Source organism: Burkholderia sp. AU45251, assembly GCF_030482905.1.
Taxonomy (GTDB): domain Bacteria; phylum Pseudomonadota; class Gammaproteobacteria; order Burkholderiales; family Burkholderiaceae; genus Burkholderia; species Burkholderia aenigmatica.
The window spans coordinates 55,794-112,353 of the sequence record NZ_JAUJQH010000008.1; the positions used below are offsets into that span (position 1 = coordinate 55,794).

The window sequence follows — 56,560 nt, forward strand, 5'->3', positions numbered from 1 at the left end:
AACCTCGACGGTGCGAAGGGCTGGATGGTCGGCGAGCCGAACAAGGGCTTGAACGCGATGTTCGTGATGATGAATGCCGCGCGTCTCGGCGTCGGCATGCAGGGCCTCGGCCTCACGGAAGTCGCGTACCAGAACTCGCTCACGTACGCGAAGGAACGCCTGCAGATGCGTTCGCTGACGGGCCCGAAGGCACCGGACAAACCGGCCGACCCGATCATCGTGCACCCGGACGTGCGCCGCATGCTGCTCACGCAGAAGGCCTACGCCGAAGGCGCGCGCGCGTTCACGTACTGGTCCGCGCTGCAGATCGACAAGGAACTGTCGCACGGTGACGAAGCGGTGCGCAAGGAAGCGGCCGATCTCGTCGCGCTGCTCACGCCGATCATCAAGGCGTTCCTGACCGACAACGCGTTCGAGTCGACCAACCACGCGATGCAGATCTACGGCGGCCACGGCTTCATCTCGGAGTGGGGCATGGAGCAATACGTGCGCGACGCGCGGATCAACATGATCTACGAAGGCACGAACTCGATCCAGTCACTCGACCTGCTGGGCCGCAAGGTGCTCGGCGACATGGGCGCGAAGCTGAAGAAGTTCGGCAAGCTCGTCACGGAATTCGCGGAAGCCGAAGGCGTGAAGCCGGAAATGGCCGAGTTCATCAACCCGCTCGCCGACATCGGCGACAAGGTGCAGAAGCTGACGATGGAAATCGGCATGAAGGCGATGCAGAACCCGGACGAAGTCGGCGCTGCCGCCGTGCCGTACCTGCGCACCGTCGGCCACCTGGTGTTCTCGTACTTCTGGGCGCGCATGGCGCGCCTCGCACTCGACAAGGAAGCGTCGGGCGATCCGTTCTACAAGTCGAAGCTCGCGACTGCACGCTTCTACTTCGCGCGCCTGCTGCCCGAGACGGCGTCGACGATCCGCGCCGCACGCGCCGGTTCGAAGACGATGATGGAAGTCGACGAATCGCTGTTCTGACGCGAGACCGGGCGGGGCGCGATGCGCGCCGCCCGAACGCAACGGTTCCTGGTACTCACTTCGCCGTGCAGCCCACCCCTCCCGCGCTGCACGACACTATCCGGAGACATCCCGTGAGCAATTTCCTGATTCGCAAGGTCGCCGTGCTGGGCGCCGGCGTGATGGGCGCGCAGATCGCCGCGCACCTCATCAACGCGCGCGTGCCGGTGCTGCTGTTCGACCTGCCGGCCAAGGAAGGCCCGAAAAACGCGATCGCGCTGAAGGCGATCGAGAACCTGAAGAAGCTGTCGCCCGCGCCGTTCGGCGTGAAGGACGACGCAAAGTACCTCGAAGCAGCGAACTACGAAGACGACATCGCGAAGCTCGCCGAGTGCGACGTCGTGATCGAAGCGATCGCCGAGCGGATGGACTGGAAGCACGACCTGTACAAGAAGGTCGCACCGCACATCGCGCCGAACGCGATCTTCGCGACCAACACGTCGGGCCTGTCGATCACGAAGCTGTCCGAAGGTTTCTCGGACGAGCTGAAGTCGCGCTTCTGCGGCGTGCACTTTTTCAACCCGCCGCGTTACATGCACCTCGTCGAACTGATCCCGACCGCGCATACGCGTCCGGAGATCCTCGACCAGCTCGAGACGTTCCTGACGAGCATCGTCGGCAAGGGCGTCGTGCGCGCGAAGGACACGCCTAACTTCATCGCGAACCGCGTCGGCATCTTCTCGATCCTCGCGGTGATCACCGAGGCCGCGAAGTTCGGCCTGCGCTTCGACGAAGTCGACGACCTGACGGGCAGCCGCCTCGGCCGTGCGAAGTCGGCGACGTTCCGCACCGCGGACGTGGTCGGCCTCGACACGATGGCGCACGTGATCAAGACGATGCAGGACAACCTCGCCGACGATCCGTTCTTCCCGGTCTACCAGACGCCTGCCGTGCTCGCCGAACTGGTGAAGCAGGGCGCGCTCGGCCAGAAGACGGGCGGCGGTTTCTACAAGAAGGAAGGCAAGGCGATCAAGGTGCTCGACGCGAAGACGGGCACCTACGTGGATTCGGGCGCGAAGGCGGACGAAACCGTCGGCCGCATCCTGAAGCGTCCGCCGGCAGAACGCCTGAAGTTGCTGCGTGAAACGGACCATCCGCACGCGCAGTTCCTGTGGTCGATCTTCCGCGACGTGTTCCACTACATCGGCGTGCATCTCGAGTCGATCGCCGACAACGCGCGCGACGTCGATCTCGCGATCCGCTGGGGCTTCGGCTGGAACGAAGGCCCGTTCGAAGGCTGGCAGGCTGCCGGCTGGAAGCAGGTCGCCGAGTGGGTGCAGGAAGACATCGCGGCCGGCAAGGCCCTCGCGAACGTGCCGCTGCCGTCGTGGGTGCTCGAAGGCGCAGTCGCCGAGAACGGTGGCGTGCACACGGCCGAAGGCTCGTGGGCGCCGGCAGCGAAGCGCTTCGTGCCGCGTTCGGATCTCGCTGTCTACAACAAGCAGGTATTCCGCGCGCCGCTGCTCGGCGAAGCGGGTGCCGATCCGAAGACGTACGGCAAGACGCTGTTCGAGACCGATGCTGTGCGTGCTTGGGTCGACGACCGTGCGGGTGAAGACGACGTTGTGATCGTGTCGTTCAAGTCGAAGATGAACACGATCGGACCGAGCGTGATCGACGGCCTCGTGCAGGCGATCGAACTCGCGGAGAAGGACTACAAGGGCGTCGTGATCTGGCAACCGACGTCGCTGAAGCTCGGCACGCCGGGCGGCCCGTTCTCGGCCGGCGCGAACCTCGAAGAGGCGATGCCCGCGTTCATGATGGGCGGCGCGAAGGGTATCGAGCCGTTCGTGAAGAAGTTCCAGGAAGGCATGCTGCGCGTGAAGTACGCGAACGTGCCGGTCGTCGCAGCCGTGTCGGGCATCGCGCTCGGCGGCGGATGCGAACTGATGCTGCACAGCGCGAAGCGCGTCGTGCACGTCGAGAGCTACATCGGTCTCGTCGAAGTGGGCGTCGGCCTCGTGCCGGCAGGCGGCGGCCTGAAGGAAGCGGCGCTGCGCGCAGCGGATGCCGCCACGGCCGCGAACGCGACCACCGACATCCTGAAGTTCGTCACGAAGTCGTTCGAGAACGCGGCGATGGCGAAGGTGTCGGCGTCCGCGCACGATGCACGTGCGATGGGCTACGTGAAGCCGTCCGACACGATCATCTTCAACGTGTTCGAGCTGCTCGACACCGCGAAGAAGGAAGCGCGCGCGCTGGCTGCAACCGGCTACCGCGCACCGCTGCGCGCGAAGGACGTGCCGGTCGCAGGCCGTTCGGCGATCGCGACGATCAAGGCATCGCTCGTCAACATGCGTGACGGCCGCTTCATCAGCGACCACGACTACCTGATCGCGAGCCGCATCGCCGAAGCCGTGTGCGGCGGCGACGTCGAAGCCGGCAGCCTGGTCGACGAGCAGTGGCTGCTCGCGCTGGAGCGCCGCGCGTTCGTCGAGCTGCTCGGCACGCAGAAGACGCAGGAACGGATCATGGGCATGTTGCAGACCGGCAAGCCGGTGCGTAACTGAGCGAGCGGATAAGGAGCTTCAAATGAGCAAACAACTGCAAGACGCATACATCGTCGCCGCCAGCCGCACCCCGATCGGCAAGGCCCCGCGCGGTGTCTTCAAGAACACGCGCCCGGACGAGCTGCTGGTCCACGCGATCAAGTCGGCGGTTGCGCAGGTGCCGGGCTTCGACACCAAGCTGATCGAAGACGCGATCATCGGCTGTGCGATTCCGGAAGCCGAGCAGGGCCTGAACGTCGCGCGGATGGGCGCGCTGCTCGCGGGCCTGCCGCAGACGGTCGGCGGCGTGACGGTCAACCGCTTCTGCGCGTCGGGCATCACGGCGCTGGCGATGGCGGCCGACCGTATCCGCGTCGGTGAATCGGACGCGATCTTCGCAGGCGGCTGCGAATCGATGAGCATGGTGCCGATGATGGGCAACAAGCCGTCGATGTCGCCGCACATCTTCGATCGCAACGAAGACTTCGGCATCGCGTACGGGATGGGCCTGACGGCCGAGCGCGTCGCCGAGCAGTGGAAGGTGAGCCGCGAAGACCAGGACGCGTTCTCGGTCGAGTCGCACCGCAAGGCACTCGCCGCGCAGCAGGCCGGCGAGTTCAACGACGAGATCGCCGCATACACGATCACCGAGCGCTTCCCGAACCTCGCGACCGGTGAAGTCGACGTGAAGACGCGCGAGATCGCGCTCGACGAAGGTCCGCGCGCGGATACGTCGATCGAAGGCCTCGCGAAGCTGCGCACGGTGTTCGCGAACAAGGGCTCGGTCACGGCCGGCAACAGCTCGCAGACGTCGGACGGCGCGGGCGCGCTGCTCGTCGTGTCGGAGAAGGTGCTGAAGGAATTCAACCTGACGCCGCTCGCGCGCTTCGTGAGCTTCGCGGTGCGTGGCGTGCCGCCGGAAATCATGGGCATCGGTCCGAAGGAAGCGATTCCGGCCGCGCTGAAGGCCGCCGGCCTGAAGCAGGACGATCTCGACTGGATCGAGCTGAACGAAGCGTTCGCCGCGCAATCGCTGGCGGTGATGCGAGATCTCGGTCTCGACCCGTCGAAGGTCAACCCGATGGGCGGCGCGATCGCACTCGGCCACCCGCTCGGCGCGACCGGCGCGATCCGCGCGGCGACCGTCGTGCACGGCCTGCGTCGCCGCAACCTGAAGTACGGGATGGTCACGATGTGCGTCGGCACCGGCATGGGCGCCGCGGGCATCATCGAACGCCTGTAAGCGGAGCGGGACGAACAGCGACGACGGTGCGCGGGCCACGAGCTCGCGCACCGTTTTTTCATTCCGATAGAGGAAAGTCAAAGGAGACGGTTGTGGCCGAAATTCAAGTGGAACGCGCCGACGGCGTGATGACGATCACGATCGCGCGCCCGGCGAAGAAGAACGCGCTGACGGCGGCGATGTATCAGACGATGGCCGACGCACTCGCCGAAGCCCAGGAAGACAAGGCGGTTCGCGTGATCCTGTTGCGCGGTGGCGACGGCAACTTCACCGCGGGGAACGATCTCGAGGATTTCCTGAAGTCGCCGCCGAAAGACGAGAACGCGTCGGTGTTCCAGTTTCTCGCGCGGATCAGCAGCGCGAGCAAGCCGATCGTGGCCGCGGTGCCGGGCATCGCGATCGGCGTCGGCGTGACGATGCTGCTGCATTGCGATCTCGTGTACGCGGCCGACACGGCGACGTTCTCGCTGCCGTTCGCGCAGCTCGGGCTGTGCCCGGAAGCCGCATCGAGCGTGCTGCTGCCGCGCCTGGCCGGCCATCAGGTCGCCGCCGAGAAGCTGATGCTCGGCGAGGCGTTCGATGCGCTGGAAGCGCACCGGATCGGCATCGTGAACCGCGTGCTGCCGGCCGCCGAACTCGACGCGTTCGCGGCGAAGCAGGCGGCGAAGCTCGCGGCGCTGCCGGCGTCGTCGCTGCGCGTGACGAAGGCGCTGCTGAAAGACACGGGTGGTGTTGCGACGTCGGCGCGGATGGCCGAGGAAGCGGGCCACTTCGCCGCGATGCTGCGTGCACCGGAAGCGCGCGAGGCGATGACGGCGTTCTTCGAGAAGCGCAAGCCGGATTTCCGTCAGTTCGACTGACGGAGCAGGCCACGCCGGCGGCGAGCCGCCGGCGCGCGCCCGCGATCGCGCTCAGGCCGTGCCGTAGTCGACGTGGCCGGTTTCGCGGCAGAAGCTGACGAGCCGCAAGCCGGCCGCTTTCGCGATCTCGATCGCGAGCGACGACGGGGCGGAGATCGTCGCCACCAGCGGGATGCCGACCCGCGCGGCCTTGCGCACGAGCTCGTAGCTTGCGCGGCTCGACAGGAACACGAAGCCGTCGGTCGTGTCGGCGCGCGACAGCACGAGCGAGCCGATCAGCTTGTCGAGCGCGTTGTGGCGGCCGACGTCCTCGAACGCCATCCGGATCGCGCCTGTTGCGTCGCACCACGCGGCCGCGTGCAGGCCGCCCGTGAGCCGCGTGAGCGCCTGGTGAGCCGGCAGCGCCTGCGCCGCGCGCGCGAGCGCGTCGGGCGCGAGGCGAGCCAGAAAGCCCGTATCGGGCACGCGTTCGGGCGCGAGGTCGAGCAGGTCGATGCTTTCGATCCCGCATACGCCGCAGCCGGTGCGCCCGGCAAGCGCGCGGCGCCGGTCCTTTAGCGCGGCGAACGCCTGCTGCACGACTTCCAGATGGACTTCCGCATGCGGCAGCGGCGCGTCGGCGTGCAGGATCACCTCGATGTCCTTGATGTCGCTGCCGCGCGCGACGATCCCTTCCGAGATCGCGAAGCCGACCGCGAATGCCTCGAGGTCGCACGGCGTGCACATCATCACCGCGTGCGAGATGCCGTTGAACACGAGGGCGACCGGCCATTCCTGGCCCACGTAGTCGTGCGCGGCTTCGACGATGCCGCCGCGGGTGCGGTGCACGGACAATTCGATCGCGCCGCGCGGTTCGGTTGTTTCGGTCGGATTCACGAGCACTCCCGTTGATTCGAAGCACGGGCGGCGACAATCGTGTCCGCCGCCCGCGCGCAGAGGTTCTAAAATACCTCAGGCAGGCCGGCCGCGCCGGCATCCGCCACGTCAGGTAACGACCATGGGACTCAGCGACGCTCCGTTGCTATTCAACTTCGAACACGATTCGTCGGAAAATTTGACGTACATCCCGATGATCGTGCGTTTCAATCTCGACCGTTTCGGTCTGCGGATCTCGCTTGAGCAGTGGCAGTTGCTGCCGCTCGAGGACCGCAAGCTGCTCGCGCGCTTTCCGGCCGACGAGGACACCGCGATCGAGCCCAACTTCGATCACGCGCTGTTCGAAATGCTGCGCACGCATGCCGATCTGGAACCGTCGTGGTTCCAGCCGGACGAGCAGCCGACCTGGCGTGCCACCGACATCGTGCCGGAGTCGCTCGTGCAGCAGAGCGCGCTGGCCGGGCTGATGGCGCCCGAGCTTGCGCAGTGGCAGCGGCTCGCGCCGTTCCAGCGCTACGTGCTGGTGAAGCTGTCGCGCAAGCCGAAGCTGAACCACGATTTCCTGCCCGCGATGCGGGAGTTCGGGCTGACGGCCACGCATTGACGCGGCCGTGCGCCGCGCGGTCGCGGCGCGCGCCGGTCAGAGCGGCGGCAGTTGCCGCGGCTTGCGGTCGGGGCCGGTCGCGACGTAGGTGAGCGTCGCTTCGGTGACCTTCACGACCTCGCCCATCAGGCGCATGCGCTGCGCGTACACCTCGACGTCGACCGTGATCGACGTGTTGCCGGTGCGCGTGATGGTCGCGTAGAAGCTCAGCAGATCGCCGACGAACACCGGCTGCTTGAACACGAACGAGTTGACCGCGACCGTCGCGACGCGGCCGTTCGCGCGCTGGCTCGCGGGGATCGAGCCGGCGATGTCGACCTGCGACATGATCCAGCCGCCGAACACGTCGCCGTGGACGTTCGCGTCATGCGGTTGCGGGACGACGCGCAGCGCGGGCTGCTTTTGCGGGAGGTCGAGGGTCGAATCGGTCATGGCGGGGGCTTTCATCCTGTAATAAATAGGCCGCCGCGCGCAGGCAGGCCGGCGAGGGCGCCGGCAGCGGCGCGAAGCGGCTTCTGCGACAATACAACGTTCGCAAATTGTACGAGAAAGTGAGCGAGCCGGCCGCCGATGCACGCGCCCGGCACCGCCGCCGATCCTTCCCCCATGCGCCGATTTCCTGCTTCCGGCGAGCCCGCGCCGGCTTCGACCGGGCCCCGCAACGACTGGCAGACCATCCGGTCGTTGCTGCCGTACCTGACCACCTACAAATGGCGCGTCGCGCTCGCGCTCGCCTGCCTGATCGGCGCGAAGGTCGCGAACCTCGGCGTGCCGGTCGTGATGAAGCGCATCGTCGACCACCTGTCCTACGTCCAGCAGATCACCGCGATCGGCCGCGCCGAACAGTCGGCCGGCATCGTGCTCGCGGGCGGCGTGGGGCTGCTGGTCGTCGCGTATGCGCTCGTGCGGCTGTCGACTTCACTGTTTACCGAGCTGCGCGAGATCCTGTTCTCGAAGGTCACCGAGAGCGCGGTGCGCCAGCTCGCGCTGCAGGTGTTCCGGCACCTGCACGGGCTGTCGCTGCGGTTTCACCTGGAGCGCCAGACGGGCGGCATGTCGCGTGACATCGAGCGCGGCACGCGCGGCATTCAGCAGCTGATCTCGTATTCGCTGTACAGCATCCTGCCGACGCTCGTCGAGGTCGGGCTCGTGCTCGGCTTCTTCGTGGTCAAGTACGAGGCCTATTACGCGTACGTGACGTTTGCGGCGCTGGTTACCTACATCGTGTTCACGGTGAAGGTCACCAACTGGCGCACGCATTTCCGCCGCACGATGAACGAGCTCGATTCGCGCGCGAACTCGCGGGCGATCGATTCGCTGATCAACTACGAGACGGTCAAGTATTTCGGCAACGAGGAGTGGGAAGCGCAGCGCTACGACGAGAACCTCAAGCGCTACCGCAAGGCTGCGATCCGCTCGCAGAACTCGCTGTCGGTGCTGAACTTCGGCCAGCAGGCGATCATCGGCACGGGGCTCGTGTTCATCCTGTGGCGTGCGACGCAGGGCGTGCTCGCCGGCAAGCTGACGCTCGGCGATCTGGTGCTGATCAACACGTTCATGTTGCAGCTGTACATTCCGCTGAACTTCCTCGGGGTCGTGTATCGCGAGCTGAAGCAGAGCCTCACCGACATGGACCGGATGTTCGGGCTGCTGTCGGCCGCGAAGGAAGTGGCCGACCTGCCCGATGCGCGGCCGCTTGCGGTATCCGGCGCGCAGGTGCGCTTCGAGCACGTGAATTTCGCGTACGAGCCGGCGCGGCAGATCCTGCACGACGTGTCGTTCACGATCGACGCGGGCACGACGACCGCGGTGGTCGGCCACAGCGGCTCCGGGAAGTCGACGCTGTCGCGGCTGCTGTTCCGCTTCTACGATCTCGACCGGCAGGCCGGCGGTGCGATCCGGATCGACGGGCAGGATATCCGCGACGTCACGCAGGATTCGCTGCGCGCGTCGATCGGGATCGTGCCGCAGGACACCGTGCTGTTCAACGACTCGATCTATTACAACATCGCGTACGGGCGGCCGGCCGCGACCCGCGACGAGGTGATCGCGGCTGCGCGCGCCGCGCACATCCACGATTTCATCGAAAGCTTGCCGAAGGGCTATGACACGCCGGTCGGCGAGCGCGGGCTCAAGCTGTCGGGCGGCGAAAAGCAGCGCGTCGCGATCGCGCGCACGCTGCTGAAGAACCCGCCGGTGCTGCTGTTCGACGAAGCGACGTCGGCGCTCGATTCGCGCTCGGAGCGCGCGATCCAGCACGAGCTCGACCAGATTGCGCGGCATCGCACGACGCTCGTGATCGCGCACCGGCTGTCGACGGTTGTCCACGCGCAGCAGATCCTCGTGATGGACCACGGGCGGATCGTCGAGCGCGGCACGCACGACGAACTCGTGCGCGCCGACGGGTTGTATGCGCAGATGTGGGCGCTGCAGCAGCAGCGCGCGGCGGCGGGCGGGGAAGAGGCCGAGGCCGCGTGAGCGGCGGTGCTGCGCGCGGGGGCGCACAGCGGGAGGGGCTTGCTTGATGGGCGGAGTCGGGCCGGCACGATGGCCCGGCGGGCGCTGGATCGGTTGGACGGTCTAGCCAACCCGGTCAGTTCGCCGGTCAGCCAGCCAGTCGGTCAGCTAACAACCAGCCGGCCAACTGACCAGTCGATCAACCCGCCAGCGGATCGATCAACCTGACGACCCGTCAGCGGGTCACTTCGCGGCGCGCAGCCGCGCGTCGAGCTCGCCCAGCTGCGCGGGCGTGCCGACGTTCTCCCAGATACCTTCATACAGTTCGCCGCTCGCGCGGCCGGCTTCGATCGCCGCGCGATAGTACGGCGTCAGCGCGCGCCGTGTGCCGGGTGCGAGATCGCGGAACATCCGCGTGTCGTACACGCCGATGTTGCCGAACGTGAAGCGCGCGACGCCGTCGAGCGCCAGGCGGCCGTCGTCGCCGAGCGCGAAGTCGCCGGCCGGATGGAACGGCGGGTTCGGCACCATCACGAGATGCATCGCGGGCGCGTCGAGCGCGGCCATCCGCGCGGCGCGCGGCGCGAGCGTCCGGTAGTCGAACGCGCAGTACACGTCGCCGCTGACCGCCGCGAACACGGCCGGCTGGCCGTCGCGCTCGAGCAGCGGCAATGCCTGCGCGATGCCGCCCGCCGTTTCCAGCGCGTCGCCCTCGGCCGAATACGCGAGCCGTACGCCCCAGCGCGAACCGTCGCCGAGCGCGGCCTCGATCTGCTCGCCGAGCCACGCGTGGTTGATCACGATCGTCTCGATGCCTGCGCGCGCGAGCGCTTCGATCTGCCACACGATCAGCGGCTTGCCGCCCGCTTCGAGCAGGGGCTTCGGACGGGTGTCGGTGAGCGGGCGCATCCGTTCGCCGCGCCCGGCGGCGAAGATCATCGCCGTGGTCAGGGTGTTGCTCATGTTCGGCCGGGTATCAGGAGAGTCGGAACGGTCAGAACGTGTAGCCCACGTCGGCCGGCGCGTTGCCCTCGAGTTCGTCGAGCAGCTTCGCGAACGGCACGAGCGGGCGGTAGCGCAGCGCGACCTTGCGCGCATACGTGATGAAGCGCGGCAGGTCGTTCAGGTAGTGCGGCTTGGCGTCGCGGTAATTGATGCGCGCGAACAGGCCGAGCACCTTGATGTGGCGCTGCAGCCCCATCCATTCGAGCTGGCGGTAGAACTCGCCGAAATCGGGGTCGACCGGCAGGCCAGCCTTTTTGGCCTTTTCCCAGTAGTACGCGAAGCAGTCGAGCTCGAATTCCTCGTCCCAGCTGATGAACGCGTCGCGCAGCAGCGACACGACGTCGTACGTCAGCGGTCCGTAGACGGCGTCCTGGAAGTCGAGGATGCCCGGGTTCGGCTCGCAGACCATCAGGTTGCGCGGCATGAAGTCGCGCAGCATGAAACCCTGCGGCTGCGCGTGCGCACTGGCGACCAGCAGCGCGAAGGTGCGGTCGAGCGTGCCGCGCATCGCGTCGGTGACAGGCTTGCCGAGGTGGCGGCCGACGAACCATTCGGGCATCAGCTCCATCTCGCGGCGCAGGAATGCCTCGTCGAACGGCGGCAGCACGTCGGGCTTTGACGTCAGCTGGAAGCGGATCAGCGCGTCGAGCGCGGCGCGCATCAGCGGCTTGGCGGCGGCCGGGTCGGCCGGATCGAGCACCGAGATGTACGACGTGCGGCCGAGATCGGTCACGAGCATGAAGCCCGCGTCGAAATCGTGGGCCAGCACGTCCGGCACGTGGTCGCCGGCCGCGGCGAGCAGCTGCGCGACCTGGACGAACTCACGGCACTTCTCGGGCGGCGGCGCGTCGACGGCGATCAGCGTGCCGCCGGCGCTCGTGGCCGATGCGACACGGAAATAGCGGCGGAAACTGGCGTCCGACGAGGCGGGCGCGAGGGTCGACAGGTCGAGTGCGTAGCGGTCGGCGAGCGGGTGCAGCCACGCGGTGAGCGCTTCGAGGCGGGCGTCGGGCTGGGATGCGGCGGATGGGGGCGTCATGAAACTCGGAGGAGGGGGGAACGTCTTGCCATATAATACCCCACGACTTTTTTGACGCGCCCCGCGTCAGCTTTCCGCCGTGCCGGCTCGCCGCCTGTCGCGCCGTCGCCCGATCGCCTCCCCGGTTTGCGCTCAGCCGCAGTCGCGGTGCGACGGCGCGGCCCGCCGTGCGCGAATGTGCCGCGTCGGCGCGGTTGACAAGGGGCGATTCGCCAAACGATAGATGCCGCCCAAACCGCTATTCCCGAATGTTTTCCCCGGTGACGGGGCGCCGCGCAAACGGCGACTCGCGCTCGCGCTCCTGGCCGTGCCCGGCCTCGTGCCGGCCGTGTCGTACGCGCAGCTGTCGGGCGCGGCCGCGCAGCCGCAGCTGCTCGACTCGCCGTGGGATCTGCGTCTCGCGCCCCAGCTCGAGGATCATCCGCTGAAGGACGGCGCGAAGCCGGCCGCCTTCGTGATTGCCGACCACACGAGCGGGACGGCCGAGCAGGATCTCGCCGCGAAGGGCTCGGCCGAGCTGCGGCGCGGCGACGCCGTCGTGAAGGCCGACGCGATCCACTACGATCAGGATACCGACATGGCCGATGCGTACGGCCAGGTCAAGGTGGTCAATGGCGGTACGTCGTTCGCAGGCCCCGAGGCGCACCTGAAGATCGAGGCGAACCAGGGCTTCATGACGGCGCCGAAGTACCGCTTCAACATGACGGGCGGCTCGGGCAGCGCGGAGCGCGTCGACATGGTCGACAACGAGCGCTCGGTGTTCGTCAACGGCACCTACACAGCGTGCCAGTGCTCGACGAACCCCGCGTGGTACATCAAGGGCAGCCGCTTCGACTTCGATACGGGCGCCGACGAAGGCACCGCGCGCAACGGCGTGCTGTTCTTCCAGGGCGTGCCGATCTTCGCCAGCCCGTGGATGACGTTCCCGTTGTCGGGCGAGCGGCGCAGCGGCTTGCTGCCGCCGACGTTCTCGATGAGCTCGAACAACGGCTTCGAGCTGTCGCTGCCGTACTACTTCAACATCGCGCCGAACCGCGACCTGACGCTCACGCCGCGCATCATTTCGCGGCGCGGCGTGATGGCCGAGGCGACGTTCCGCTACCTGTCGCCGTCGTATTCGGGCACGTTTACGGCCAATTACCTGCCGGACGACCGGCTTGCGCACCGCAACCGCTACGCGATCTACTGGCAGCACCAGCAGAACTTCGGCGGCGGTTTCGGCGGCTACGTCTACTACAACAAGGTCTCGGACAACACGTATCCCGAAGACCTCGGGTCGACGAACCAGTTCGTCAACGGGACGCAGACGCTGTACCAGCAGGAAGCGGGTCTCACGTACAACAACGGCCCGTGGTCGGTGCTCGCGCGCTACCAGCACTGGCAGACGCTGCCGCCGTCGATCGCGCCTTACAGCCGCGAGCCGCAGTTGAACGTGAAGTACACGAAGTACAACGTCGGCGGCTTCGACTTCGGCGCGGAAGCCGACTATTCGCGGTTCCGCATCACGACGGCCGATGCGACGGAAGGCGACCGGATCGTCTTCAACCCGTATGTCGCGTACGGCGTTTACGGCCCCGGCTACTTCGTCGTGCCGAAGATCCAGTACCACCTCGCGTCGTACGACCTGAACTACCTGTCGTCGACCACGCCGAACAGCCCGAAGCGCTTCACCGAGTCGATCCCGACCGTGAGCTTCGATTCGGGCCTGATCTTCGACCGCTCGGTGCACCTGTTCGGGCAGGACTTCATCCAGACCCTCGAGCCGCGCCTGTACTACGTGTACACGCCGTATCGCAACCAGTCGAACGCACCGCTGTTCGACACCGCGGAATCGGATTTCGGCCTCGCGGAGATCTACCAGCCGAACACGTTCGTCGGCAACGACCGGATTGCCGATGCGAACCGGATCACGGCCGGCCTGACGTCGCGCTTCATCGATCCGCGCACTGGCGACGAGCGCGCGCGCTTCGTGATCGCGCAGCAGTACTACTTCGCCAATCAGCGCGTCACGCTGAATTCCGGGCAGGCCGCCGCACAGGCGCGCCACTCGGACCTGATCGTCGGCGCCGCGCTGAAGCTCGGCTCGGGCTTCATGTCGGAGACGGCGTTCCAGTACAACCAGAACAACAACCAGCTCGTGAAGTCGAGTGTCGGTTTCGGCTACAGCCCGGGCGAGCGCCGCGTGATCAACGTCGGCTACCGCTATACGCGATCGAACACCACGCTCGACAACCAGCCGATCAACCAGTTCCTGGTGTCCGCGCAATGGCCGCTCACGCGCAGCCTGTATGCGATCGGCCGCTTCAACTACGACATCGCCGGCAATCGCGTGATCGACGGTCTGGTCGGCTTACAATACGACGCGGATTGCTGGGCGCTCGGGGTCGGGGTGCAGCGGTATGCGAACGGCATCAATTCGTCGGGACAGCAGAATTCGTCGACGCGAGTCATGATGCAGCTGACGCTCAAGGGCCTGTCGACGGTCGACAACGGCCTCGTGTCCGCGTTCCGTGCCGGTGTGCCGGGCTACACGCCGCTGCCGCCGGCGCCGCCGCCGATGTCCCGCTTCAGCAACTACGAGTAACGCCGGCTTGTCTGCACCGGTCAGCACGATTTCAATGGAGTTCCAGTGGCAATGAAGAAAACCCTTCGTTTCGCGGCAGTCGTGTCCAGCCTCGCTGCGGCCGCCGCGCTGCTCGCCGCCGCGCCGGCTGCGGCGCAGGCGCTCGGTTCGCAAGGTGCGCAGCTCGCCGACGAAGTCGTCGCGGTCGTTAACAACGACGTGATCACGGGCCGCGAACTCGACCAGCGTGCAGGCCTGATCGCGCGCCGGCTGCAGCAGCAGAACGCGCCGGTGCCGCCGGTTGACCAGCTGCGTGCACAGGTGCTGAACCAGATGGTGCTCGAGCGTATCCAGGTACAGAAGGCCAAGGACGACGGGATCCGCATCGACGACGCGACCGTGCAGTCCACGCTGCAGCGTCTCGCGCAGGCGAACGGGATGACGCTCGAGCAGTACCGCGCGCGTCTCGAGGCGCAAGGCGTGCCCTGGAGCATCTTCACGAGCGACGCGCGCACCGAACTGATGCTGTCGAAGCTGCGCGAGCGCGAGGTCGACGGCAAGATCACCGTATCGGACGCCGAGGTCGTGAACTACATCGCGAGCCAGCGCGGGCCGAACGCGTCGCAGCAGCAGGACCTGCGCTTCCAGCACATCTTCGTCAAGGCGCCGACCAACGCGCCGCAGGCCGACATCGAAGCGGCGCAGAAGAAGGCTGATGCGCTGCTGCAGCAGGCGAAGTCGGGCGCCGATTTCGAAAAGCTCGCGAAGAACAATTCGGAAGCGAACGACGCGAAGAAGGGCGGCGACCTCGGCTTCAAGTCGCCGAGCGCGTTGCCGGCCGACGTCGTCGACGCCGCATCGAAGCTGCGCCCGGGCCAGGTCAACCCGACGCTGATCCGCGTGCCGGACGGCTTCGAGATCGTGCGTCTCGTCGATCGTCGCCAGAGCCAGGGCGCGTCCGCCGCGGCACCGAAGATCGTCCAGACGCACGTGCGCCACATCCTGTTGCGCGTGGGCGAAGGCAAGTCGGAAGGCCAGGCGCGCCAGCAGCTGGCCGACATCCGCAACCAGGTCGAGGCCGGCGGCGATTTCGCGAAGTTCGCGCGCACCTACTCGCAGGACGGTTCGGCGTCGCAGGGCGGCGATCTCGGCTGGATCAGCCCGGGCGAGACCGTGCCGGAATTCGAGCGCGCGATGAACAACCTGCAGGACGGCCAGGTCAGCCAGCCGATTCGTACCGAGTATGGCTATCACCTGATCCAGGTGCTGAGCCGCCGCGAGGCGGAAGGCTCGGTGCAGCAGCAGATGGACATCGCGCGTCAGGCAATCGGCCAGCGCAAGGCCGAACAGGCGTATGCCGACTGGCTGCGCGAGCTGCGCGATTCGTCGTACGTGCAGTACAAGTTCGGCGGCGCCGGTCCGGCGAACTGAGCGAGCATCAGATGACCACGCCCGCGCTGCAGATCGCAATCACCACCGGCGAACCGGCGGGGGTCGGCCCGGAGCTGACCGTGCAGGCGCTGCGTGATGCCGCGCAGCGCTGGCCCGACGCGCATTTCACCGTGCTCGGCGATGCGGCGCTGCTCGATGCGCGGGCGGCGGCCGTCGGTGCCGACCGGGCCACGCTGGCCGGTGGCGGGCCGGTGTCGGTCGCGCATCACGCGCTCGCCGTGCCCGCGCAGGCGGGCAAGCTGGACGCGGCGAACGGCCTGTACGTGCTCGGGCTGCTCGATACGGCGATCGACGGCGCGCTGGCAGGCCGGTACGACGCGATCGTTACCGCGCCGCTGCAGAAGAGCACGATCAACGATGCGGGCGTGCCGTTCACCGGCCATACCGAATACCTGGCGGAGCGCACGCATACGCCGCGTGTCGTGATGATGCTGGCCGGTACCGGCCACAAGCCGCTGCGCGTCGCGCTCGCGACCACGCACCTGCCGCTCAAGGACGTTGCGGCCGCATTGACGGTCGACGGGCTCGTCGAGACGCTCGCGATCATCGATCGCGACCTGCGGCGCGACTTCGGTCTGGCCGCGCCGCGCATCCTCGTGACGGGCCTGAACCCGCACGCGGGCGAGAACGGTTATCTCGGCCGCGAGGAGATCGACGTGATCGCGCCGGCGCTGGCCCGCGCGAACGCGCAGGGTATCGACGCACGCGGCCCGTATCCGGCCGACACGCTGTTCCAGCCACGCCATCTCGCCGATGCCGATTGCGTGCTCGCGATGTTCCATGACCAAGGTCTGCCCGTGCTGAAGTACGCGACGTTCGGCGAGGGCATCAACGTGACGCTCGGGCTGCCGATCATCCGGACGTCGGTCGATCACGGCACGGCACTCGATCTGGCCGGCACGGGCCGCGCGGATCCGGGCAGCATGATCGCCGCGCTCGACACGGCCGTCACGATGGCGCGCCATCGCCGCGCGGCCTGATGCGGCCCGGCTTCACCTCATTCGTCGTATTTTTCGTTTTACTCAGTCGATGTCGAACAGCAGACAGCACCAAGGCCACTTCGCGCGCAAGCGCTTCGGGCAGAACTTCCTCGTCGATCACGGCGTGATCGATTCGATCGTCTCGACGATCGGCCCCGCGCGCGGCCAGCGCATGGTCGAGATCGGCCCCGGGCTCGGCGCGCTGACCGAGCCACTGATCCAGCGCCTCGCGACGCCCGAGTCGCCGCTGCATGCGGTCGAGCTCGACCGCGACCTGATCGGGCGCCTGCAACAACGCTTCGGCGCGCTGCTCGAACTGCACGCGGGCGACGCACTCGCGTTCGACTTCCGTTCGCTCGCGGCGCCCGGCGACAAGCCGTCGCTGCGGATCGTCGGCAACCTGCCGTACAACATTTCGAGCCCGCTGCTGTTTCACCTGATGACGTTCGCCGACGCGGTCATCGACCAGCACTTCATGCTGCAGAACGAAGTCGTCGAACGGATGGTCGCGGAGCCGGGCACGAAGGCGTTTTCGCGTCTGTCGGTGATGCTGCAGTACCGCTACGTGATGGAAAAGATGCTCGACGTGCCGCCGGAATCGTTCCAGCCGCCGCCGAAGGTCGATTCGGCGATCGTCCGGATGATTCCGTACGAGCCGCATGAACTGCCGGACGTCGATCCCGTGCTGTTGGGCGAAGTCGTCACCGCTGCGTTCTCGCAGCGCCGCAAGATGCTGCGCAATACGCTCGGCGACTATCGCGAGACGATCGATTTCGATGCGCTCGGCTTCGATCTCGCGCGCCGCGCGGAGGACGTGAGCGTGGCCGAATACGTCGGCGTCGCGCAGGCGCTCGCGGCGGTGCGCAAGGCCGGTTGACGCGGGTCAAGGCCGGTCACGCGAGCCGGCCCGGATGGACGAACAAGGCTGCCCTGCGCGGGGCAGCCTTTTTTATCGCGTGGACGCGCGCGTGTCGCGCAGGGTTGTCATGCTCGCCTGCGCTGCGGCGCGTTGACGAGTGCGATACCGGTCAGCACGAGCGCGGCCGCGGACATGAAGCGCCAGCCGACCGATTCGCCGAGCAGCAGCACGCCGAACGCGACGCCGAACAGCGGCGACAGGAACGTGAAGACGGACAGCCGCGACGCGCTGTAGCGCGTCAGCAGCCAGAACCACGACAGGTAGCTGACGAACGCGACGATCACCGACTGGTACGCGAGGCTCGCCATCGCGACCGGCGTGACGCGCGCGAACGACACCTGGCCGAACAGCGCGGCCAGCGCGACCAGCACGACCGCCGACACCGCGAGCTGATAGAACAGCGTCTTGCTCGCGCTTGCCCGCGCGAGCGTCGTCGAGCGCACGACGACCGTCGTCGCGGCCCACATCGCACCGCCGAGTATCCCGAGCGCGTCGCCGGCGAGCCCGGCCAGCACCGATGCACCGGGTGCGCGCGGCTTCAGGAAGCCGTCCGCGAACGCGAGCGCGATGCCGGCGACGGCGAGGCCGACGCCGGCCCACTGCGTGCGCTGCAGCCGTTCGCCGGGTGCGAACAGGTGCAGGCCCAGCGCGGTGAAGCACGGCGCCGTGTACAGGAAGATCGCCATGTGCGACGCGCTCGTCAGCGTCAGCCCGAAGAACACGCAGATGAATTCGCCGGCGAACAGCGCACCGGCCGCGAGGCCTGGGCCGAACGTGCCATCGGCCTGGAACAGCGGCGTGCCGCGCGAGCGGGCCCAGCCCCATAGCAGCACCGCCGCGATCACCGAGCGCAGCCCGGCCTGGAACATCGGTGCAATCGCCGCGTTCGTACTCTTGATCGCGACCTGCTGGAAGCCCCAGATCGCGCACAGCAGCAGCATCAGGCCGACGGCACGCGTATCGAGCGCGCGGCGCACGGGGGCAGCGGCGAGCGTGGTCATCGGCGAACCTCGCCGGTTCGGGACGGCGGCAGCGAGATCGGGAGGGCGGCGCATCCGGCGCGCTCGAATCGGCGGTTTCGCACGGCAGTGTAGTGGTAGGGAGCGTGGGTGGTCGCGTTCGGGCGGTGGGTCACATGCCCGCTTTTGGTGCGAGGTGGAAGGATGTTACCCGATCGGCGCGGTAGCCGGGCGAGCCGGATCGTGCCGTTTTCCGGCGTGGTGCTCGCGCCGATCGGTATCGATGAGCCGGTTCGGCCGAGCTCCGGCCTGGCGCCCCCGAGCTTGGCCGTCCCCGGCTAGGCGCCCCCGGCTAGGCGCCCCCGGCGAAATTTACCCGACTCTGGTAGAGTTCCCGGTTCTGGAAAGTCCCCACAGGAGTACAACCCATGCGATTGCTGCATACGATGCTGCGAGTCGGCGATCTCGACCGCTCGATCAAGTTCTACACCGAATTGCTCGGCATGAAGGTGCTGCGCCGCGACGACTATCCGGAAGGCAAGTTCACGCTCGCATTCGTCGGCTACGGCGATGAAAGCGACAACACGGTGATCGAACTGACCCACAACTGGGACACCCCGTCGTACGACCTCGGCACGGGTTTCGGCCATCTCGCGCTGGAAGTCGACGACGCATACGCGGCCTGCGACAAGATCAAGGCGCAAGGCGGCAAGGTCACGCGCGAAGCGGGCCCGATGAAGCACGGCACGACCGTGATCGCGTTCGTCGAGGATCCGGACGGCTACAAGATCGAGTTCATCCAGAAGAAGGCGCACTGAGCGCCGGATGACCCGGGCTGCGGCGCGCGATGTGCGCCGCAGCCGCAAAAAAGGGCGATGCGGGGTGACCCGCATCGCCCTTTTTCGTTGGCGGCGAAGCCGTGCGCGTCAAAGCGACGGCAGCAGTTCGGGCGGGTGATGCTTGAGCGTGTGCCGCGCCTCGCGGAACTCGGGAAAGATCGATTCGACGGTCTGCCAGAAGGCCGGGCTGTGGTTCATCTCGCGCAGGTGCGACAACTCGTGCGCGACGACGTAGTCGATGATCGACATCGGGAAATGGATCAGCCGCCAGTTCAGGCGGATCTTGCCGTCGCTCGAGCAGCTGCCCCAGCGCGTCGCGGCCGACGACAGCGCGTACATCGAATACGAGACACCGAGCTTCTCTGCATAGACCGCGAGGCGTTCCCCGAAGATCCGCTTGGCTTCGCCCTGCAGCCAGCCCTGCACGCGATCCTTGATTTGCTGCATGTCGGCCTGCACGGGCAACGGCAGCGAGAGCCGCAGCGCGTCGCCATCGAACGCGACGGCGCCCGCGCCGAGCGCGATCGTCACCGTCTTGCCGAGATAGGGAAGTTGCGCGCCGTCGCGCCAGTCGATCTGCGGCAACGCGCGCTGCTCGGTGCGCGTCTTCCACTCCGCGAGCTTCGCGAAGATCCAGCGTTGTTTCTCGGCGATCGCCGCCTCGATGTCAGCGAGCGTGACCCAGCGCGGCGCGGTGATCGACAGTCCGCTGCCGTCGATCGTGAAGCCGATCGTGCGGCGCGCGGAGCGCTTCAGGCGGTATTCGAGCACGCGGCTGTCGAGTGCGAACGTCCGCACGCGCGAGCGGTCGGGTGCCGGGCCCGGATCGAGGGGTGCGGCGGGTGCCGCGGCGGGCGGCGCCGGCGGCGTGGCGGGCGCCGACGGTGCGGCGGCCGGCCCGTCGAAGAGCGGCAGGTCCATCTGGCGATGATCGAGGGCCACGACGGCAGGCCGTGGCCGCGGACGCTGTTTCATCAGTTCGCTTCTTTTTGTCGGACGCAACGGCTGCAACCTGCGGGCGTCAGGCACGCGCGGCATCGCGCGCGCCGGCATTGTCCGCCTGACGATACGAATCCGGATCGATCCGGCGCATTTCCGCTTCGATCCATGCTTCGACCTGCGAGTTCAATGCATCGGGCGTCAGCCCCTCGCTGGGGATCGGCTTGCCGATCGACACGGTGACGACGCCCGGGAATTTCGTGAACGAGTTGCGCGGCCACACGCGGCCTGCGTTGTGCGCGATCGGCACGACGGGGGCGCCGGTTTCGATCGCGAAGCGCGCGCCGCCCGTCTTGTACTTGCCCTGCTTGCCGACCGGCGTGCGCGTGCCTTCCGGGAACATGATCATCCAGGCGCCCTCCGACAGGCGCTTCTTGCCCTGGCGGATCACCGAAACGAACGCGTTCTTGCCTTCCTTGCGGTTGATGTTGACCATGTGCAGCAGTCCGAGCGCCCAGCCGAAGAACGGCACGTACAGCAGCTCGCGCTTGAACACGTAGCAGAGCGGCCGCGGCATCAGCGCCGGAAACGCAAGCGTCTCCCATGCGGACTGGTGCTTCGACAGCAGCACGGCCGGGCCGTCGGGCAGGTTCTCGTACCCTTCGATCCGGTAGCGGATGCCGTTCAGCCAGCGCACGACCCACAGCGTCGACTTGCACCAGCCGGCCGCCATCCAGTAGCGCGCGTCGGGGCGCATGAACGGAAAGGCGATGAAGCACGCGGTGGCGTACGGCACCGTGTACAGGACGAAGTAGATCAGCAGCAGCAGGGAGCGGACGAAGCGCATCGGCGTAAGTCTGGCGTTAGGGAGGATGCGCGCGGCGGCTGCATCACTCGTGTTCGTGTGAAAGGAAATCGAGCGCGAACGCGCGCAAGTCGTCGTGAACCTTCGTGCCGGGCGGCAGGTTGCCGGCGGCGAGCGTCTTCTTGCCCTTGCCGGTGAGCACGAGGTGCGGCTGGAAGCCAACCGCGACGCCGGCCTGCAGGTCGCGCAGCGAATCGCCGACGACCGGCGTGTGATCGGGATCGATCTCGAAGCGCTCGGCGATCATCTGCATCATGCCGGGTTTCGGCTTGCGGCAGTCGCAGTGATCCTCGGCCGTGTGCGGGCAGAAGAACACCGCGTCGATACGTGCGCCGACCGCGGCCGCCGCGCGATGCATCTTCAGATGCATCGCGTTGAGCGTGGCCATGTCGAACAGCCCGCGACCGATGCCGGACTGGTTGGTCGCGACGACCACGCGATACCCCGCGTGGTTGAGCCGGGCGATCGCCTCGAGGGCGCCGGGCAGCGCGATCCATTCGTCGGGCGTCTTGATGAACGCATCCGAATCGACGTTGATCACGCCGTCCCGATCGAGGACGACGAGCTTTCGGTTGGGGCTGATCGGCATCGTGCGGCCCTTATGCGGCGAGCTTCGAGATGTCGGCGACGCAGTTCATCTGCTGGTGCAGCGCCGACAGCAGCGCGAGGCGGTTCGCGCGCAGCGCCGGATCTTCCGCGTTGACCATCACGTCGTTGAAGAACGTGTCGACCGGTGCGCGCAGCGCGGCGAGCGCCGACAGCGCGCCCGTGTACGCACGCGCCTCGAGCTGCGACTGCACGTGCGGCGTCACGGCCGCGAGCTGTTCGTGCAGCGCCTTCTCGGCGGCCTCGACGAGCAGCGTCGGCTGCACCGTGCCGTTCGCGCCGCCTTCCGACTTCTTCAGGATGTTCGAGATCCGCTTGTTCGCGGCCGCGAGCGCTTCGGCTTCCGCGAGGCGCGTGAATTCGCGCACCGCGTCGAGGCGCGCGACGAGATCGTCGACGCGCGTCGGGTTCAGGCTCAGCACCGCGTCGATTTCGCCGGCCGAATAGCCGCGCTCGCGCAGCAGGCCGCGCAGGCGATCCATGAAGAACGCGAAGATCGCATCGGTCGATTCGGCGACCCCGGCCACGCCCTCGAAGCGCGCGTGGGCCGTGCGCAGCAGCGACACGAGGTCGAGCGGCAGCTGCTTCTCGAGCAGCAGGCGCAGCACGCCGAGCGCATGGCGGCGCAGCGCGAACGGGTCCTTCTCGCCGGTCGGCGCGAGGCCGATGCCCCAGATGCCGACGATCGTCTCGAGCTTGTCGGCCAGCGCGACCGCGGTCGACACGGGCGTGGTCGGCAGTGCGTCGCCGGAGAAGCGCGGCTGGTAGTGCTCGGCGCAGGCGAGCGCGACGTCGTCGGCTTCGCCGTCGTGGCGCGCGTAGTACGTGCCCATCGTGCCCTGCAGCTCCGGGAACTCGCCGACCATGTCGGTCAGCAGGTCGGCCTTCGCGAGACGCGCGGCGCGCTTCGCGAGCGTGGCGTCGGCGCCGATCGCGGGTGCGATCTCGCCGGCCAGCGCTTCGAGGCGCTCGACGCGCGCGAGCGCCGAGCCGAGCTTGTTGTGATACACGACGTTCGCGAGTTGCGGCACGCGGTCGGCGAGCGGCTTCTTCTTGTCCTGCTCGAAGAAGAATTTCGCATCGGCGAGGCGCGGGCGCACGACGCGCTCGTTGCCTTCGATGATCTCGCCCGGCGTCTTCGTCTCGATGTTCGACACGATCAGGAAGCGCGAGCGCAGCTTGCCGGCGACGTCGGTCAGCGCGAAATACTTCTGGTTCGTCTGCATCGTGAGGATCAGGCATTCCTGCGGGACCTGCAGGAATTCGTCCTCGAAGCGGCACGGGTAGACGACCGGCCATTCGACCAGCGACGTCACTTCGTCGAGCAGCGACTCGGGCATCACGACGGTGTCGCCGTTCGCATGTTCGTTCAGCTGCGTGCGGATCGTTTCGCGGCGATCGGCGAAGTGCGCGATCACGCGGCCCTTGTCGCGCAGCGTGTCGGCGTACGCGCGCGCATGCTGGATCGCGACGAGGCCGTCGGACAGGAAGCGGTGGCCGAGCGTGGTATCGCCGGCGTCGACGCCGAAGGCGGTGACGGGCACGATGCGATCGTCGTGCAGCACCGTCAGGCGATGCACCGGGCGCACGAACTTCACGTCGGAGCCGTCCGGGCGCTGGTAGGTCATCACCTTCGGGATCGGCAGCTTCTCGAGCGTTTCGTCGAGCGCGGCCTGCAGGCCGTCGGCGAGCGTCGCGCCGGCTGCCGAATAGTTGAGGAAGAACGCTTCGGCCTTGCCGTCCTGGGCGCGCTCGAGATCGGCGATCGACAGGTTCGGGTGGCCGAGCGCCGCGAGCTTCTTTGCGAGCGGGGCGGTCGGCTTGCCTTCGGCGTCGAGCGCGACCGACACGGGCAGGACCTTTTCGCGGACCTGCTTTTCAGGCGCGACGGCGCGCACGTTCTGCACGACGACGGCGAGGCGGCGCGGCGTGGCGTAGCGTTCGAACACGAGTTCGCCTTCGACGAGGTCGCGTGCCGCGAGGCGTTGCGCGAGACCTTCGGCGAATGCGTCGCCGAGGCGCGCGAGGGCCTTCGGCGGCAGCTCTTCGGTCAGCAGTTCGACGAGCAGGGGGGCGGGATGATTGTGCGTCATGATTGGAGTGAATCTCGTCTCGTCAGTCCTGATCGATCTTGCGTTCGACCTTGAGCGGCGGCGCCCATGCCGGCTGGGCGGCATCCTGGGCGTCGGTGGTGAGGCCGGGCACGCCCGGCGGGTTGCCGAGCATCGGGAAGCCAAGCTTCTCGCGCGAGTCGTAGTAAGCCTGCGCGACGAGACGCGACAGCGCGCGGATGCGGCCGATGTACGCCGCGCGTTCGGTGACCGAGATCGCGCCGCGCGCGTCGAGCAGGTTGAACGTGTGGCCGGCCTTCAGCACGAGTTCGTACGCGGGCAGCGCGAGCTGCGCGTCGATCATCTTCTTCGCTTCCGCTTCGTAGCTGTTGAAGAACGTGAACAGCAGGTCGACGTTCGCGTGCTCGAAGTTGTAGGTCGACTGCTCGACCTCGTTCTGGTGGTAGACGTCGCCATACGACAGGCGGCGCAGCTCGGGGCCGTTCGGGCCTTGCTCTTCCCACTCCGTCCATACCAGGTCGTACACGTTCTCGACCTTCTGCAGATACATCGCGAGGCGTTCGAGACCGTAGGTGATCTCGCCGAGCACCGGCTTGCAGTCGAGGCCGCCGACCTGCTGGAAATACGTGAACTGCGTGACTTCCATCCCGTTCAGCCACACTTCCCAGCCGAGGCCCCACGCGCCGAGCGTCGGGTTTTCCCAGTCGTCCTCGACGAAGCGCACGTCGTTCTGCTGCAGGTCGAAGCCGAGTGCCTCGAGCGAGCCGAGGTACAGGTCGAGGATGTTTTCCGGCGCCGGCTTGAGCACGACCTGGTACTGGTAGTAGTGCTGCAGGCGGTTCGGGTTCTCGCCGTAGCGGCCGTCCTTCGGGCGGCGCGACGGCTGCACGTACGCGGCGCGCCACGGCTCGGGGCCGACCGCGCGCAGGAACGTGTGGACGTGCGACGTGCCTGCGCCGACTTCCATGTCGATCGGCTGGAGCAGGGCGCAACCCTGCTTGTCCCAGTAGGACTGCAGCGTCAGGATGATTTGCTGAAACGTAAGCATGAAGAGCCTTCGTGGCGCTGGCGCTCCGTTGCGGGCGGCGCTCCGGGCGGGGCCCGGAGGGTCGGCTCGCGCGGCGGCGCGGCTTGTTAGTGTGCTGAAACGCGTAATTTTACCGGATCGGCGGGCGGATGCGGCCGGAACGCGGGCGGGCGCACCGTCGGCCCCGTCCAGGCGGCCTGCGCGGGCGTGCCCGGTGCGCGCCGGACGGCCGCGCGCGGCATGGGCGACGCGGGTGCTGCGCGGCTTCGAGCGGGCGTTAAGATGCACGTATTGCGGTGCGCGCGACGCGTGCTGCGTCACTGCTTGCCGATCCCGATCGCATGGACGAACCGACCGACATCCTCATTCCGCTGCTTCCGCCCTTCCTCGCGCTGCTCGGGCAGGCCATCGATGCGCAGGCGCGCGGCGAGCGCGCCGCGCACGATCTGTGGCTCGCCGCCGCCGCGCACCTGCATGCGGTCGAGCCCGATGCGCTCGCGCAGCTCACCGGCGCGCTCATCGCGCGGCAGCGCACGGCCGACGCGGTCGCGCTCGCCGAATGCGCGGCGCGCATGCAGCCGGGTGCCACCGCGTATTTCAATCACGGCTACGCGCTGCAGATGGCGGGCCGTCACGCGGACGCCGTGGCGCCGTACCGCGCGGCGCTGGCGCTCGATGCCGAGCGGCCATCGCTGCGCAACAACCTCGCGATCGCGCTGCGGCTGTCGGGCAGCGACCGCGCCGAGGAGATCGCGCTGCTCGAAGCAGCCGTGCAGGCCGATCCGCGCGACGTGCAGGCGTGGATCAACCTCGTGGTCGCGCGGCTCGCGACGCACGACCTGGACGGCGCGCTCGCGTGCGGCGCGCGGCTCGTCGAGCTCGCGCCCGACAACGCGCTCGCGATGAACAACGTCGCGCTGGCGATGAAGGAAGCGCAGCGCTGGGACGACGCCGAGCGTTACGCGGTGCGCGCGTGCGAGCTGGCGCCCGACGACGCGTCGTACCGTTTCAACCTCGCGATCATCCAGCTCGTGCGCGGCAACTTCGCGGCCGGCTGGCGCGGCCACGAGGCGCGCTGGGACGGCGCGGGCGAGTTGCGCGGCCGTCGGCCGGCGCTGCCGGGCCCGCGCTGGCAGGGCGAGCCGCTCGCGGGCAAGACGCTGCTGGTGTGGGGCGAGCAGGGGCTCGGCGACGTGCTGCAGTTCTGCCGCTTCGTCGCGCCGCTCGCCGAGCGCGTGCATCGCGAGGGCGGCCGGCTCATCTGGAATACGTTCCCGCTAGTGGGCACGCTGATGCAGCGCAGCCTCGGCGCGCATGCGGATGCGTTCAGCGCGGGCGGTGGCGTCGACGTGCTGCCCGCGTTCGATTACGAAGTACCGCTGATCGGCCTGCCGCTGATGCTCGGCATGGAAGCGTCGACGCTCGCGTCGTCGGTGCCGTACCTGCGGGCCGATCCGTCCGCGCGCGACGCGTGGCACGCGCGGCTGGCGGGCGACCGCCGGCTGAAGGTCGGGCTCGTGTGGACGGGCAGCGCGGGGCACCAGCGCAATCCGTACCGGCGCGTCGGGCTCGAACGCTATGCCGACGCGTTCCGCGGGATCGACGGTGTCGCGTTTTATTCGCTGCAGCCGGGGGCGGGCGCGGATGTCGCGGCGGCGCGCGCGGCCGGCTTCGCGATCGAGGATCTCACGGCGGAACTGACGAGCTTCGACGACACGGCCGCGTTCATCGGCGCGCTGGATCTCGTGATCACCGTCTGCACGTCGGTCGCGCACCTGTCGGGCGCGCTCGGCGCGCGCACCTGGGTGCTGCTCGACGTGAATCCGCACTGGCCGTGGCTGCTCGAACGCAAGGACAGCCCGTGGTATCCGACCGCGACGCTGTACCGGCAACCGGCGTTCGGCGCGTGGGCGCCGGTGATGGAGGCGGTGAGCCGCGACTTGCGGCGTCTGGCCGCGCAGCCGGTTCAATCGGCAGAGTCGGCGGAGTCGGCGGAGTCGGCCCGGCAGGGCTGAGCGGCCGGCCGGTTCGCGGCCACGGGCCGCTGTTGCACGTTGCATTGGCGGCGGCCGCCACGCATTGCGCAGCGGCCGCCCGTTGCGTCACTTCGGCTGGCTGTCGCCGTTCTTCCGGCCGTTGCGCCGGCGCAGCCCGGGGCCGAACGTGAAGCCGAACGCGAGCAGCACGAGCGACACCGCGAGCACGATGTTGTTGCCGCTCGTCACGTAAGGCGTGAAGCCGCTCGTGCCTTCGATCCGCACGTCGAGCGAGCCGATCGTGAACGGCTTCAGCTGGCCGAGCACGCGGCCGTGCGCGTCGATCGCGGCGGTCATCCCCGTATTGGTCGAGCGCAGCATCGGCCGGCCCGTCTCGAGCGAGCGCATCCGCGCGATCTGCAGGTGCTGGTCGAGCGCGATCGTGTCGCCGAACCACGCGAGGTTCGTCACGTTGACGAGCACGCCCGGCGGCTGCGGGTTGTCGCGGATCGTCGCGGCGATTTCCTCACCGAACAAGTCCTCGTAGCAGATGTCGGCCATCACGGGCTGGTTGTGTACCAGGAACGGCTTCTGCACGGGCGCGCCGCGCGCGAAGTCACCGAGCGGCATCTTCATCAGGTCGACGAACCACCGGAAGCCCCACGGGATGAATTCGCCGAAGGGCACGAGGTGGTGCTTGTCGTAGTGATAGATGTCGCGCGAATTCGGCGTCACGCCGTACAGGCTGTTCGTATAGTCGACGTAGTGGCCGTCCTCGGTCACCGACGCGCCGACCGCGCCGAACAGCACGGCCGAGCCCGTCGTGTCGCTGAACTTGCGGATCGCGACGGCGAACGGCTCGGGCAGCTCCTGGATCATCACCGCGATCGCGGTTTCGGGCGTGACGATCAGGTCGGCGGGCTTCTCGACGATCATCTGCGTGTACATCTTGATCGCCGCGTCGATGCCCGCTTCCTCGAACTTGATGTCCTGCTTCACGTTGCCCTGCAGCAGCCGCACGGTGAGCGGCGCGTTCGCGGGCACGGTCCACGTGACCTGCGACAGGCCGAGACCGGCCGCGATCAGCGCGAGCGCGATGCCGGCCGGCGCGGCGATGCGTATGCGCGCATTGCCGGCGCGGGGTTCGGCGAGCGGCGATGGCCGGGCGGCGGCGAGCGCCTGCACGACGAGCGCGGCGAACAGCGCGAGCACCCACGCGATCCCGTACACGCCGGCGACCGGCGCGAAGCCCGCGAACGGGCCGTCGACCTGCGGATAGCCGCTGGCGAGCCACGGGAAGCCGGTGAGGACGGTGCCGCGCAGCCATTCGCCGAGTGCCCAGGCGCTCGCGAACGCGAATGCGCCGTGCCAGGTCGGCGAGAACGGCCGCGGGTCGCGCGTGCGGCGATGCCACGCATGGCCCGCGCAGAACGACCACAGCCCGGCGGAGAACGCCGGGTACAGCGACAGGTACAGCGAGAACAGCACGAGCGCGCCGCCCGCGAGCGGCGCGGCCATCTCGCCGTACACGTGCATGCTGATGTAGAGCCACCAGATGCCGGTGATGAAGTTGCCGAAGCCGAACGCGCCGCCGGTGAGCGCGGCGCTGCGCCAGCTCGCGGTGCGCGTGAGTTGCGCGAAAAACCAGACGAATACGACGAGTTGCAGCCAGCCGCCATGCGGCGTCGGTGCGAAGCTGAGCGTATTGGCCGCGCCGGCGAGCAGCGCGGCCGGGTAGTGCCAGCGCGGCAGCGCGCGGCCGGGTGTCGGCGCGAGCAGGCCGCCAGCCGGGCGGGACAGGATCGGATCGTCCATGTGAAGCGAAAGTGGGCGAGCGGTTGTGGAACGCGCGGCTGGCGCGCGACGGTCAGTCCTCGTGCGAGGTTTCGGCGCGACGGCTGGCGAGCGGGTTGCGGCGTACCAGCAGTACGTGAACCTGGCGCGCATCGCCGCGCTGGATCTCGAACACGAGGTTGCCGAGCTGCAGCTTCTCGCCGCGATGCGGGACGCGGCCGAAATGATGCGTGATCAGCCCGCCGATCGTGTCGACTTCGTCGTCGGGGAAATCGGTGCCGAACGTCTCGTTGAACTGTTCGATCTCGGTGAGCGCGCGCACGCGGTAGCGGCCATCGGGCCCCGAGATGATGTTGCCGGCTTCCTCGTCGAAGTCGTATTCGTCCTCGATGTCGCCGACGATCTGCTCGAGCACGTCCTCGATCGTGATCAGGCCCGCGACGCCGCCGTATTCGTCGACGACGATCGCGAGGTGGTTGCGGTTCACGCGGAAGTCGTGCAGCAGCACGTTCAGGCGCTTCGATTCGGGAATGAACACGGCCGGGCGCAGCATCCCGCGCACGTCGAATTCCTCTTCGGCATAGAAACGCAGCAGATCCTTCGCGAGCAGCACGCCAATGACGTTGTCGCGGTTCTCCTCGTACACGGGGTAGCGCGAGTGCGCCTTCTCGAGGACGAACGGGATGAAATCTTCGGGCTTGTCCGCGATGTTGATCGCGTCCATCTGGGCGCGCGGCACCATGATGTCGCGCGCGCACAGGTCGGACACCTGGAACACGCCTTCGATCATCGACAGCGAATCGGCGTCGATCAGGTTGCGTTCGTGGGCGTCCTGGAGGATTTCCAGCAACTCGCCACGGGATTCGGGCTCGGGCGAGATGAAGTCGGTCAGGCGCTCGAGGAGCGAGCGCTTTTCTTGCGGTTTGTCGGTTGACTTACGACTGGGATACGAATCGTTCATGGTGGTGCGCCCGGGTCATGCCGGAGCGCGCTGTCACGGAGTAGGCAAGGATACACCAAGGGCACGACGCGACCGTGTCACACCGGCCGCATGGCCAGGGTGGGCAGCGCGCGCGGGCCCCGCTCGGGAACAGTCGCGCCGGGCGCGACATCGTCCTCGGTTCCATCCTATCTCAGAAAAGGGCGGCGGGGCAGCGGCGGCAAAAAACGGGTGCGGAAGGGGCCGGGAACCGTGACGCGGGAAAGCGGCCGGCCGAGGCGGCCAGCGGCGGCATTCTGCCGCACGGGGGCTTGGCCGCCGGGGCGTGGATCAGAACCGCATGCCGGCCGAGCAGCCGCCGGCGGCCGCACCGTTGGTCGCGGCGCCGCCGCAGCCAAGGATTCCGCAGCCGGACAGCGCGATGCTCGCGGCGACGAGCAGCGCGGCGACCTTGCAGCGCGACCCGCGTGACGGTTTCATCGTTTATGCCCGCGTTCGAATCTGCACCCGCCGCGGCAGCGCGTGGCGGCGAGCCGGGCGTCGTGCCACGTCACCGGCATCGCGCGAGCAGCCCTTCAAGTGCGCGATCGGGGATGCCGCTCGCGCGCAGCGCGTCGACCGTGCGGCTCACGTAGTCGAGCGTCGTGCCGTAGCGGCCGGCCGCGCAGCCGAACACTTCCTTCACGATGGGGTCGGACAGCTTGCCCGTATAGGTCGGCGCGTCGCGGCGCATCACGAATGCGAGCGCGTTCACGCGTTCGCCGTTCTCGAGCGAGCACGGCAGCCATGCGGGCCGGTACGAACCCATCGGCATCTCGCGCTTCCACAACGTTTCGAGGTGCGGCTGCGCGGTCGGGCCGGCGAGCCGGAACGCGATGCCCGAGCACGAGCCGCCGCGATCGAGCGCGAGCACGAGGCCCGGGCGTTCGGGCGTGCCGCGGTTCACGCGCGACCACAGGTAGAGCCCGCGATGATAGCCGTGCACCTTGCCGCGCACGGCGGCGATGGTCGGCAACCCGGGGTTCCAGATCAGCGAGCCATAGCCGAACAGCCAGAGATCCTGCTGACCGTTCCAGTCGCGCATCGTGTGCGCGAGCGAGGCCGCGAGCTCGTCTTCCGTCAGCAGGCGCCCGTCGCCGATCGACGGCGGGTAGGCGGGCGGGAGCGTCGCGGCGTTGCGCATCGTGCGGACGGCTTACTGGTACGGGTTCGGGAAGCCCAGCTTCGCGAGGATGTCGACTTCGAGCGCTTCCATTTCGGCCGCGTCCTCGGCGCTCGTCTCGTGGTCGTAGCCTTGCGCGTGCAGCGCGCCGTGCACCAGCAGGTGCGCGTAATGGGCCGTGAGCGACTTGCCCTGGTCGTGCGCTTCCTTCTCGACGACCGGGCAGCACAGCACGAGGTCGCCGATCACGGTGCCGTCGGGCGCCGCGTCGTACGCGAAGGTCAGCACGTTGGTCGGGTAGTCCTTGTGGCGGTAACCGGCGTTCAGCGTGCGGCCTTCTTCTTCGCCGACGAAGCGCACGGTGAGCTGCGCGCTGGCGAACAGCGCCGGCTCGATCCATTCGGCGATCAGCTTGCGCTTGGGGCAAGTCTTGCGCACGTCGCTCGTGATCTCGTCGCCGTACTGCACGGACAGGTCGAGCTCCGGCTCGCGCAGCGCGTCTTCGGTGTCGTCTTCGCGCGGCGCGGGCTCGGCACCGACGTGCAGCGTCACGCTGTCGTAGTGCTCGGGCTGCAGCGCGAGCTTCGCGCGCATCGCCGGATCGTTGTGCTGCGCGACGATCGCAACGGCGGCTTCTCCCGAACTGCCCGACAGGTCGAACATCAGGCTGCGGCCATCCGGGAAGTCGATTCGCAGCCCTTGCGCGTTGACGGTCCGGGCCTTGCCCTTCGCATCGAACAGCGACAGGCGGGGGGAGGCGGGCGCGGCGGACTGGGCGCGCCCGGACTTGCGGGAACGGGAGGATTTCATGACGCGTGCGGCGATTAGGACGCGTTGAGGATACACCAAACGGCCGATCGCACCCGAATTCGCGCAGGCGAAAAAAAGCCCGGCGCGCCGTCTGGCGGGCCGGGCTGTCAGACCAAGCGGCGCGCAGGCGCCGCCGGCCGGTCAGCCGTCCTGGTGCTGCGCGTGGAACTCGTCGTACGCCTCGACGATGCGCGCGACGAGCGGATGGCGCACGACGTCCGCGCTCGTGAAGCGCGTGAGCGCGATGCCGCGCACGCCGCTGAGCACCTGCTGTGCCTCGACGAGGCCGCTCTTGTGGCCGCGCGGCAGGTCGACCTGGCTCGTGTCGCCGGTCACGACCGCCTTCGAGCCGAAGCCGATCCGCGTGAGGAACATCTTCATCTGTTCGGGCGTCGTGTTCTGCGCCTCGTCGAGGATGATGAACGCGTGGTTCAGCGTGCGGCCGCGCATGTACGCGAGCGGTGCGATCTCGATCATCTGGCGCTCGAACATCTTCGCCGTCTTGTCGAAGCCGAGCAGGTCGTACAGCGCGTCGTACAGCGGACGCAGGTACGGGTCGACCTTCTGCGCGAGATCGCCCGGCAGGAAGCCGAGCCGCTCGCCCGCCTCGACGGCCGGGCGTGTCAGCACGATCCGCTTGACCTGGTCGCGCTCGAGCGCGTCGACCGCGCACGCGACCGCGAGATAGGTCTTGCCGGTGCCGGCAGGCCCGACGCCGAGCGTCACGTCGTGCGACAGGATCTGCTTCAGGTATTCACGCTGCGCCGGCGTGCGGCCGCGCAGGTCGGCGCGCCGCGTGTAGAGCTTCGGTGCAGGCTCCTCGTCCGGCTCGCTGGCGTCGAGCTGTACGATGGGGTCGTCGAACGGATGGTCGGGGTCGCCGCGGAAGCGCACGTCGAGCGTGTCCTGGCGCCCGTTGCCGGACGTGTGGCGCACTTCGACCAGCGCGAGCTGGATGTCGTCGACCGACAGCGCATCGCGCGCGCGGTTGTAGAAGTTCTCGAGCGCGGCGAGCGCGAGCTTGGCGCCGCGACCGCGGATCGCGATCCGGTGGCCGCGTCGCGACAGCGTGACGTCGAGCGCCTGTTCGATCTGCCGCAGGTTCTCGTCGAGCGGGCCGCAGAGGTTGGCGAGGCGCGCGTTGTCGTCGCGCGGCGCGACGAATTCCAGTGCTTGGGTCGGCTTCAAAGTGGCGTCGGGTTCCTGTTGAGCGTCAGTCAGTGGGTGGCCGCGCTTGCGTCGTCGCTGACGAGCAGGAGCTCGCCGCGCAGCGAATGCGGATACGCATGGTTGATCTTCACGTCGATCATCTGGCCGATCAGGCGCGGGTGCGACGCGAGCGGCGCCGGGAAATTCACGACCCGGTTGTTCTCGGTGCGGCCCGCGAGTTCGTTCGGGTCCTTGCGCGACGGGCCCTCGACGAGGATCCGCTCGACCTTCCCGACCATCGACTGGCTGATGCGCGCGACGTTTTCCTCGATGGTCGCCTGCAGATGTTGCAGGCGTTTGAGCTTCACTTCGCGCGGCGTGTCGTCGTGCAGGTTCGCGGCCGGCGTGCCGGGGCGCGGGCTGTAGATGAACGAGAAGCTGGTGTCGTAGCTCATGTCGTGCACGAGCGCCATCATCTTGTCGAAATCGTCCTCGGTCTCGCCGGGGAAGCCGACGATCATGTCGGTCGACAGCGACAGGTCCGGGCGGATCGCGCGCAGCTTGCGGATCACCGACTTGTATTCGAGCACCGTGTAGCCGCGCTTCATCGCCATCAGGATGCGGTCGGAACCGTGCTGGACGGGCAGGTGCAGGTGGCTCACGAGCTTCGGCACCTTCGCGTAGGTGTCGATCAGGCGCTGCGTGAATTCCTTCGGGTGCGACGTCGTATAGCGGATCCGCTCGATGCCGGGGATGTCGGCGACGTATTCGATCAGCGTCGCGAAATCGGCGATCTCGGACGAGCCGGCCGTCAGCGCGCCGCGGTACGCGTTCACGTTCTGGCCGAGCAGCGTGACTTCGCGCACGCCCTGGTCGGCGAGGCCGGCCACTTCGGTCAGCACGTCGTCGAGCGGGCGCGACACTTCATCGCCGCGCGTGTACGGCACCACGCAGTAGCTGCAGTACTTCGAGCAGCCTTCCATGATCGACACGAACGCGCTCGGGCCCTCGACGCGGGCGGGCGGCAGGTGGTCGAACTTCTCGATTTCGGGGAACGTGATGTCGACCTGCGAGCGGCCGCTCGCGCGGCGCGCGTCGATCATCTGCGGCAGGCGGTGCAGGGTCTGCGGGCCGAATACCAGGTCGACGTACGGTGCGCGGGACACGATCGACGCGCCTTCCTGGCTCGCGACGCAGCCGCCGACGCCGATCAGCAGATCCGGCTTCGCTTCCTTCAGCTCGCGCACGCGGCCGAGATCGGAGAACACCTTCTCCTGCGCCTTTTCACGCACCGAGCACGTGTTGAACAGGATGATGTCCGCGTCTTCCGGCGTATCGGTCTTTTCGAGGCCTTCGGCCGCATTCAGCACGTCCACCATCTTGTCCGAGTCGTACTCGTTCATCTGGCAGCCGAAGGTCTTTACGTAAACTTTCTTGGTCATGGGGGTTCGCCGTTCGCAGTGGTTGACCTGGGGGCGTCGTCGATAGGGTGAATCGGGACGGCTGTGCCTGGCGCATGCCGCGCCGCGCAGGGGCGAGTGTGCCGCCTTGCACGCATCTCGCGTGCATCGCGCATGAAAAGCCGTCGGGAAAGCTTTCCATTATAGCTTTTCATGCTGTTGGGAGCGCCCGGCGGGTTGCGGCCGCGCGACGGTGCACGTCGGGTTCCGACCCTGACCGGGCCGTGCGCCGGCCGTCAGCGGCACGCGTTCAGCAGGTCTTCCAGCGCGGCTTCCTCGCGCGCGAAGCGTTCGGCGAGGAAGTCGAGCAGCACACGCACGCGCGGCGCCATGTAGCGCTTGCTGTGATAGATCGCGTGCAGCGGCGCATCCTGGTGCCGCCAGTCGGGCAGCAGCACGCGCAGCCGCCCCGCGCGGACGTCGTCGGCGATGTCCCACAGCGACTTCAGCGCAATGCCGTGGCCGCGCAGCGTCCATTCGCGGGTGAGGCCGCCGTCGTTGGTCTCGAACGCGGTCGACATCGGCACCGTGTGGGTCTGCGTCTCGTCGCCGCGCGTGAAGCGCCAGCTGTTCATCGGCCCCGACGCGATCGTGATCACGTTGCACGGAAAGCGGGCCAGATCGTGTGGATCGGCCGGCATGCCGTGCCGCTCGACGAACGACGGCGCCGCGCACAGCACGCGCCGGTTCGCGGCGAGCCGGCGGGCGATCAGCGCGCCGTCGGGCGGCGCGGCGAAGCGGATCGCGAGGTCGATTTCGTCCTGCCACAGGTTCGACGCGGAATCGGACGCCGTCAGCGAGAACGTGACGTCCGGATGCAGCGTCGTGAATTCGTCGAGCCAGTCGAGCAGTTGGTTGCGGCCGAAGTCGGACGTCGACGACAGCCGCACCTTGCCGCCGACCACGTTGCGGCCTTCCTGCAGCATCGCGTCCGCGTCGTCGAGCGCCTGCAGCGCCTGCCGGCAGCAGTTCAGGTACAGCCGGCCCTCGTCGGTGAGCCGCAACTGCCGCGTCGAGCGCTCGAACAGGCGCGTCGCGACCTTCGCCTCGAGCTTCGCGAGGCGCGCGCTGGCGGCGGCCGGCGTGAGGTTCAGCTTGCGCCCGGCCGCCGACAGGCTGCCCAGGTCGGCAGCCTCGACGAACAGCCGGATATCGCCCAGTCGATCCATCGGATTTTTCAGAAATTTTTGAAAATGGTTCAAATGCCACGCCAATTATCAAATATAGGCGTATTCGGGACAATGCGCGCACATCCCGCATTTTGGTGCGGTGCGGCACCGACCGGGCGCCGCACCCGCCGCTTCCCGGAGAACCTCATGCCCATTCCCTTGCTGGCGCTCGCGATCAGCGCCTTCGCCATCGGCACCACCGAATTCATCATCATGGGCCTGTTGCCCGAAGTCGCGCAGGATCTGGCCGTGTCGCTACCGTCGGCCGGGCTGCTCGTGACCGGCTACGCGCTCGGCGTCGCGGCCGGCGCGCCGCTGCTCGCGGTGCTGACGAGCCGCATGCCGCGCAAGGCCGCGCTGCAGTTGCTGATGGCGATCTTCATCGTCGGCAACGTGCTGTGCGCGACCGCGTCCGGCTACGCGATGCTGATGGTCGCGCGCGTCGTCACGTCGTTCGCGCACGGGTCGTTCTTCGGGATCGGCGCGGTGGTCGCCGCGTCGCTCGTGCCGACCGACAAGCGCGCGAGCGCGATCGCGCTGATGTTCACGGGGCTCACGCTGGCGAACGTGCTCGGCGTGCCGTTCGGCACGTTCGTCGGTCAGCTGCTCGGCTGGCGCGCGTCGTTCTGGATCGTCGCCGCGCTCGGCGTGCTGGCGCTCGGCGGCGTCGCCGCGCTCGTGCCGAACCGCCACGACAGCGGGCCGGTCGGCCTCGGCCACGAAGTGCGCGTGCTGAAGGAGCCGCAGGTGTGGCTCGCGCTGCTGATGACGGTGCTCGGCTTCGGCGGCGTGTTCGTCGTGTTCACGTACATCGCGCCGATCCTCCAGTCCGTGTCGGGCTATTCGCCGCGCGCGGTCGCGCTGATCCTCGTGCTGTTCGGCGCGGGGCTCACGATCGGCAACACGCTGGGCGGCAAGCTCGCCGACCGCGCGCTGATGCCGTCGCTGATCGCGATCCTCGTCGCACTGATCGCGGTGATGGTCGTGTTCGCGAAGACGAGCCACTATCCGGTCGCGGCGGCCGTGACCGTGTTCGCGTGGGGGATCGCCGCGTTCGCGACGGTGCCGCCGCTGCAGGCGCGCATGGTCGAGAAGGCCGCGAGCGCGCCGCATCTCGCGTCGACGCTGAACATCGGTGCGTTCAACGTCGGCAATGCGCTCGGTGCGTGGCTCGGCGGCTTTGCGCTGGATCGCGGCCTCGCGCTCGATGCGCTGCCGTGGGTCGCCGTCGCGGTGACGTTCGCGGCGCTCGTCGTCACGTGGTTCGCGATGCGGCTCGATGCGCGCGGGCCGGCACGCGGCGCGGCGCCGGCGGCGCAATGAATGGCGAATGAGCGGCGCCTGCGCGACGCGATAGCGGCAGGAAAAGGTTCGCGAGAAACGCATTCCTCCGCGATGCTGATAACGGTGTGAAGATAACTTCGTTTGCCGGTGCAGGGCCGGGTGATAGCGTCTCGATACGCGCCGTTGCTGGCGCAACCCGATTCCGATCCCGGCTTACCCCATACGCAGGGCTGCACAAGCGGCCCGGAGGCAATGCTATGTCTTCATCCCTGGCGCTCGTGCGCGACCTGTCTTCCTTCGAGTCCGGCAATGCCGTCGATGCGCGGGCCGCTGCGTCGCTCGACGTGCTCGAGCAGGTCGTCGGCGTGAACCTCGCACGGTTGCGTGCCGAGCGACAGTTGTCGCTCGATGCGCTCGCACGGCTGTCCGGCGTGTCGCGTGCGATGCTCGCGCAGATCGAGTCGGCGCGCAGCGTGCCGTCAATCAAGGTGCTCTGCAAGATCGCCGCGGCGCTGAAGGTATCGGTCGCCGCATTCCTGCGCCGCCATGCGGTGAACGGCTTCGAGCATCTGGCGGCGGAGCGTGCGTCGCGCGTCGTCAGCTCGAACGGCCGCTTCTCGGCGCGCGCGCTGTACCCGGAAGGCGAGCCGGCCGCGGCCGAGTTCCACGAGCTGCGGATCGCGCCGCTGCATACGGAGCCCGGCACCCGTCGCGCGCCCGGCACGACGGTCAACCTCGTCGTCAGCGAGGGCACGCTGGAAGTCAGCGTACATGATCGCCGCCAGTTGCTCGCGACCGGCGATGCGATCGTGTTCGATGCCGACCAGCCGTACAGCCTGCGCAATCCGGGTGACAGCGAGGCGCGCGCGTTTCGCGTGACGGTGAGCCCCGAGGTGCCGCCGCGCTGGCTCGTGCCCGATGCGGCGCACGCGACCCATGCAGCGCACGCGGCCGGCTGATCGCGCAGGCCGCACGGAAGCGGGCCGCGTTCTCGTCGTTGGGGAGAGATCGCGGGTCGCCCGTCGGCCGTTCGGACGATGCCGTTAGACGGAGTCGTCAGTAAGGTTTTAGGTGATGTTCGCTGCGCCGCGCGCGCAGCTGTTGTATGCTTGGCCCGCCGTTGATGGGATTGGCCCATCCGGCAATCAGTGCGTCTTCAGGGCGGGGCGAAATTCCCCACCGGCGGTAGGCTGGCGTAAGCCGGCGAGCCCGCGAGCGCCCGCGCATCCGCGCGGGGTCAGCAGATCTGGTCGAATGCCAGAGCCGACGGTCACAGTCCGGATGAGAGAAGATGTGCAGATAGTCATGTCCGCCAGGGCCGCTTCGCGATGCATGCGAAGCGGGTTGTCGTTCTGTCTGTTTGCAATGCCCTGAAACGTTTTTCGCCCAAATCGTCTTTGCGAGGAGCGTTTCACATGTCCTTGATGTCCATTTCGTCGGCACCCGCCGACGCCTTTGCCGATCTCCCGTTGCTGGATTCCGAACCGGTGCCGCCGCGCATTGCCGCCGCGCTCGAAGCGATGCGCGCAGGCCGTGCGGTCGTGCTGCAGGACGACCACGACCGCGAGAACGAAGCCGACCTGATCGTTGCCGCCGAGCGCATCACGCCCGAGACGATGGCGCTGCTGATCCGCGAGTGCAGCGGCATCGTGTGCCTGTGCCTGACCGACGACACGGTGCGTGCGCTCGAGTTGCCGCCGATGGTGCAGACCAACGAGAGCCGCAACGGCACCGCGTTCACCGTCTCGATCGAGGCACGCGAAGGCGTGCATACGGGCGTATCGGCGGCCGATCGCGTGACGACGATCCGCGCGGCGATCGCCGAAGGGGCGAAGCCGCACGACATCGTGCGCCCCGGCCACGTGTTTCCGTTGCGTGCGCAACCGGGCGGCGTGCTGGCACGCCGCGGTCACACCGAAGGCACGGTCGACCTGTCGATCCTCGCAGGCCTGAAGCCGGCCGGCGTGCTGTGCGAGCTGATGAATCCGGACGGCACGATGACGCGCGGCGACGACGTCGAGCGTTTTGCGCAACAGCACGGGCTGCCGATGCTGACGATCGCGGAACTCGTCGAGTTCCGCGAGGCGCTGGCCGCTGCGCGCGAGCGCTGCTGCGAACCGGCCTGAGGGTAAGGAAGGCGGGCGCGTTCGCGCGCCCGTGGCACGGCGTGCGTGAACCGGCGCACGCCGGATCGGCTCGATCAGCGTGATCGGGTCGGCACGACCGTCAGGACTGTACGTCCCCGAACTCGCCGCGCATGCCGGCTTCGACGAACGCCGGCAGTTCGTCCATCTTGCGCATGATTCGCGTGATGCCCATCGCGCGCAGCGCGTCCGCGTAGTTGTCCGGGATGTGGCTCGCGCCGACGAACGCGATCGTCTTCATGCCCGCCGCACGCGCGGCATTCAGCCCCGATACGCTGTCCTCGACGACGATGCAGCGTTCCGGCGCGACACCGAGCGTGTGCGCCGCATGCAGGTAGACGTCGGGATAGGGCTTCGGCCGCGCCACCTGCTCGGAGCTGAACACGCGATCGCCGAAGATCTCGGTGAGCGACGCGCGCTTCAGCGAGCTGCGCACGCGCGCGAGCCGGCTGTTCGACACGACCGCCGCCGGCAGGCTCACCTTCAGCAGCGCATCGCGCACGCCGGTGATCGGCGCGAGCGACTGCGCCAGCGCGCTCTCTATGTTGTGCTCGATGGTCTCGATGAAATTGGCCGGCATTTCGATCCCGAAGCGGGATTCGATTCCCGCCAGGAAGCGCGACGTCTGCTGGCCGAACGCCGACTTCGCGGCGGCTTCGAAATCGAGATTCGGGAACGTGGCGGACAGCGTGTCGAGCAGCACGCGGTCGGCGATGACTTCGCTGTCGACGAGCACGCCGTCGCAGTCGCAGATGAGGTGATCGAGCATGGTGGTGAAAAGCGGGATGTCGGCGACGCAGATCAATTCGCCATCATACGTGCTTTCACGCATACGCCGCGCGACGCTTCGGCAAATTTTCCCGATGCCTCCACGTGCTCGCCACGTGTCGTCCAGAGGGGCGGCCGATCGTCCGGTGGCGGCCCGCTGGCGCGGTGCGCCGCCGCCTGCCAGCGGTTGCGTTACAGCTCGATCACGCGCCCCGTTTTCCACGACTTCATCGCGGCCTCGGCCAGTTCGAGCGCGGCGAGCCCGTCGTCGATCGTCGTCCTGACCGGCGTGCCGTCGCGCAGCGCGTCGACGAAGTGCGCGATCTCGGCCGCGTACGCATGCCGGTAGCGCTCGAGGAAGAACGGCTCAGGCACGTCCGTCGCGATGCCGCCCGCGAGCCACGCGCTCACCTCGGTCGGCCGCACGTTGCCGGCCTGCAGCATCCCGTTGCTGCCGAGCAGTTCGAAACGCTGATCGTAGCCGTACGCGGCGCGCCGCGACGTGTTGATCTGGCACAGCAGCCCGCGCCGCGTGCGGATCGTCACGGCAGTCGAATCGATGTCGCCTGCGTCTTGCACGGCCGGATCGGTCAGGCAACTACCGGTTGCGTGCAGCGTCTGCGCTTCGTCGCCGAGGATCCAGCGGAACACGTCGAAATCGTGGATCAGCATGTCCTTGAAGATGCCGCCCGAGCTGCGGATGTAGTCGACGGGCGGTGCGCCCGGGTCGCGGCTCGTGACGACCAGCATTTCCGGCGCACCGATCTCGCCGCGCTCGACGCGCGCCTTCAGCGCGGCGAAGGTCGGATCGAAGCGACGCTGGAAGCCGATCATGCAGGTCACGCCGCTGCGCCGGACGACGTCCGCGCACGCACGCGAGCGCTCGACGGTCAGGTCGACGGGCTTCTCGCAGAACACGGCCTTGCCCGCGTGCGCAGCCGCGACGATCAGGTCCGCATGCGTGTCGGTGCTCGATGCGATCACCACGGCCTGGACAGCCGGATCGCCGAGCGCGCGCTCGACGTCGGCCACCTGCGCGCCGTGCGCGTGGGCCAGTGCTTCGGCCGACGGCGCGTGCCGATCGACCACGTACTTCAGCTTCGCGCCAGGATGGCGCGCGAGATTCGCCGCGTGGATCTTGCCGATCCGTCCCGCGCCGAACAACGCGAATTCGATCATTCCGTTCTCCTGTTGATTTCGTGGTTTTCCATCGGTACGCGGCTCGAGTCGGCCATGCACCGTGGCGGCGGTCATCGATCCGCCAGTGCGCCGCGCACGTAGTCGATGCTCGCCCGCAGCCGGTCCTCGATATCGTCGGCTTCGGCGATCTCGCTCGCGAATGGCTCGAACGAGAACGCGCCGCGGTAGCCGCGCACGAGCAGTTCGCGCAGTTGCCGGATATTGCCGAGCCGGTCGGCGCCGCCGACCAGCACGCGATGGCCGTCGCGCATCCGGTCGACCGGCAGGTCGTCTTCCTCGACGCCCGAGAGATGCACGAGGCCCGTCAGGTTCGGGAAGAAGATGTCCTCGCCCGACAGGTGATGGTGGAACGTGTCGTGCACGAGCCGGAACACCTGTTCGCCCGCCGCGTCGTAGATGCCTTTCACCGCATCCGACTTGCGGCGCAGCGCGCATTCCTCGAAGCCGAGCGGCTCGATGAAGCCGAGCAGGCCGCGCGCGGCGAGGATTGGCTCGAGCGCTTTCAGCGCTTTCACGAGATCGGCGTGGCGCACGTCCGCGCTGCGCGCGTCGCTCCGGCTGTTGGTCGGGCACAGCACCAGCGCACGCGCGCCGCATTGCGCCGCGTAGTCGGCCAGCACGGTCGCCTCGTCCGCGCGCTCGGCGTTCCATTGCTCGAAGCGTTGCAACGCGTTGATCGTCAGGATCGTCACGCCACCGGCTTCGGCCGTTGAGCGCACGGCGGTGGCCGGCGTGCCGTCGGCGATCTCGACGCCGTCGAGATCGTTGCGGATCTCGATCGTGTCGACGCCGAGGCGCTTGCACAGCGCGACGTAACGGTCGAACGGCAAGCGCGGCGCGCTCATCCGGTTCAGCGAAAAATGGAAGGCTTGCGTCATCGTTCTGTCCTTGGGGTTCGAGTGGGGGCGGGTTCGAATCAGGTGCCGGTGTGCACGAGGTTGGCTGTCGACGGCGCGGCGAGGGCATGCCACGTGTCGCGCAGCCAGTGCGCGCACGCGATGTTGTTGTCGAAGATTGAATAGCGTGCGCCGCCGCCGTAGTCGGGGAACGGGATGAACTCGCAGCTGATCTGTTCGAGTCGCGACGGTTGTGCGTGGGTCTGCGATTGCAGCAACTGGCGAAGCGCGGCCTTCCACGTGTCGAGCGCCGCCGCGTGCCATGTGCCGTGATAGGCGCCCGGCGCTGGCGCGACGAACGGATACTGGATGCCGCGCCCGGGCTTGCCGTTCGCGCGGCGCATCCAAGGGTTGTCCGGATTGTTCGGGCTCACGCTGCGCGCATGCGCGTGCCGGACCCAGCCGCGCGCGATCCAGTCGGTGTAGAGGGCGTCGGGCGACGCAGGGTCGAGCATCCGGCGGCCGCCGTCTGCCGCTTCGCGCAGGCCCGATGCATCGAGTTCGGCGCGATTGCCGATCTTGAACAGCAGGTGCGAATGATCGAGCGTGATCCGGAACGGCACGCCGGCCTGCTCGACATGCCGCGCGACGCGCGCGATGCGCGTGAAATCCTCGCTCCACATGTCGACGTGCACTTCGAGGCTCGGCAGGCAACCGGCCGGCTCGCCGCGCTCGTAAGTGCGCAGGTAGAAATCGGCGACTTCGCGATCCGACAGCGGATGACCGTCCGCGTGATGCGCGAGCAACTGGCAGTTGAGCACCGTGCTGCCGAAGCGCGCACCCGCGTCGACGATTTCGGCGACGTGTGCTTCGTCGCGGCCCGCGCACCAGATGCCGCCGATCACGCGAATCGGCAGCGCATGGCGTTCGACCAGCGCGAAATATGGCGACAGGTCTTCGCCGCGCGCTGGGTTCTTTTCGACGTAGTCGAATGCACCGGCGCCGGCGACCATCCGGAAGCGTTCGGCGGGCGCGGGCAACGGCAGGCCGTCGTGTTCGAGCACGCCGTCGAGGTTCACGCCGATGAGAATCGGTTCAGCCATCGTCTCCTGTCCGCCGTTGTCATGGGATTGGCTGCCCAATGTACGGATGCGCGGCGCGGGCTGCATGACCAACGTTGGCGAAAAATCGCCAATGCGGCGGTCGATTTTTTTGCAACGCGCATGCGGTGCGACAGACGGTGCAGCAAACGCTTCACCCAGCGGCGGGATTCAGGCCGGCAGGTAGGCGCTGGTCCTCACGTTCGCCGGACAGAACACGCGGAATTCGACCGGGTCGGCCGGCGGCGGCTGTTCGACGATTCCGCACGCATGCAGCACGTGTTGCAGCGCGGAAATCACCTGACCGTCCGGATCCTGGTCGATCGCGAGGTCCATCGCGCCGGCTTCGATGAAGGTGCGATGCAGGTCGATCATCTCGTGGCCGATCCACACGATCCGGCCGGTGGCGCCGGCCTTGCGCAGCGCCGCTTCGATGCCGGCCGAGCCGGCGCCGCTGTTGTAGATCGCGACCACGTCGTCGTGCGCCTGCAGCGCCTTCGTCACGGCGCGGTAGCAGCGGTCGTCCTGGTCGAGCGTCTCGACCGGCTCGTCGGCGCAGCGGACGGCGGCGAATGCTTCGGTGAGCTGGTCTCGGCAGCCGGCCATCCGGTCGGCGTGCGCGCGGTAGCCCATGCGCCCGCCGAGCAGCAGCACGCGGCCGGGGCGTGCCGCCAGGCGGCCGATGTAGTAGCCGGCGGTGCGCCCGGCCCGGTAGTTGTCGATGCCCGCGAAGTGCACGCGGTCGATGCCGCCGATGTCGGTGACCATCGTGACGACGGTCTCGCCGCGCGCGATCGCGCCGGCCAGCGCGTCGCGCACACGGGCCGTGTCGCGCGCCGTCACGATCAGTGCCGCGCGCCGGTACGCGGGCTTTTCGATCAGCGCGGCGGCCCGCTCGTCGTCGTCGGCGGGCAGGATCGTCCGGTGCACGACTACGCGCCGGTCGAGCATCTGCAGCGAGCGCTGCAGCGCCAATTGCAGCCGCCGGAAGAATGCCGCGTCGGTGTCCGGCAGCAGCACGTCGACATGGATCAGCCCGTGCCGCGTGTCGGGCAGCTGACGCGGCACGCCGAGCTGCCGCGCGGCCGCCACCACGCGCTCGCGCGCTTGTGCCGACACGCTGCCGCGCTCGTTCAGCACACGGTCGACGGTGGTCGTGCTGACCCCGGCGAGCGCCGCGATCTCGTCGAAGCGCGCGGTGCGCTTGCGCCAGCGCGGCCCGGATTCGCCTGCCATGGTTGTCTCCATCGTGGTGTCGCCATCGAGACGTGGCGATGCGAGGAACGCTAAAGCGATGGCGAAATTTCGTCAACGTTTCGATTGAGCGGAGGCGGCCGCGGGCCTAATTTTGATTCCATGCCGAAGCGCTTGCCGCGCTTCCTACGAACAAGGAATCAAGGAGACGCACGTGGCTCATCTCGACGATCAGGCGCACGACCGCACGGCGGCGCGCCGTCAGGAGTACCGGATGATCGGCGGTGCCGGCGAGCGCGCGCACGCGGCCGGGCTCGTCAACGCCGAGTGGTACCGGTGCGCGGTGCCGCGGCCGCTGATGAAGCAGCTGATGCAGCGCGGCGACGCGCGCGCGATCCGCGACACGCTGCTCTGGTACGCGGCGATCGCGATCAGTGGTGTGCTCGCGTGGCTGGCGTGGCGCGCGCATTCGGCGTGGGCGATACCCGCGTTCTTCGTGTACGGCACGCTCTACTGCAGCCCGGCCGATTCGCGCTGGCACGAATGCGGGCATGGCACCGCGTTCCGCACGCGCTGGATGAACGACGTGCTGTATCAGGTCGCGTCGTTCCAGGTGTTCCGCCGCGCGACGGCGTGGCGCTGGAGCCATGCGCGCCATCACACCGATACGCTGGTCGTCGGGCGCGATCCGGAAATCGCCGCGCCGAAGCCGACCGACTGGCTTTCGCTCGCGCTGAACGTCGTCGCGCTGAAGCATGTGGCCGGCGAGCTGCGCAAGATGATCGCGATTGCGTTCACCGGCCGGCTCGACGACGACGAGCGTACCTACGTGCCCGAATCGGAACGACCGAAGGTGGTGCGCGAGTCTCGCATCCATCTCGCGGTGTACGCGCTCGTGATCGGTGCTTCGCTCTACTGGCACACGATCCTGCCGCTGCTCTACATCGGGCTGCCGAGCCTCTACGGTGCGTGGCTATACCTGTATTTCGGCCTCACGCAGCACGCGGGGATGCCCGAGAACGTGCTCGATCACCGCCGCAACTGCCGGACCGTGATGATGAATCCGGTGTTCCGCTTCCTGTACTGGAACATGAACTACCACGTCGAGCACCACATGTTCCCGATGGTGCCGTTCCATGCGTTGCCGAAACTGCACGAGGCGGTGAAGGCCGACATGCCGCCGCCGTACCGCAGCACGCTGGCCGCGTATGCGGAGATCGTGCCGGCGCTGGTCCGGCAGACGCGCGACCCGACCGATTACGTCGTGCGGCCCGTGCCGGATGCCGCGCGTGCGTGACCGACAACGAACCTTCCCACCCAGGAGACACGCAACATGACGCAATGGATCGACACCGGCGCGCTCGACGACATCGACGACGAAGACGTCGCGCGCTTCGACCATGCCGGCCACACGTACGCGATCTACCGCATCGACGGCGAAGTCTATGCGAGCGACGGCCTGTGCACGCACGAGCACGTGCATCTCGCGGACGGGCTCGTGATCGACCACGTGATCGAATGCCCGAAGCACAATGGGCGCTTCGACGTCCGCGATGGCCGGCCGCTGTCCGCACCCGCCTGCGAGAAGCTGCGCACGTACCGCGCGAAGATCGAAGACGGCCGCATCCTGATCGAGGTCTGACGCGATGACGAACGACCGGGTGATGGCGATCGTCGGCGCGGGCCACGCGGGCGGCCGCGCGGCGCAGGTGCTGCGCGAATCCGGCTGGGGTGGGCGGATCGTGCTGATCGGCGCGGAGGCGCACCTGCCGTACGAGCGGCCGCCGTTGTCGAAGGGCGTGCTGACCGGCGAACGCAGCGCGGCGCAGTGCCGGTTGCGCGATCCGGACGCGTGGGCGGCCGATCGCATCGAGCCGGTTGTCGCGACGGTCGAGCGCATCGATCCGGGCGCACGTGAAGTGCGCGTGTCGGATGGCAGCGTGTTCGGCTACGACGCGTTGCTGCTCGCGACCGGCGGCCGCGCGCGTCGCCTGACGATTCCGGGCGCGACGCTCGACGGCGTGTTTGCGTTGCGCACGCTCGACGACGCAGCGGCACTCGGCGCGCGGCTCGTGCCCGACACACGGATCGTGCTGATCGGCGGCGGTTTCATCGGTCTCGAAGTCGCGGCGTCGGCGCGACTGCGCGGCTGTCGCGTGACGGTGCTCGATGCAGCGACGCGCCTGCTCGGGCGCGCGGTGCCGGAGACGATCGCGGCGCGCGTGCACGCGCTTCACGAACGGCAGGGCGTGACCATTCGCGTGAACTGCAAGCCGGTTGCGATCGAGCGCACGGCGGGCGGTGCGCTGGCCGTCGTGCTCGACGATGGCGACACGCTGATCGCCGACACGGTCGTCGCCGGCATCGGCATCGAGCCGGCCGACGAGCTGGCGCGCGATGCGGGCCTCGCAGTCGAGCGCGGCATCGTCGTGAACGCGCGGCTCGAAACGTCGGCGCGCGGCATCTACGCGGCCGGCGACGTCGCGGTGTTTCCGAGTGCATTGTCGGGGCGGCCGGTCAGGCAGGAGACGTGGCACGGCGCCGAGACCCAGGCGCGCGTCGCCGCGCGCAACATGCTCGGCGCCGACGAGCCGTATCGCGAGATGCCGTGGTTCTGGTCGGATCAATACGACGCGCAGTTGCAGGTGGCCGGTGAGCCGGCGCTCGGCGAGCGGTCGGTCGCGCGCGTGCCCGGCGACGACGCGGAGATCCATTTCCATTTCGACGCCGGTGCGCGGCTCGTCGCGGCGAGTGGGTTCGGCCGCGCGTCGGGGTTCGTCAAGGAAATGCGGGTTGCGCGGATGCTGGTCGAGCGTGGGGCGGACGTGACGCCGACCGCAGTGGCGGACGTGAACGTGAAGCTGAAATCGCTGATCGGAGAGGCGGGCGGCAGGTAGCGAAACGATGCGCGCAATGCGCAACGGGCGCGCGCCACAGGCCGTGGAAACGAGTACGAAGGAGGGGAGAAGCGGCACGGGTGCGATACCCGCGCCGCTATGCCGGCGTGCCGGCGGTCAGGCGAACGAGCCTGTTCCCGAAGCGCGCGGGTCGATTGCCACGCGCTTCGTCACAGGCCGGCGTTCAGGCCATCGCGTGCAGGCGCAGGTACAGGCCAGCCGCCGCGGCGCCGCCCAGCAGCGGGCCGACGACGGGCACCCATGCATAGCGCCAGTCGCTGTCGCGCTTGCCGGGGATCGGCAGCAGCGCGTGCATGATGCGCGGCGACAGGTCGCGTGCGGGGCTCATCGCATAGCCGGTCGGGCCGCCGAGCGAGATGCCGATGCCGAGCACGAGCAGGCCGACAGGCAGTGCGTCGAGTGCGCCGAGACCAACCTGCGGCGACGCGAGGTACAGCACGCCGAGGATCAGCACGAACGTGCAGATCGCTTCGGTCAGCACGTTGTGCGTGACGCTGCGGATCGCGGGCGCCGTGCAGAACACCGCGAGCTTCAGGTCCGCATCGGCTTCCTTCGCAAAGTGCTGGCGATACGCGAGCCACACGAGCAGCGCGCCCGCCATACCGCCGAGCATCTGCGCGAGGATGTAGCCGCCGACTTTCGACCACGCGAACTTGCCCGCGAGCGCGAGACTAATGGTGACGATCGGGTTCAGGTGTGCGCCGCTGAACGACGCGGTCACGTAGACGGCGACGAAAACGGCCATCGCCCAGCCCATCACGATCACGATCAGGTCCGCGCCTTTGCCCTTGGTCTTTGCAAGCAGCACGTTTGCGACCGCGCCGTTGCCGAGCAGCACGAGGATCGCTGTGCCGATGAACTCTGCAATATAAGGTGACATGGTTGTCTCTCGTATGTCATCGCGGACTCGCGCGTTGCGCGGTCCGCCGGTGTTGTTGTATTTCGTCTGGACGTCTGAGGATTACTGGGCGTCGTCGGCCCATGCCTTCGCGGCACGTACCGCACGCTGCCAGCCCGACATGCAGCGTTCGACCTGCTCCTTCGGCATCGACGGCGAGAAGCGGCGATCGAGCTGCCACTGGTCGCGCACTTCGTCGAGGTTCTTCCAGTAGCCGATCGCGAGACCCGCGAGATAGGCCGCGCCGAGCGCGGTCGTCTCGGTGATCTGCGGACGCACCGCGTCGACGCCAAGCAGGTCCGCCTGGAACTGCATCAGCAGGTCGTTCGCGCTCGCGCCGCCATCGACGCGCAGCTCGCCGATGCTGATGCCCGAGTCGGCTTCCATCGCGGCCAGCACGTCGAGCGACTGGTACGCGATCGAATCGAGCGCTGCGCGTGCGAGGTGCGCGGAGGTCGTGCCGCGCGTGACGCCGAACACCGAGCCGCGCGCCCGCGCGTTCCAGTGCGGTGCGCCGAGGCCCGCGAAGGCCGGCACGAGATAGACGCCGTCGGTATGCGGCACGCTCGCGGCGAGCGCTTCGATCTCAGCGGCCGACTTGATGATGCCGACGCCGTCGCGCAACCATTGCACCACCGCACCCGCGATGAAGATGCTGCCTTCCAGCGCGTACTGCACGTTGTCGCCGATCTGCCAGGCGATCGTCGTGACGAGGTTGTTCTTCGATTCGATCGGCTTGTCGCCGGTGTTCATCATCAGGAAGCAGCCGGTGCCGTAGGTGTTCTTCACCATGCCGGACTGCGTGCACATCTGGCCGAACAGCGCCGCCTGCTGGTCGCCCGCGATGCCCGCGAGCGGGATCTTCGACGCGAACACGGTGGTCTTCGTGTGGCCGTAAATTTCCGACGATGCCTTCACTTCCGGCAGCATGCTGCGCGGGATGTCGAGCATGTCGAGCAGTTCGTTGTCCCACTCGCGCGTGTGGATGTTGAACAGCATCGTGCGCGACGCGTTCGTCACGTCGGTCACGTGCAGTTCGTGCTTCGTGAAGTTCCACACGAGCCAGCTGTCGACGGTGCCGAACGCGAGCTTGCCTTGCTTGGCCTTCTCGCGTGCGCCCGGCACGTTGTCGAGGATCCAGCGGATCTTGGTCCCTGAGAAGTACGAATCGATCGGCAGGCCGGTCTTCGCGCGCACCTTCGCCTCGAAGCCCTGCGCCTTCAGCGAATCGCAGAAGTCGGCCGTGCGGCGATCCTGCCAGACGATCGCGTTGTACACGGGCTGGCCCGTCTCGCGATCCCAGACGATCGTGGTTTCACGCTGGTTGGTGATGCCGATCGCGGCGATCGACGTGCCGTTCAGGCCCGTGCGCGTGACGGCTTCAGCGGCGACGCCGGCTTGCGTCGACCAGATTTCCTGCGGGTCGTGCTCGACCCAGCCGGGTTGCGGGTAGATCTGCTCGAATTCCTTCTGGGCGATCGAAACGATATTGCCCTGGCGATCGAACAGCATCGCGCGGGAACTCGTGGTGCCCTGGTCAAGCGCGAGGATGTACTGATCCTGCATGTCTCTCATCTCCATCCGTGGATTTGGCTTAGTTGTGATGCGCGCCGCGTGGGGCGGCGCGTCGGTGAGTCAACGTCGGTACGGCAACTGCAACTGCATTCGGATCAGGCCTGCGGCGCGTGCGCGGCGGCGAACCACGCATCGACCGCGGCGGTCACCGCGTCGAGCGTGCCAGGCGCCACGTGCAGGCCGAGCTTCGAGCGGCGCCACAGCACGTCCTGCGCGCAGGTTGCCCATTCGGCATCGCGCAGGTAGCGCAGTTCGGCGTCGTGGATGCCCGGTGCGATTTCGGTGCCGAGATCGGCGCGCGATTTCGCGCCGTCGATCACGCGCTCCGCGCGCGTGCCGTAGGCGCGCGCATAGCGGCGGGCGAGCGCGGCGGGCAGCCACGCATGGCGTTTGGCGAACGTATCGGCGAATGCGTCGAACTTCGCGTTCGCGATGTCGCCGCCCGGCAGCGCGACGCCGGCCGTCCAGGTCTTCGCGTCGCGGCCGAGCGCGCTGCACAGCATGTCGCCGGCTTCTTCCGCGAGCTTGCGGAAGGTGGTGATCTTGCCACCGAACACCGACAGCAGCGGGGCGCCCGCGCCATCGTCCAGCTCGAGGCGGTAGTCGCGCGTGACGGCCGATGCGTTCGCTGCGTTCTCGTCTTCCAGCAGCGGGCGCACGCCCGAGTAGGTCCAGTGCACGTCGGCCGGCGAGATCTTGCGCTTGAAGTAGCGGTTGATCGAGTCGCACAGGTACTGCGTCTCGTCGCGATCGATCGCGACCTTCGCGGGATCGTTCGTGTATTCGACGTCGGTCGTGCCGATCAGCGTGAAATCGTGTTCGTACGGAATCGCGAAGATGATCCGCTTGTCCGGGTTCTGGAAGATGTACGCGTGGTCGTGATCGAACAGGCGGCGCGTGATGATGTGGCTGCCCTTCACGAGTCGCACGCTGTGGTGCGCGCCGCGGCCGAGCGCGCCTTTCAGCACTTCGCCGACCCACGGGCCGGCCGCGTTCGCGATCGCGCGCGCATGCACGACGCGGATCGAACCGTCGGCGTGCTGCAGCCGCGCTTCCCATTCGTCGCCGCGACGTTCGGCGGACACCAGCTTCGTGCGCGTCAGGATCTCCGCGCCGCGCTCCTTCGCATCCATCGCGTTCAGCACGACGAGGCGCGCGTCGTCGACCCAGCCGTCCGAATAGACGAAGCCGCGCTTGATCGAATCGATCAGCGGCGCGCCGGCCGCATGGCGGCGCATGTCGATGCCCTGCGAGCCGGGCAGCAGTTCGCGTTTCGCGAGGTGATCGTAAAGGAACAGGCCGATGCGGATCAGCCAGGCCGGACGCAGGTTCGGCATGTGCGGCATCACGAAGCGCAGCGGCCACATGATGTGCGGCGCCGCGCGCAGCAGCGTCTCGCGCTCCTGCAGCGCCTTGCGCACGAGTCCGAACTCGTTGTACTCGAGGTAGCGCAGGCCGCCGTGAATCAGCTTCGTGCTGCACGACGACGTGTGCGACGCGAGGTCGTCCTGCTCGCAGAGCATGACCGACAGGCCGCGGCCGGCCGCATCGCGCGCGATGCCCGCGCCGTTGATGCCGCCGCCGACGACGAGCAGATCGTAGCGATTCGGTTGGGTCACCTGCTGTCCTTATCGTCTGAGGGAAATGGGTGAACAGAAAATGTTCGAATTCGAAATTTAACGAACGAAATCGAAAAAGTAAAGTTCGAAAAAGCGGGGCCAGTAGCGCACGGCGCGATCCCGGACGATACTGGCGGAATCGACCGTTTCGCGAGGTGAATCATGCGTATTGGGATGTGGGCCGGCGTGTGCGCCGTCCTTCTGGCGGGCTGCAGTGCCGGCACGCCGCCGCTTACCGGCAACTGGCGGGCGCCGTCGTTCGTCGACCTGCAGACGTCGTGCGGCGGCACGGCGCGGGACTGGGGCGCGGATGCGCAGCCGGTCTATTCGACGCTGTACGACGCGTACGTGGCGAAGCGGTATCGCGGGCTGACCGAAGCGAACTATTGTGCGTTCGTAAACGAACTTTCGACGCACTATGCGGCGCCCGGCGCGGCGACGCGCACCGGCTGGATCGCCTACTTCAACGGTGCGCGCGCGCAGGCCATCAGCTGGCGGGCGGCGGTCGATCCGACGCTGCGCGGCGGCTGAAGCAGGCTGCGGTGGGGCGGCGGGAGGGAAGCGGGAACGGCCGCGCGGCCCGGCATGCGGGCGGCGCGGTCAGGTCAGGAGCGGTGTGGTTTTACGAATAGCGGTATTTGATGGATCGCAGCGCGGCGTCGCCGGTTTCGGTCACGCAGTATTTGCGCCCCGACCCGAGTCCTTCCAGACGGACGAGCTGCTGTTCGAGCAGTGCGTCGATTTCGTCCCGATCCATGTTGGTTTGATCGGGAGCGTCCTTCACAAGCAATAGCGTGGCGAATTCATGCGGACTCAGCATCGTTCTCTCCATGGCGACCAGTCAGCCCGCGCGGCCGGCGCAAAAGCCGACGCGCGATACCCAGCGGGGTATGGCTTGGGGGGAAAAGCTGCATTCGCCGGCCATGTCATTCGTCCGCGCCCTGGCACAGGCGGAACGGCCGAACGGGCCGGGGAACTGGAGTCTAGTCGAGCGCGCAGGCAACGACAAATCGTGCCCCGTTAATTTTCCGTTTGACAGCCCGGCCGCGCGCAAGCGGTTTGCTTGCGACGCCAACTTCTTGATTTCACTTGAAGTTTCAGGTGCGGTGCAGCATCGGAGCCATCACTCCGCGACGTACACCTGGGTACCCGCGGCCGCCACGGTGTCGGCCATCTCGGGCGGCAGCGGCTTGTCGGTGAACAGTGCGTGCACCTGGCTCAAATGCCCCTGGCGCACCAGCGCGGGGCGACCGACCTTCGAATGGTCGGTCACGAGATAGACGGTGCGCGCATGCTGCATGATCGCCTCGGCCACACGCACCTCGCGCGTGTCGAAGTCGCGCAGCGTGCCGTCGGCCTCGATCGCCGACGTACCGATGATCGCGTAGTCGACCTTGAACTGGCGGATGAAGTCGATCGCGAGTTCGCCGACGATCCCCTTGTCCCACGGCCGCACGATGCCGCCCGTGATCAGCACCTCGCAGTCGGGGTAGCCGCTCATCATCGACGCGACGTTCAGGTTGTTCGTGATCACGTGCAGCCCGTGGTGACGGTTCAGCGCGCGCGCGACTTCCTCGGTGGTCGTGCCGAGGTTGATGAACAGCGATGCCTGGTCGGGAATGTGCGACGCCGCGAGCGCCGCGATGCGCCGCTTCTCGTCGTGGAACATCCGCTGGCGCGCCGTGTACGACACGTTCTCCGAGCTGGTCGGCAGGCTTGCGCCGCCATGGTAGCGGCGCAGCAGGTTCAGGTCGGCGAGCCAGTTCACGTCGCGGCGGATCGTCTGCGGCGTCACCGCGAAGTGCGCGGCGAGATCGTCGACGGTCACGAAGCCGTCGCGCTGCACCCATTCGAGCAATTCCTGCTGGCGCGCGTTGAGGGTGAGGCGGGGATCTCGGGTCATGGCTCGATGGTCGTGTCGTGAGACGGAGCGGGTATTGTAAGGGCGGCAACGGCGTTAGGCCGGCCCGGCCGGTACGGTTGCCCGATATTCATGCGAAAACTGCATGGATTGATGTGACAAATGAATTTGTGCGATTGCGCCGATCGCGCTGCAATGGCGGATTGCGCGCGCACGCGGGTGCGCGTCCGGCGCGTTCATTCAGCTTTCGACGAGGTGGAACCGATGACTGGCTTTAACTGGCACAACCCGTATCCGACGACCCGTATTCCGGTGTTCGCGCGCAACGTCGTGTCGACGTCGCACCCGCTCGCCGCGCAGGCCGGCCTGCGGATGCTGTGGAAGGGCGGCAACGCGGTCGACGCGGCCCTGGCCGCCGCGGCCGCGCTCACGGTCGTCGAGCCCGTGTCGTGCGGGCTCGGCGGCGACGCATTTGCGCTCGTGTGGGACGGCGAGCGGCTGTCCGGGCTGAACGCGTCGGGTGTCGCGCCGGCCGCATGGAACGTCGACTATTTCCGCCAGCGCCATGGCGAGGCGGGCAACGGCATCGCGAACAAGCCGACGCGCGGCTGGGATACCGTCACCGTGCCGGGCGTGATCGCGGGCTGGGAGGCGCTGCATGCGAAATTCGGTTCGCTGCCGTTCGCGGACCTGCTCGAACCGGCGATCGAGATCGCGGAGCGCGGCTATGCGGTGCCGCCGATCGTTGCGCACAAGTGGGCGGCCGCGGTGCCGGAACTCAAGGGGCTGCCGGGTTTCGCGGACACCTTCATGCCGCACGGCCGCGCACCGCAGGTGGGTGAGCGCATGTGTCTGCCGGGCCATGCGCAGACGTTGCGCACACTGCAGGAGGAGGGCGCCCGCGCGTTCTACGAGGGCGCGCTCGCCGAGCGCATCGCCGCGTTCTCCCGCGAAGGCGGTGGCGCGCTGACCGCCGCCGACCTGCACGCCTACCGGCCCGAATGGGTCGAACCGATCGGCAAGCGCTTCGGCCGCCACACGATCCACGAGATTCCACCGAACGGGCAGGGCATCGCCGCGCTGATCGCACTCGGGATCGCCGAGCACGCGGGCCTGACCGAATGGCCAGTCGATTCGGTCGACTCGCAGCATCTGCAGATCGAAGCGATGAAGCTCGCGTTCGCCGATGTCTATCGTTATGTCGCCGATCCGCGCGCGATGGACGTCACGCCCGAGCAGATGCTCGACGACGCGTATCTCGCCGAACGCGCGAAGCTGATCGATCCCGCGCGCGCGACGCACTTCGGCGCCGGCCGGCCGCATTCGGGCGGCACGGTCTACCTGTCGGCGGCCGACGAGCGCGGGATGATGGTGAGCTTCATTCAGTCGAACTACATGGGCTTCGGCTCGGGGCTCGTCGTGCCCGGCACCGGCATCGCGCTGCAGAACCGCGGGCACGGCTTCTCGATGGACCCGGCTTCGCCGAACGTCGTCGCGGGCGGCAAGCGGCCGTTTCACACGATCATTCCTGCGTTCGTCACCGAGGAGGTCGACGGCCGCACCGAGGCCGTGATGAGCTTCGGCGTGATGGGCGGCGACATGCAGCCGCAAGGGCACCTGCAGACCGTCGTGCGAATGCTCGGCTACGGGCAGCAACCGCAGGCTGCCTGCGATGCGCCGCGCTGGAAGGTCAATCGCGACTTCACGCTGGACGTCGAAGCGACGATGAATCGCGCGACCGTCGAGGCACTGGCCGCACGCGGCCATACGATCAAGTCGATCGACGATCCTTACATGGATTTCGGTTCGGGGCAGTTCATCTGGCGTCTCGATCGCGACGATCGCGAACGCGGCTACGTGGCCGCGAGCGACAGCCGGCGCGACGGTCTGGCAGCGGGTTTCTGACGGATTGCTGCCGGCTTTCGCCGGCATTTCCTGCGCTTCACGGGCGGCCGAACGGCCGCCCGTTTCGTTTGCTGCGGCCGTATCGGCGAGCGGGCGCAAGCGGTTTGAAGGACTCGTCTAACCAACGGCAACAGACGGCGTGGAACTGCGCTGGTCGGGTATGGTCAGTGCTTGGAGCACGAACATCAAAGTCCGGCTAAGATGCCAGCATGGTTCGGCCGGACCAATCCACTATATAACGCAAGTAAAACGCCGCCTGCGGGACGGTTGGCGCCTGTGCCGAAGGCATGGGCCGGCCCCCGCGCGACGACTGGGAGCGCACCACCATGGACACCAAAACGACGCATGTGATGCCGTGGCGCATCGAGGACATCGATCTGAACCGGATCGATCGTCAGCGTGCCGCCGCGAACGAGGATCTGTTGCTGTTGCTGTGCGCGTCGTCGTTCATCGAAAGCGGCTCGGATCTCTACACGAGCAATCTGAGCCAGTTCTTCAACGACGATCCGGAAGTCTCCGCATGGCTCAACAATGCATGGGAGCACGAAGAATTGCAGCACGGGCGCGCGCTGAAGGCGTACATCGCGCACGTGTGGCCGGAGTTCGACTGGGACACCGCGTTCGCGAATTTCTTCGCCGAGTATTCGAAGACCTGCAAGGTCGAGGCGTTCGAGAAGACCCGTGCGCTCGAGATGGTCGCGCGCTGCGTCGTCGAGACGGGCACGGCCACGCTCTATCGCGCGATCAACGAATGCTCGGACGAGCCCGTGCTGAAGGAAATCACCGACAACATCCGCACGGACGAAGTGCGTCATTACAAGCACTTCTTCAAGTTCTTCAAGAAGTACAACCAGCTCGAAGGCAATGGCCGGCTCGCGGTGCTCGGCGCGCTGGCCCGCCGCGTGATGGAAATCAAGAACGAGGATTCCGAGATCGCGCTGCGCCACGTGTTCGCGGTCCGCTATCCGGATCGTGTCGGCGACAGCCAGTACAACCGCGAGCGCGCCGCGCGCATCAGCAAGCTCGTGCGGCGCAACCTGTCGGCCGACATGTGCGTGAAGATGCTGCTCAAGCCGCTCGACCTGCCCGCGAAGATCCAGCCGGGCGTCCACTATCCGCTCACCAAGATCACGCGGCACGTGTTCCTGCGCTGATCGCCGCGGCGCGGCCCGACGCGCGTATGCTGCGGGGTCTTCATCCGCTTTCCACCGGGGCCACGCCATCATGACCGATACCCATCGCCACGCGCTCGAACAATGGACGTTCGATGCGTGGCCGCCGGCCGTCGTCTCGCTGTTCGACGGCACCGCGCTCGAGCGTCATGCCGACGTCGCCGCCTCGCTGATCGTCGCAACCGACGATGGCCAGTTGCGCACGACACTGCTCGGCGTCGGCGAGATCTACGCGCACGATGCGCGCACGCTGCTGCTGGCGCTCTGGCCGCAATCGCGTGCGGCGCGCGCGATCGCGCAACGGCGTACGGCCGCGTTGACGCTCGTCGCGGACGGTGCGTTCTTTCAGGCGCAATTGAGGATGGCGCCGCTCGAAGGAGACTTCGGCGGACTGGCCGGATTCGCTGCGACGATCGCGCACGGCGATGCGCAGCGGGTCGGCTATGCGCGTCTCGCGACAGGCGTCACGTTCACGCTGGAAGGGGAGCGCACCGCGGTGCTCGCGCGCTGGCAACGCCAGGTCGAGCACCTGCGGCGCGCGGCCGCGCGGCTTCAGTGACCGCGCTGGCCGCTGCGCGACGAACGGTTGCGGTTCGGGTGCGCGGCATTGCCGCTCGCCGGGCGTGCGCTGTTGCCGCCGCCGGCCGGACGTCCGCCGCTGCCGCTGCCGCCGGCGCCGCCTTGCCCTTGCGTGCGCGGCTTCGCGGCCTTCTGCTGAGAAGCCTTCGGTTGCGCGTTGCCTTCGCGTTTCGCGGCCGGCTGGCCTGAGCCGCCTGCACGCGGCTGGCGATTGCCGCCGCCGCCACCACCGC

At 67.9% G+C, this 56,560-nt stretch carries 51 protein-coding genes and 1 riboswitch (2 of these 52 only partly in view); of the genes, 22 read left to right on the plus strand and 29 right to left on the minus strand.

The features are described from left to right. The 4 genes from QZM67_RS17990 to QZM67_RS18005 all read left to right on the plus strand — a co-directional run. Positions 1-981: the 3' portion of an acyl-CoA dehydrogenase C-terminal domain-containing protein gene (locus QZM67_RS17990; RefSeq protein ID WP_043190599.1), read on the plus strand. It extends 807 nt beyond the left edge of the window; only the last 981 of its 1,788 coding nucleotides appear in the window; its start codon lies off the left edge, out of view; it ends in the stop codon at positions 979-981. Positions 982-1,094: 113 nt separating this feature from the next. Beyond that, positions 1,095-3,530, plus strand: coding sequence for a 3-hydroxyacyl-CoA dehydrogenase/enoyl-CoA hydratase family protein (locus QZM67_RS17995; protein ID WP_301805460.1), 2,436 nt, complete (start codon positions 1,095-1,097; stop codon positions 3,528-3,530). A gap of 22 nt (positions 3,531-3,552) precedes the next feature. After that, positions 3,553-4,752: an acetyl-CoA C-acyltransferase gene (locus QZM67_RS18000; protein ID WP_043190603.1), complete on the plus strand. Its 1,200-nt coding sequence runs from the start codon at positions 3,553-3,555 to the stop codon at positions 4,750-4,752. Positions 4,753-4,844: 92 nt separating this feature from the next. Then, positions 4,845-5,612, plus strand: a complete 768-nt coding sequence (locus tag QZM67_RS18005) for an enoyl-CoA hydratase (RefSeq protein ID WP_043190606.1) — start codon at positions 4,845-4,847, stop codon at positions 5,610-5,612. Positions 5,613-5,663: 51 nt separating this feature from the next. Here QZM67_RS18005 and fdhD read toward each other — a convergent pair whose 3' ends face one another. Then, on the minus strand, positions 5,664-6,488 hold the full coding sequence (fdhD, locus tag QZM67_RS18010; RefSeq protein WP_301805464.1) for a formate dehydrogenase accessory sulfurtransferase FdhD: 825 nt from the start codon (positions 6,486-6,488) through the stop codon (positions 5,664-5,666). A 121-nt stretch (positions 6,489-6,609) separates the two neighbouring features. On the opposite strand from fdhD, the gene QZM67_RS18015 reads away from it, so the two are divergent. Further along, a complete protein-coding gene (locus tag QZM67_RS18015; protein ID WP_043190609.1) occupies positions 6,610-7,092 on the plus strand; it encodes a nitrate reductase associated protein in 483 nt (160 codons plus the stop codon). A 36-nt stretch (positions 7,093-7,128) separates the two neighbouring features. Here QZM67_RS18015 and QZM67_RS18020 read toward each other — a convergent pair whose 3' ends face one another. Further along, positions 7,129-7,524 (minus strand): acyl-CoA thioesterase, encoded by a 396-nt coding sequence (locus QZM67_RS18020; RefSeq protein ID WP_043190612.1) that lies wholly within the window; start codon positions 7,522-7,524, stop codon positions 7,129-7,131. A 174-nt stretch (positions 7,525-7,698) separates the two neighbouring features. On the opposite strand from QZM67_RS18020, the gene QZM67_RS18025 reads away from it, so the two are divergent. Then, positions 7,699-9,570 carry an ABC transporter ATP-binding protein/permease gene (locus tag QZM67_RS18025; RefSeq protein ID WP_301805467.1) on the plus strand — a complete coding sequence of 624 codons (1,872 nt, stop codon included), beginning with the start codon at positions 7,699-7,701 and terminating at the stop codon, positions 9,568-9,570. 222 nt (positions 9,571-9,792) lie between these two features. Here QZM67_RS18025 and murU read toward each other — a convergent pair whose 3' ends face one another. Next, entirely contained in the window at positions 9,793-10,512 is a 720-nt protein-coding gene (gene murU / locus QZM67_RS18030) for an N-acetylmuramate alpha-1-phosphate uridylyltransferase MurU (RefSeq protein WP_175025229.1), read from the minus strand. Between the two features lie 31 nt (positions 10,513-10,543). Then, positions 10,544-11,593 carry an aminoglycoside phosphotransferase family protein gene (locus QZM67_RS18035; protein ID WP_175025228.1) on the minus strand — a complete coding sequence of 350 codons (1,050 nt, stop codon included), beginning with the start codon at positions 11,591-11,593 and terminating at the stop codon, positions 10,544-10,546. A 223-nt stretch (positions 11,594-11,816) separates the two neighbouring features. Here QZM67_RS18035 and QZM67_RS18040 point away from each other — a divergent pair, with 223 nt between their 5' ends. From QZM67_RS18040 to rsmA, 4 genes are read left to right on the plus strand one after another with little or no spacing between them, the layout of a single operon-like run. After that, positions 11,817-14,177: an LPS-assembly protein LptD gene (locus QZM67_RS18040; protein ID WP_301805471.1), complete on the plus strand. Its 2,361-nt coding sequence runs from the start codon at positions 11,817-11,819 to the stop codon at positions 14,175-14,177. A 51-nt stretch (positions 14,178-14,228) separates the two neighbouring features. Further along, entirely contained in the window at positions 14,229-15,587 is a 1,359-nt protein-coding gene (locus tag QZM67_RS18045; RefSeq protein WP_301805474.1) for a peptidylprolyl isomerase, read from the plus strand. 11 nt (positions 15,588-15,598) lie between these two features. Further along, positions 15,599-16,588 (plus strand): 4-hydroxythreonine-4-phosphate dehydrogenase PdxA, encoded by a 990-nt coding sequence (gene pdxA, locus QZM67_RS18050; protein WP_301805477.1) that lies wholly within the window; start codon positions 15,599-15,601, stop codon positions 16,586-16,588. A 49-nt stretch (positions 16,589-16,637) separates the two neighbouring features. After that, positions 16,638-17,465, plus strand: coding sequence for a 16S rRNA (adenine(1518)-N(6)/adenine(1519)-N(6))-dimethyltransferase RsmA (gene rsmA / locus QZM67_RS18055; protein WP_301805479.1), 828 nt, complete (start codon positions 16,638-16,640; stop codon positions 17,463-17,465). Between the two features lie 107 nt (positions 17,466-17,572). Here rsmA and QZM67_RS18060 read toward each other — a convergent pair whose 3' ends face one another. Then, positions 17,573-18,508, minus strand: a complete 936-nt coding sequence (locus tag QZM67_RS18060) for a DMT family transporter (RefSeq protein ID WP_301805482.1) — start codon at positions 18,506-18,508, stop codon at positions 17,573-17,575. A 386-nt stretch (positions 18,509-18,894) separates the two neighbouring features. Between QZM67_RS18060 and gloA the strand changes: the two genes are divergently transcribed. Further along, positions 18,895-19,284, plus strand: a complete 390-nt coding sequence (gene gloA / locus QZM67_RS18065; protein ID WP_043190639.1) for a lactoylglutathione lyase — start codon at positions 18,895-18,897, stop codon at positions 19,282-19,284. 108 nt (positions 19,285-19,392) lie between these two features. On the opposite strand, the gene QZM67_RS18070 is transcribed toward gloA, so the two are convergent. From QZM67_RS18070 to glyQ, 5 genes are read right to left on the minus strand one after another with little or no spacing between them, the layout of a single operon-like run. After that, a complete protein-coding gene (locus QZM67_RS18070) occupies positions 19,393-20,280 on the minus strand; it encodes a M48 family metallopeptidase (protein WP_301805485.1) in 888 nt (295 codons plus the stop codon). A 46-nt stretch (positions 20,281-20,326) separates the two neighbouring features. Continuing rightward, positions 20,327-21,091: a 1-acyl-sn-glycerol-3-phosphate acyltransferase gene (locus tag QZM67_RS18075; protein ID WP_043190642.1), complete on the minus strand. Its 765-nt coding sequence runs from the start codon at positions 21,089-21,091 to the stop codon at positions 20,327-20,329. A 43-nt stretch (positions 21,092-21,134) separates the two neighbouring features. After that, complete coding sequence (gmhB, locus tag QZM67_RS18080; protein WP_205824879.1) at positions 21,135-21,698, minus strand: D-glycero-beta-D-manno-heptose 1,7-bisphosphate 7-phosphatase; 564 nt, start codon at positions 21,696-21,698, stop codon at positions 21,135-21,137. 10 nt (positions 21,699-21,708) lie between these two features. Next, entirely contained in the window at positions 21,709-23,808 is a 2,100-nt protein-coding gene (glyS, locus tag QZM67_RS18085) for a glycine--tRNA ligase subunit beta (protein ID WP_301768876.1), read from the minus strand. A 22-nt stretch (positions 23,809-23,830) separates the two neighbouring features. Next, complete coding sequence (gene glyQ / locus QZM67_RS18090) at positions 23,831-24,835, minus strand: glycine--tRNA ligase subunit alpha (RefSeq protein ID WP_011885965.1); 1,005 nt, start codon at positions 24,833-24,835, stop codon at positions 23,831-23,833. A gap of 320 nt (positions 24,836-25,155) precedes the next feature. Here glyQ and QZM67_RS18095 point away from each other — a divergent pair, with 320 nt between their 5' ends. Beyond that, a complete protein-coding gene (locus QZM67_RS18095; protein WP_301805490.1) occupies positions 25,156-26,829 on the plus strand; it encodes a hypothetical protein in 1,674 nt (557 codons plus the stop codon). Between the two features lie 87 nt (positions 26,830-26,916). Here the strand turns inward: QZM67_RS18095 and lnt are convergent, their stop codons facing one another. The 8 genes from lnt to QZM67_RS18135 form a co-directional block, all read right to left on the minus strand. Then, a complete protein-coding gene (gene lnt / locus QZM67_RS18100; protein WP_301805492.1) occupies positions 26,917-28,605 on the minus strand; it encodes an apolipoprotein N-acyltransferase in 1,689 nt (562 codons plus the stop codon). Positions 28,606-28,657: 52 nt separating this feature from the next. Continuing rightward, entirely contained in the window at positions 28,658-29,545 is an 888-nt protein-coding gene (locus QZM67_RS18105; RefSeq protein WP_043190655.1) for an HlyC/CorC family transporter, read from the minus strand. Positions 29,546-29,854: 309 nt separating this feature from the next. Beyond that, the gene (locus QZM67_RS18110; protein ID WP_301805496.1) at positions 29,855-30,004 is read right to left on the minus strand and encodes a hypothetical protein; all 150 of its coding nucleotides are present in this window, start codon (positions 30,002-30,004) and stop codon (positions 29,855-29,857) included. A 70-nt stretch (positions 30,005-30,074) separates the two neighbouring features. Continuing rightward, complete coding sequence (locus tag QZM67_RS18115) at positions 30,075-30,707, minus strand: gamma-glutamylcyclotransferase (protein WP_301805498.1); 633 nt, start codon at positions 30,705-30,707, stop codon at positions 30,075-30,077. 12 nt (positions 30,708-30,719) lie between these two features. Then, the gene (ybeY, locus tag QZM67_RS18120) at positions 30,720-31,496 is read right to left on the minus strand and encodes an rRNA maturation RNase YbeY (protein ID WP_301805501.1); all 777 of its coding nucleotides are present in this window, start codon (positions 31,494-31,496) and stop codon (positions 30,720-30,722) included. 141 nt (positions 31,497-31,637) lie between these two features. Beyond that, positions 31,638-32,684: a PhoH family protein gene (locus QZM67_RS18125; protein ID WP_043190661.1), complete on the minus strand. Its 1,047-nt coding sequence runs from the start codon at positions 32,682-32,684 to the stop codon at positions 31,638-31,640. A 29-nt stretch (positions 32,685-32,713) separates the two neighbouring features. Then, positions 32,714-34,087 (minus strand): tRNA (N6-isopentenyl adenosine(37)-C2)-methylthiotransferase MiaB, encoded by a 1,374-nt coding sequence (gene miaB, locus QZM67_RS18130; protein WP_089451241.1) that lies wholly within the window; start codon positions 34,085-34,087, stop codon positions 32,714-32,716. Between the two features lie 254 nt (positions 34,088-34,341). Further along, complete coding sequence (locus QZM67_RS18135; RefSeq protein WP_043190666.1) at positions 34,342-35,274, minus strand: LysR family transcriptional regulator; 933 nt, start codon at positions 35,272-35,274, stop codon at positions 34,342-34,344. A 147-nt stretch (positions 35,275-35,421) separates the two neighbouring features. Here QZM67_RS18135 and QZM67_RS18140 point away from each other — a divergent pair, with 147 nt between their 5' ends. From QZM67_RS18140 to ribB, 3 genes are all read left to right on the plus strand, one after another. Further along, positions 35,422-36,597: an MFS transporter gene (locus QZM67_RS18140; RefSeq protein WP_301768870.1), complete on the plus strand. Its 1,176-nt coding sequence runs from the start codon at positions 35,422-35,424 to the stop codon at positions 36,595-36,597. 218 nt (positions 36,598-36,815) lie between these two features. Continuing rightward, positions 36,816-37,517, plus strand: coding sequence for a helix-turn-helix domain-containing protein (locus tag QZM67_RS18145; RefSeq protein ID WP_175022064.1), 702 nt, complete (start codon positions 36,816-36,818; stop codon positions 37,515-37,517). Positions 37,518-37,706: 189 nt separating this feature from the next. Beyond that, positions 37,707-37,855, plus strand: a riboswitch (FMN riboswitch). Positions 37,856-37,973: 118 nt separating this feature from the next. Next, a complete protein-coding gene (gene ribB / locus QZM67_RS18150) occupies positions 37,974-38,684 on the plus strand; it encodes a 3,4-dihydroxy-2-butanone-4-phosphate synthase (protein WP_011353122.1) in 711 nt (236 codons plus the stop codon). Between the two features lie 100 nt (positions 38,685-38,784). Here ribB and QZM67_RS18155 read toward each other — a convergent pair whose 3' ends face one another. The 5 genes from QZM67_RS18155 to QZM67_RS18175 all read right to left on the minus strand — a co-directional run bounded on the left by QZM67_RS18155 (position 38,785) and on the right by QZM67_RS18175 (position 43,842). Continuing rightward, positions 38,785-39,471 carry an HAD family phosphatase gene (locus tag QZM67_RS18155; protein WP_175022063.1) on the minus strand — a complete coding sequence of 229 codons (687 nt, stop codon included), beginning with the start codon at positions 39,469-39,471 and terminating at the stop codon, positions 38,785-38,787. A gap of 191 nt (positions 39,472-39,662) precedes the next feature. Further along, the gene (iolG, locus tag QZM67_RS18160) at positions 39,663-40,649 is read right to left on the minus strand and encodes an inositol 2-dehydrogenase (protein WP_175022062.1); all 987 of its coding nucleotides are present in this window, start codon (positions 40,647-40,649) and stop codon (positions 39,663-39,665) included. Positions 40,650-40,720: 71 nt separating this feature from the next. Continuing rightward, positions 40,721-41,548, minus strand: a complete 828-nt coding sequence (locus QZM67_RS18165; protein ID WP_301805511.1) for a TIM barrel protein — start codon at positions 41,546-41,548, stop codon at positions 40,721-40,723. A 38-nt stretch (positions 41,549-41,586) separates the two neighbouring features. Beyond that, positions 41,587-42,609, minus strand: coding sequence for a xylose isomerase (locus tag QZM67_RS18170; RefSeq protein ID WP_301805515.1), 1,023 nt, complete (start codon positions 42,607-42,609; stop codon positions 41,587-41,589). Positions 42,610-42,777: 168 nt separating this feature from the next. After that, positions 42,778-43,842, minus strand: a complete 1,065-nt coding sequence (locus tag QZM67_RS18175; RefSeq protein ID WP_301805518.1) for a LacI family DNA-binding transcriptional regulator — start codon at positions 43,840-43,842, stop codon at positions 42,778-42,780. Between the two features lie 172 nt (positions 43,843-44,014). Here QZM67_RS18175 and QZM67_RS18180 point away from each other — a divergent pair, with 172 nt between their 5' ends. From QZM67_RS18180 to QZM67_RS18190, 3 genes are read left to right on the plus strand one after another with little or no spacing between them, the layout of a single operon-like run. Continuing rightward, the gene (locus tag QZM67_RS18180) at positions 44,015-45,097 is read left to right on the plus strand and encodes a fatty acid desaturase family protein (RefSeq protein ID WP_301805520.1); all 1,083 of its coding nucleotides are present in this window, start codon (positions 44,015-44,017) and stop codon (positions 45,095-45,097) included. A 36-nt stretch (positions 45,098-45,133) separates the two neighbouring features. Further along, positions 45,134-45,442 (plus strand): non-heme iron oxygenase ferredoxin subunit, encoded by a 309-nt coding sequence (locus QZM67_RS18185; protein WP_011353115.1) that lies wholly within the window; start codon positions 45,134-45,136, stop codon positions 45,440-45,442. 4 nt (positions 45,443-45,446) lie between these two features. Continuing rightward, entirely contained in the window at positions 45,447-46,697 is a 1,251-nt protein-coding gene (locus QZM67_RS18190) for an NAD(P)/FAD-dependent oxidoreductase (RefSeq protein WP_301805523.1), read from the plus strand. A gap of 184 nt (positions 46,698-46,881) precedes the next feature. On the opposite strand, the gene QZM67_RS18195 is transcribed toward QZM67_RS18190, so the two are convergent. The 3 genes from QZM67_RS18195 to glpD form a co-directional block, all read right to left on the minus strand. Next, entirely contained in the window at positions 46,882-47,598 is a 717-nt protein-coding gene (locus tag QZM67_RS18195) for an MIP/aquaporin family protein (protein WP_011353113.1), read from the minus strand. Between the two features lie 81 nt (positions 47,599-47,679). Next, entirely contained in the window at positions 47,680-49,182 is a 1,503-nt protein-coding gene (gene glpK / locus QZM67_RS18200) for a glycerol kinase GlpK (protein ID WP_089440962.1), read from the minus strand. 104 nt (positions 49,183-49,286) lie between these two features. Next, entirely contained in the window at positions 49,287-50,810 is a 1,524-nt protein-coding gene (gene glpD, locus QZM67_RS18205; protein ID WP_301805529.1) for a glycerol-3-phosphate dehydrogenase, read from the minus strand. A gap of 162 nt (positions 50,811-50,972) precedes the next feature. Between glpD and QZM67_RS18210 the strand changes: the two genes are divergently transcribed. Then, positions 50,973-51,341: a hypothetical protein gene (locus tag QZM67_RS18210; protein WP_301805533.1), complete on the plus strand. Its 369-nt coding sequence runs from the start codon at positions 50,973-50,975 to the stop codon at positions 51,339-51,341. Between the two features lie 91 nt (positions 51,342-51,432). On the opposite strand, the gene QZM67_RS18215 is transcribed toward QZM67_RS18210, so the two are convergent. Beyond that, a complete protein-coding gene (locus QZM67_RS18215; protein ID WP_006751304.1) occupies positions 51,433-51,630 on the minus strand; it encodes a hypothetical protein in 198 nt (65 codons plus the stop codon). 303 nt (positions 51,631-51,933) lie between these two features. Continuing rightward, positions 51,934-52,713, minus strand: coding sequence for a DeoR/GlpR family DNA-binding transcription regulator (locus QZM67_RS18220; RefSeq protein ID WP_006493999.1), 780 nt, complete (start codon positions 52,711-52,713; stop codon positions 51,934-51,936). A 222-nt stretch (positions 52,714-52,935) separates the two neighbouring features. On the opposite strand from QZM67_RS18220, the gene QZM67_RS18225 reads away from it, so the two are divergent. The 3 genes from QZM67_RS18225 to QZM67_RS18235 all read left to right on the plus strand — a co-directional run bounded on the left by QZM67_RS18225 (position 52,936) and on the right by QZM67_RS18235 (position 56,307). Next, positions 52,936-54,576 carry a gamma-glutamyltransferase family protein gene (locus QZM67_RS18225; protein WP_301805535.1) on the plus strand — a complete coding sequence of 547 codons (1,641 nt, stop codon included), beginning with the start codon at positions 52,936-52,938 and terminating at the stop codon, positions 54,574-54,576. A gap of 326 nt (positions 54,577-54,902) precedes the next feature. Continuing rightward, complete coding sequence (locus tag QZM67_RS18230) at positions 54,903-55,730, plus strand: ferritin-like domain-containing protein (protein WP_043190698.1); 828 nt, start codon at positions 54,903-54,905, stop codon at positions 55,728-55,730. Between the two features lie 70 nt (positions 55,731-55,800). Continuing rightward, entirely contained in the window at positions 55,801-56,307 is a 507-nt protein-coding gene (locus QZM67_RS18235) for a hypothetical protein (protein ID WP_175022053.1), read from the plus strand. Here QZM67_RS18235 and QZM67_RS18240 read toward each other — a convergent pair. Continuing rightward, on the minus strand, positions 56,301-56,560 hold the 3' portion of the coding sequence (locus QZM67_RS18240; RefSeq protein WP_301805539.1) for a DEAD/DEAH box helicase. Its footprint extends 1,201 nt past the window's final position; the window shows 260 of its 1,461 coding nt (coding positions 1,202-1,461); its start codon lies off the right edge, out of view — the gene reads right to left on this strand; it ends in the stop codon at positions 56,301-56,303. The two genes, QZM67_RS18235 and QZM67_RS18240, sit on opposite strands and share 7 nt — an antisense overlap.

What these genes read in the sequence shown, in the direction of transcription:
- QZM67_RS18000 (WP_043190603.1), top strand. Translation starts at nt 3,553, where the DNA reads ATGAGCAAACAACTGCAAGACGCATACATCGTCGCCGCCAGCCGCACC.
- QZM67_RS18015 (WP_043190609.1), top strand. Translation starts at nt 6,610, where the DNA reads ATGGGACTCAGCGACGCTCCGTTGCTATTCAACTTCGAACACGATTCG.
- QZM67_RS18020 (WP_043190612.1), bottom strand. Translation starts at nt 7,524, where the DNA reads ATGACCGATTCGACCCTCGACCTCCCGCAAAAGCAGCCCGCGCTGCGC.
- QZM67_RS18025 (WP_301805467.1), top strand. Translation starts at nt 7,699, where the DNA reads ATGCGCCGATTTCCTGCTTCCGGCGAGCCCGCGCCGGCTTCGACCGGG.
- murU (WP_175025229.1), bottom strand. Translation starts at nt 10,512, where the DNA reads ATGAGCAACACCCTGACCACGGCGATGATCTTCGCCGCCGGGCGCGGC.
- QZM67_RS18035 (WP_175025228.1), bottom strand. Translation starts at nt 11,593, where the DNA reads ATGACGCCCCCATCCGCCGCATCCCAGCCCGACGCCCGCCTCGAAGCG.
- QZM67_RS18040 (WP_301805471.1), top strand. Translation starts at nt 11,817, where the DNA reads ATGCCGCCCAAACCGCTATTCCCGAATGTTTTCCCCGGTGACGGGGCG.
- QZM67_RS18045 (WP_301805474.1), top strand. Translation starts at nt 14,229, where the DNA reads ATGAAGAAAACCCTTCGTTTCGCGGCAGTCGTGTCCAGCCTCGCTGCG.
- pdxA (WP_301805477.1), top strand. Translation starts at nt 15,599, where the DNA reads ATGACCACGCCCGCGCTGCAGATCGCAATCACCACCGGCGAACCGGCG.
- rsmA (WP_301805479.1), top strand. Translation starts at nt 16,638, where the DNA reads ATGTCGAACAGCAGACAGCACCAAGGCCACTTCGCGCGCAAGCGCTTC.
- QZM67_RS18060 (WP_301805482.1), bottom strand. Translation starts at nt 18,508, where the DNA reads ATGACCACGCTCGCCGCTGCCCCCGTGCGCCGCGCGCTCGATACGCGT.
- gloA (WP_043190639.1), top strand. Translation starts at nt 18,895, where the DNA reads ATGCGATTGCTGCATACGATGCTGCGAGTCGGCGATCTCGACCGCTCG.
- QZM67_RS18070 (WP_301805485.1), bottom strand. Translation starts at nt 20,280, where the DNA reads ATGAAACAGCGTCCGCGGCCACGGCCTGCCGTCGTGGCCCTCGATCAT.
- QZM67_RS18075 (WP_043190642.1), bottom strand. Translation starts at nt 21,091, where the DNA reads ATGCGCTTCGTCCGCTCCCTGCTGCTGCTGATCTACTTCGTCCTGTAC.
- gmhB (WP_205824879.1), bottom strand. Translation starts at nt 21,698, where the DNA reads ATGCCGATCAGCCCCAACCGAAAGCTCGTCGTCCTCGATCGGGACGGC.
- glyS (WP_301768876.1), bottom strand. Translation starts at nt 23,808, where the DNA reads ATGACGCACAATCATCCCGCCCCCCTGCTCGTCGAACTGCTGACCGAA.
- glyQ (WP_011885965.1), bottom strand. Translation starts at nt 24,835, where the DNA reads ATGCTTACGTTTCAGCAAATCATCCTGACGCTGCAGTCCTACTGGGAC.
- QZM67_RS18095 (WP_301805490.1), top strand. Translation starts at nt 25,156, where the DNA reads ATGGACGAACCGACCGACATCCTCATTCCGCTGCTTCCGCCCTTCCTC.
- lnt (WP_301805492.1), bottom strand. Translation starts at nt 28,605, where the DNA reads ATGGACGATCCGATCCTGTCCCGCCCGGCTGGCGGCCTGCTCGCGCCG.
- QZM67_RS18105 (WP_043190655.1), bottom strand. Translation starts at nt 29,545, where the DNA reads ATGAACGATTCGTATCCCAGTCGTAAGTCAACCGACAAACCGCAAGAA.
- QZM67_RS18110 (WP_301805496.1), bottom strand. Translation starts at nt 30,004, where the DNA reads ATGAAACCGTCACGCGGGTCGCGCTGCAAGGTCGCCGCGCTGCTCGTC.
- QZM67_RS18115 (WP_301805498.1), bottom strand. Translation starts at nt 30,707, where the DNA reads ATGCGCAACGCCGCGACGCTCCCGCCCGCCTACCCGCCGTCGATCGGC.
- ybeY (WP_301805501.1), bottom strand. Translation starts at nt 31,496, where the DNA reads ATGAAATCCTCCCGTTCCCGCAAGTCCGGGCGCGCCCAGTCCGCCGCG.
- miaB (WP_089451241.1), bottom strand. Translation starts at nt 34,087, where the DNA reads ATGACCAAGAAAGTTTACGTAAAGACCTTCGGCTGCCAGATGAACGAG.
- QZM67_RS18135 (WP_043190666.1), bottom strand. Translation starts at nt 35,274, where the DNA reads ATGGATCGACTGGGCGATATCCGGCTGTTCGTCGAGGCTGCCGACCTG.
- QZM67_RS18140 (WP_301768870.1), top strand. Translation starts at nt 35,422, where the DNA reads ATGCCCATTCCCTTGCTGGCGCTCGCGATCAGCGCCTTCGCCATCGGC.
- QZM67_RS18145 (WP_175022064.1), top strand. Translation starts at nt 36,816, where the DNA reads ATGTCTTCATCCCTGGCGCTCGTGCGCGACCTGTCTTCCTTCGAGTCC.
- ribB (WP_011353122.1), top strand. Translation starts at nt 37,974, where the DNA reads ATGTCCTTGATGTCCATTTCGTCGGCACCCGCCGACGCCTTTGCCGAT.
- QZM67_RS18155 (WP_175022063.1), bottom strand. Translation starts at nt 39,471, where the DNA reads ATGCTCGATCACCTCATCTGCGACTGCGACGGCGTGCTCGTCGACAGC.
- iolG (WP_175022062.1), bottom strand. Translation starts at nt 40,649, where the DNA reads ATGATCGAATTCGCGTTGTTCGGCGCGGGACGGATCGGCAAGATCCAC.
- QZM67_RS18165 (WP_301805511.1), bottom strand. Translation starts at nt 41,548, where the DNA reads ATGACGCAAGCCTTCCATTTTTCGCTGAACCGGATGAGCGCGCCGCGC.
- QZM67_RS18170 (WP_301805515.1), bottom strand. Translation starts at nt 42,609, where the DNA reads ATGGCTGAACCGATTCTCATCGGCGTGAACCTCGACGGCGTGCTCGAA.
- QZM67_RS18175 (WP_301805518.1), bottom strand. Translation starts at nt 43,842, where the DNA reads ATGGCAGGCGAATCCGGGCCGCGCTGGCGCAAGCGCACCGCGCGCTTC.
- QZM67_RS18185 (WP_011353115.1), top strand. Translation starts at nt 45,134, where the DNA reads ATGACGCAATGGATCGACACCGGCGCGCTCGACGACATCGACGACGAA.
- QZM67_RS18190 (WP_301805523.1), top strand. Translation starts at nt 45,447, where the DNA reads ATGACGAACGACCGGGTGATGGCGATCGTCGGCGCGGGCCACGCGGGC.
- QZM67_RS18195 (WP_011353113.1), bottom strand. Translation starts at nt 47,598, where the DNA reads ATGTCACCTTATATTGCAGAGTTCATCGGCACAGCGATCCTCGTGCTG.
- glpK (WP_089440962.1), bottom strand. Translation starts at nt 49,182, where the DNA reads ATGCAGGATCAGTACATCCTCGCGCTTGACCAGGGCACCACGAGTTCC.
- QZM67_RS18210 (WP_301805533.1), top strand. Translation starts at nt 50,973, where the DNA reads ATGCGTATTGGGATGTGGGCCGGCGTGTGCGCCGTCCTTCTGGCGGGC.
- QZM67_RS18215 (WP_006751304.1), bottom strand. Translation starts at nt 51,630, where the DNA reads ATGCTGAGTCCGCATGAATTCGCCACGCTATTGCTTGTGAAGGACGCT.
- QZM67_RS18220 (WP_006493999.1), bottom strand. Translation starts at nt 52,713, where the DNA reads ATGACCCGAGATCCCCGCCTCACCCTCAACGCGCGCCAGCAGGAATTG.
- QZM67_RS18225 (WP_301805535.1), top strand. Translation starts at nt 52,936, where the DNA reads ATGACTGGCTTTAACTGGCACAACCCGTATCCGACGACCCGTATTCCG.
- QZM67_RS18230 (WP_043190698.1), top strand. Translation starts at nt 54,903, where the DNA reads ATGGACACCAAAACGACGCATGTGATGCCGTGGCGCATCGAGGACATC.
- QZM67_RS18235 (WP_175022053.1), top strand. Translation starts at nt 55,801, where the DNA reads ATGACCGATACCCATCGCCACGCGCTCGAACAATGGACGTTCGATGCG.